The organism is Colwellia psychrerythraea 34H (assembly GCF_000012325.1).
Taxonomy (GTDB): Bacteria; Pseudomonadota; Gammaproteobacteria; order Enterobacterales; family Alteromonadaceae; genus Colwellia; species Colwellia psychrerythraea_A.
Genome location: NC_003910.7, coordinates 807400 through 865070, shown reverse-complemented (window position 1 = coordinate 865070; position 57671 = coordinate 807400). Strand labels below are relative to the sequence as shown.

The 57671-nt window shown below is 38.1% G+C and carries 55 protein-coding genes and 1 riboswitch (2 of these 56 only partly in view); of the genes, 24 read left to right on the top strand and 31 right to left on the bottom strand.

What is annotated here, in order from left to right; all coding sequences use genetic code 11:
- Together CPS_RS03775 and hmpA are read left to right on the top strand one after the other, a co-directional pair.
- A protein-coding gene (locus CPS_RS03775; protein WP_011041698.1) for an NnrS family protein crosses the window boundary here: on the top strand, positions 1-323 show its 3' portion. 964 nt of this gene lie to the left of the window's left edge; only the last 323 of its 1287 coding nucleotides appear in the window; the start codon falls outside the window, past its left edge; it ends in the stop codon at positions 321-323.
- 77 nt (positions 324-400) lie between these two features.
- Positions 401-1597, top strand: a complete 1197-nt coding sequence (hmpA, locus tag CPS_RS03770) for an NO-inducible flavohemoprotein (RefSeq protein ID WP_011041697.1) — start codon at positions 401-403, stop codon at positions 1595-1597.
- A 105-nt stretch (positions 1598-1702) separates the two neighbouring features.
- Here the strand turns inward: hmpA and CPS_RS03765 are convergent, their stop codons facing one another.
- The 6 genes from CPS_RS03765 to CPS_RS03740 all read right to left on the bottom strand — a co-directional run bounded on the left by CPS_RS03765 (position 1703) and on the right by CPS_RS03740 (position 9113).
- Entirely contained in the window at positions 1703-2488 is a 786-nt protein-coding gene (locus tag CPS_RS03765; RefSeq protein ID WP_011041696.1) for an HvfC/BufC N-terminal domain-containing protein, read from the bottom strand.
- Positions 2489-2490: 2 nt separating this feature from the next.
- A complete protein-coding gene (locus CPS_RS03760) occupies positions 2491-3378 on the bottom strand; it encodes an MNIO family bufferin maturase (protein WP_049757990.1) in 888 nt (295 codons plus the stop codon).
- Positions 3379-3487: 109 nt separating this feature from the next.
- Positions 3488-3775: a BufA1 family periplasmic bufferin-type metallophore gene (locus CPS_RS03755; RefSeq protein ID WP_011041694.1), complete on the bottom strand. Its 288-nt coding sequence runs from the start codon at positions 3773-3775 to the stop codon at positions 3488-3490.
- A 192-nt stretch (positions 3776-3967) separates the two neighbouring features.
- On the bottom strand, positions 3968-5050 hold the full coding sequence (locus CPS_RS03750) for a DUF1254 domain-containing protein (protein WP_011041693.1): 1083 nt from the start codon (positions 5048-5050) through the stop codon (positions 3968-3970).
- A gap of 206 nt (positions 5051-5256) precedes the next feature.
- Positions 5257-7206 carry a surface protein gene (locus CPS_RS03745; protein ID WP_011041691.1) on the bottom strand — a complete coding sequence of 650 codons (1950 nt, stop codon included), beginning with the start codon at positions 7204-7206 and terminating at the stop codon, positions 5257-5259.
- A 152-nt stretch (positions 7207-7358) separates the two neighbouring features.
- Positions 7359-9113: an arylsulfatase gene (locus tag CPS_RS03740; RefSeq protein ID WP_011041690.1), complete on the bottom strand. Its 1755-nt coding sequence runs from the start codon at positions 9111-9113 to the stop codon at positions 7359-7361.
- Between the two features lie 288 nt (positions 9114-9401).
- On the opposite strand from CPS_RS03740, the gene CPS_RS03735 reads away from it, so the two are divergent.
- Entirely contained in the window at positions 9402-10394 is a 993-nt protein-coding gene (locus tag CPS_RS03735) for a helix-turn-helix domain-containing protein (RefSeq protein ID WP_011041689.1), read from the top strand.
- Between the two features lie 4 nt (positions 10395-10398).
- On the opposite strand, the gene CPS_RS03730 is transcribed toward CPS_RS03735, so the two are convergent.
- A complete protein-coding gene (locus CPS_RS03730; RefSeq protein ID WP_011041688.1) occupies positions 10399-11259 on the bottom strand; it encodes a bile acid:sodium symporter family protein in 861 nt (286 codons plus the stop codon).
- Between the two features lie 379 nt (positions 11260-11638).
- Between CPS_RS03730 and CPS_RS03725 the strand changes: the two genes are divergently transcribed.
- Entirely contained in the window at positions 11639-13975 is a 2337-nt protein-coding gene (locus CPS_RS03725) for an aminotransferase class V-fold PLP-dependent enzyme (protein WP_011041687.1), read from the top strand.
- A gap of 137 nt (positions 13976-14112) precedes the next feature.
- Here CPS_RS03725 and CPS_RS03720 read toward each other — a convergent pair whose 3' ends face one another.
- The 4 genes from CPS_RS03720 to CPS_RS03705 all read right to left on the bottom strand — a co-directional run bounded on the left by CPS_RS03720 (position 14113) and on the right by CPS_RS03705 (position 19395).
- Positions 14113-15165 (bottom strand): hypothetical protein, encoded by a 1053-nt coding sequence (locus CPS_RS03720; protein ID WP_011041686.1) that lies wholly within the window; start codon positions 15163-15165, stop codon positions 14113-14115.
- 78 nt (positions 15166-15243) lie between these two features.
- On the bottom strand, positions 15244-16296 hold the full coding sequence (locus tag CPS_RS03715; RefSeq protein WP_011041684.1) for a hypothetical protein: 1053 nt from the start codon (positions 16294-16296) through the stop codon (positions 15244-15246).
- Between the two features lie 402 nt (positions 16297-16698).
- Positions 16699-18645, bottom strand: a complete 1947-nt coding sequence (locus CPS_RS03710) for an alpha/beta hydrolase family protein (RefSeq protein WP_011041683.1) — start codon at positions 18643-18645, stop codon at positions 16699-16701.
- A 144-nt stretch (positions 18646-18789) separates the two neighbouring features.
- The gene (locus CPS_RS03705; RefSeq protein WP_041736648.1) at positions 18790-19395 is read right to left on the bottom strand and encodes an HdeD family acid-resistance protein; all 606 of its coding nucleotides are present in this window, start codon (positions 19393-19395) and stop codon (positions 18790-18792) included.
- Positions 19396-19727: 332 nt separating this feature from the next.
- Here CPS_RS03705 and CPS_RS03700 point away from each other — a divergent pair, with 332 nt between their 5' ends.
- Positions 19728-20759 (top strand): lipid A deacylase LpxR family protein, encoded by a 1032-nt coding sequence (locus CPS_RS03700; RefSeq protein ID WP_202944301.1) that lies wholly within the window; start codon positions 19728-19730, stop codon positions 20757-20759.
- A gap of 71 nt (positions 20760-20830) precedes the next feature.
- Here CPS_RS03700 and CPS_RS03695 read toward each other — a convergent pair whose 3' ends face one another.
- Together CPS_RS03695 and CPS_RS24040 are read right to left on the bottom strand one after the other, a co-directional pair.
- Positions 20831-21721 carry a LysR family transcriptional regulator gene (locus CPS_RS03695; RefSeq protein ID WP_011041680.1) on the bottom strand — a complete coding sequence of 297 codons (891 nt, stop codon included), beginning with the start codon at positions 21719-21721 and terminating at the stop codon, positions 20831-20833.
- A gap of 26 nt (positions 21722-21747) precedes the next feature.
- Positions 21748-21960: a hypothetical protein gene (locus tag CPS_RS24040; RefSeq protein WP_011041679.1), complete on the bottom strand. Its 213-nt coding sequence runs from the start codon at positions 21958-21960 to the stop codon at positions 21748-21750.
- Positions 21961-22214: 254 nt separating this feature from the next.
- On the opposite strand from CPS_RS24040, the gene CPS_RS03690 reads away from it, so the two are divergent.
- The 4 genes from CPS_RS03690 to CPS_RS03675 all read left to right on the top strand — a co-directional run bounded on the left by CPS_RS03690 (position 22215) and on the right by CPS_RS03675 (position 25467).
- A complete protein-coding gene (locus CPS_RS03690) occupies positions 22215-22457 on the top strand; it encodes a glutaredoxin domain-containing protein (protein ID WP_011041678.1) in 243 nt (80 codons plus the stop codon).
- 35 nt (positions 22458-22492) lie between these two features.
- Entirely contained in the window at positions 22493-23464 is a 972-nt protein-coding gene (locus CPS_RS03685) for an alpha/beta fold hydrolase (protein WP_011041677.1), read from the top strand.
- Positions 23465-23695: 231 nt separating this feature from the next.
- A complete protein-coding gene (locus CPS_RS03680; RefSeq protein WP_011041676.1) occupies positions 23696-23965 on the top strand; it encodes a glutathione S-transferase N-terminal domain-containing protein in 270 nt (89 codons plus the stop codon).
- A 32-nt stretch (positions 23966-23997) separates the two neighbouring features.
- Positions 23998-25467 (top strand): dihydrolipoyl dehydrogenase, encoded by a 1470-nt coding sequence (locus CPS_RS03675; protein ID WP_011041675.1) that lies wholly within the window; start codon positions 23998-24000, stop codon positions 25465-25467.
- Positions 25468-25571: 104 nt separating this feature from the next.
- On the opposite strand, the gene CPS_RS03670 is transcribed toward CPS_RS03675, so the two are convergent.
- Positions 25572-26339 carry an SDR family NAD(P)-dependent oxidoreductase gene (locus CPS_RS03670; RefSeq protein ID WP_011041673.1) on the bottom strand — a complete coding sequence of 256 codons (768 nt, stop codon included), beginning with the start codon at positions 26337-26339 and terminating at the stop codon, positions 25572-25574.
- Between the two features lie 197 nt (positions 26340-26536).
- A complete protein-coding gene (locus CPS_RS03665; RefSeq protein ID WP_011041672.1) occupies positions 26537-26881 on the bottom strand; it encodes a winged helix-turn-helix transcriptional regulator in 345 nt (114 codons plus the stop codon).
- Positions 26882-27270: 389 nt separating this feature from the next.
- Here CPS_RS03665 and CPS_RS03660 point away from each other — a divergent pair, with 389 nt between their 5' ends.
- Positions 27271-27915 (top strand): cupin domain-containing protein, encoded by a 645-nt coding sequence (locus tag CPS_RS03660; protein ID WP_011041670.1) that lies wholly within the window; start codon positions 27271-27273, stop codon positions 27913-27915.
- Between the two features lie 166 nt (positions 27916-28081).
- Here the strand turns inward: CPS_RS03660 and CPS_RS03655 are convergent, their stop codons facing one another.
- The 3 genes from CPS_RS03655 to CPS_RS03645 form a co-directional block, all read right to left on the bottom strand.
- The gene (locus CPS_RS03655; protein WP_011041669.1) at positions 28082-29083 is read right to left on the bottom strand and encodes a GGDEF domain-containing protein; all 1002 of its coding nucleotides are present in this window, start codon (positions 29081-29083) and stop codon (positions 28082-28084) included.
- 303 nt (positions 29084-29386) lie between these two features.
- On the bottom strand, positions 29387-30238 hold the full coding sequence (gene fghA / locus CPS_RS03650) for an S-formylglutathione hydrolase (RefSeq protein WP_011041668.1): 852 nt from the start codon (positions 30236-30238) through the stop codon (positions 29387-29389).
- A 109-nt stretch (positions 30239-30347) separates the two neighbouring features.
- Positions 30348-31478, bottom strand: a complete 1131-nt coding sequence (locus CPS_RS03645; protein ID WP_011041666.1) for an S-(hydroxymethyl)glutathione dehydrogenase/class III alcohol dehydrogenase — start codon at positions 31476-31478, stop codon at positions 30348-30350.
- 153 nt (positions 31479-31631) lie between these two features.
- Here CPS_RS03645 and CPS_RS03640 point away from each other — a divergent pair, with 153 nt between their 5' ends.
- Positions 31632-32498, top strand: a complete 867-nt coding sequence (locus CPS_RS03640) for a LysR family transcriptional regulator (RefSeq protein WP_041736645.1) — start codon at positions 31632-31634, stop codon at positions 32496-32498.
- An 89-nt stretch (positions 32499-32587) separates the two neighbouring features.
- On the opposite strand, the gene CPS_RS03635 is transcribed toward CPS_RS03640, so the two are convergent.
- Entirely contained in the window at positions 32588-33415 is an 828-nt protein-coding gene (locus CPS_RS03635; protein WP_011041664.1) for an AraC family transcriptional regulator, read from the bottom strand.
- Positions 33416-33616: 201 nt separating this feature from the next.
- Here CPS_RS03635 and CPS_RS03630 point away from each other — a divergent pair, with 201 nt between their 5' ends.
- From CPS_RS03630 to CPS_RS03600, 7 genes are all read left to right on the top strand, one after another.
- A complete protein-coding gene (locus CPS_RS03630; protein ID WP_011041663.1) occupies positions 33617-34096 on the top strand; it encodes a YHS domain-containing (seleno)protein in 480 nt (159 codons plus the stop codon).
- Positions 34097-34133: 37 nt separating this feature from the next.
- Entirely contained in the window at positions 34134-34463 is a 330-nt protein-coding gene (locus tag CPS_RS03625) for a thioredoxin family protein (protein ID WP_011041662.1), read from the top strand.
- Positions 34464-34495: 32 nt separating this feature from the next.
- Positions 34496-34780 (top strand): BufA1 family periplasmic bufferin-type metallophore, encoded by a 285-nt coding sequence (locus tag CPS_RS03620; protein WP_011041661.1) that lies wholly within the window; start codon positions 34496-34498, stop codon positions 34778-34780.
- Positions 34781-35036: 256 nt separating this feature from the next.
- On the top strand, positions 35037-35978 hold the full coding sequence (locus CPS_RS03615; RefSeq protein ID WP_011041660.1) for a DUF692 domain-containing protein: 942 nt from the start codon (positions 35037-35039) through the stop codon (positions 35976-35978).
- Positions 35971-36813: an HvfC/BufC N-terminal domain-containing protein gene (locus CPS_RS03610; RefSeq protein WP_011041659.1), complete on the top strand. Its 843-nt coding sequence runs from the start codon at positions 35971-35973 to the stop codon at positions 36811-36813. Before CPS_RS03615 ends, CPS_RS03610 begins: the two co-directional genes overlap by 8 nt.
- A 100-nt stretch (positions 36814-36913) precedes the next feature.
- Positions 36914-37378, top strand: coding sequence for a DoxX family protein (locus CPS_RS03605; protein ID WP_011041658.1), 465 nt, complete (start codon positions 36914-36916; stop codon positions 37376-37378).
- A gap of 40 nt (positions 37379-37418) precedes the next feature.
- Complete coding sequence (locus tag CPS_RS03600; protein WP_011041657.1) at positions 37419-38276, top strand: alpha/beta hydrolase family protein; 858 nt, start codon at positions 37419-37421, stop codon at positions 38274-38276.
- Positions 38277-38499: 223 nt separating this feature from the next.
- Here CPS_RS03600 and CPS_RS03595 read toward each other — a convergent pair whose 3' ends face one another.
- From CPS_RS03595 to CPS_RS03570, 6 genes are all read right to left on the bottom strand, one after another.
- Positions 38500-39825, bottom strand: a complete 1326-nt coding sequence (locus CPS_RS03595) for a DUF1302 family protein (protein WP_011041656.1) — start codon at positions 39823-39825, stop codon at positions 38500-38502.
- Position 39826: 1 nt separating this feature from the next.
- Positions 39827-43078 carry an outer membrane lipoprotein-sorting protein gene (locus CPS_RS03590; protein ID WP_011041655.1) on the bottom strand — a complete coding sequence of 1084 codons (3252 nt, stop codon included), beginning with the start codon at positions 43076-43078 and terminating at the stop codon, positions 39827-39829.
- Between the two features lie 30 nt (positions 43079-43108).
- Positions 43109-43759 (bottom strand): glutathione S-transferase family protein, encoded by a 651-nt coding sequence (locus tag CPS_RS03585; protein WP_011041654.1) that lies wholly within the window; start codon positions 43757-43759, stop codon positions 43109-43111.
- Between the two features lie 129 nt (positions 43760-43888).
- The gene (locus tag CPS_RS03580) at positions 43889-44281 is read right to left on the bottom strand and encodes a MarR family winged helix-turn-helix transcriptional regulator (protein ID WP_202944300.1); all 393 of its coding nucleotides are present in this window, start codon (positions 44279-44281) and stop codon (positions 43889-43891) included.
- A 260-nt stretch (positions 44282-44541) separates the two neighbouring features.
- Complete coding sequence (locus CPS_RS03575; RefSeq protein WP_238383584.1) at positions 44542-44985, bottom strand: VOC family protein; 444 nt, start codon at positions 44983-44985, stop codon at positions 44542-44544.
- 111 nt (positions 44986-45096) lie between these two features.
- Positions 45097-45720: a DJ-1/PfpI family protein gene (locus tag CPS_RS03570; protein WP_011041651.1), complete on the bottom strand. Its 624-nt coding sequence runs from the start codon at positions 45718-45720 to the stop codon at positions 45097-45099.
- Positions 45721-45857: 137 nt separating this feature from the next.
- Between CPS_RS03570 and CPS_RS03565 the strand changes: the two genes are divergently transcribed.
- Positions 45858-46736: a LysR family transcriptional regulator gene (locus CPS_RS03565; RefSeq protein ID WP_049757733.1), complete on the top strand. Its 879-nt coding sequence runs from the start codon at positions 45858-45860 to the stop codon at positions 46734-46736.
- 40 nt (positions 46737-46776) lie between these two features.
- Here the strand turns inward: CPS_RS03565 and CPS_RS03560 are convergent, their stop codons facing one another.
- Both CPS_RS03560 and CPS_RS03555 read right to left on the bottom strand, forming a co-directional pair.
- Positions 46777-47136, bottom strand: a complete 360-nt coding sequence (locus CPS_RS03560; RefSeq protein ID WP_011041649.1) for a VOC family protein — start codon at positions 47134-47136, stop codon at positions 46777-46779.
- Between the two features lie 113 nt (positions 47137-47249).
- Positions 47250-47978 (bottom strand): NAD(P)-dependent oxidoreductase, encoded by a 729-nt coding sequence (locus tag CPS_RS03555; RefSeq protein WP_011041648.1) that lies wholly within the window; start codon positions 47976-47978, stop codon positions 47250-47252.
- A 97-nt stretch (positions 47979-48075) separates the two neighbouring features.
- Between CPS_RS03555 and CPS_RS03550 the strand changes: the two genes are divergently transcribed.
- Together CPS_RS03550 and CPS_RS03545 are read left to right on the top strand one after the other, a co-directional pair.
- The gene (locus tag CPS_RS03550; RefSeq protein ID WP_011041647.1) at positions 48076-48975 is read left to right on the top strand and encodes a LysR family transcriptional regulator; all 900 of its coding nucleotides are present in this window, start codon (positions 48076-48078) and stop codon (positions 48973-48975) included.
- A gap of 98 nt (positions 48976-49073) precedes the next feature.
- A complete protein-coding gene (locus tag CPS_RS03545; RefSeq protein ID WP_011041646.1) occupies positions 49074-50849 on the top strand; it encodes a lysophospholipid acyltransferase family protein in 1776 nt (591 codons plus the stop codon).
- A gap of 91 nt (positions 50850-50940) precedes the next feature.
- Here the strand turns inward: CPS_RS03545 and CPS_RS03540 are convergent, their stop codons facing one another.
- The 3 genes from CPS_RS03540 to CPS_RS03530 all read right to left on the bottom strand — a co-directional run bounded on the left by CPS_RS03540 (position 50941) and on the right by CPS_RS03530 (position 52528).
- Positions 50941-51495 (bottom strand): hypothetical protein, encoded by a 555-nt coding sequence (locus CPS_RS03540; protein WP_011041645.1) that lies wholly within the window; start codon positions 51493-51495, stop codon positions 50941-50943.
- Positions 51496-51573: 78 nt separating this feature from the next.
- The gene (locus CPS_RS03535; protein WP_041736634.1) at positions 51574-51855 is read right to left on the bottom strand and encodes an anti-sigma factor family protein; all 282 of its coding nucleotides are present in this window, start codon (positions 51853-51855) and stop codon (positions 51574-51576) included.
- Positions 51842-52528 (bottom strand): RNA polymerase sigma factor, encoded by a 687-nt coding sequence (locus tag CPS_RS03530; RefSeq protein ID WP_011041643.1) that lies wholly within the window; start codon positions 52526-52528, stop codon positions 51842-51844. Before CPS_RS03530 ends, CPS_RS03535 begins: the two co-directional genes overlap by 14 nt.
- Positions 52529-53131: 603 nt before the next feature.
- Here CPS_RS03530 and CPS_RS03525 point away from each other — a divergent pair.
- From CPS_RS03525 to CPS_RS03515, 3 genes are all read left to right on the top strand, one after another.
- The gene (locus CPS_RS03525; protein ID WP_011041640.1) at positions 53132-53551 is read left to right on the top strand and encodes a hypothetical protein; all 420 of its coding nucleotides are present in this window, start codon (positions 53132-53134) and stop codon (positions 53549-53551) included.
- Positions 53552-53700: 149 nt separating this feature from the next.
- On the top strand, positions 53701-54261 hold the full coding sequence (locus CPS_RS03520) for a hypothetical protein (RefSeq protein WP_011041639.1): 561 nt from the start codon (positions 53701-53703) through the stop codon (positions 54259-54261).
- 592 nt (positions 54262-54853) lie between these two features.
- Entirely contained in the window at positions 54854-55603 is a 750-nt protein-coding gene (locus CPS_RS03515) for a PEP-CTERM sorting domain-containing protein (protein ID WP_011041638.1), read from the top strand.
- A 95-nt stretch (positions 55604-55698) separates the two neighbouring features.
- On the opposite strand, the gene CPS_RS03510 is transcribed toward CPS_RS03515, so the two are convergent.
- On the bottom strand, positions 55699-57519 hold the full coding sequence (locus CPS_RS03510; RefSeq protein ID WP_011041637.1) for a S8 family serine peptidase: 1821 nt from the start codon (positions 57517-57519) through the stop codon (positions 55699-55701).
- A 92-nt stretch (positions 57520-57611) separates the two neighbouring features.
- Positions 57612-57671: riboswitch (cyclic di-GMP riboswitch) on the bottom strand (it continues 25 nt past the right edge of the window).

The window sequence follows — 57671 nt, the reverse complement described above, 5'->3', positions numbered from 1 at the left end:
ATTTCAGCGTATCAATATCCTTTGGTGATGCCTTACATTTAATCACTATCGCTGCAATGGGTTTGATGATCTTTGCCATGATGAGCCGAGTATCTTTAGGCCATACAGGGCGAGCATTAATACCCAGTAAATTGGTTTCATGGGTGTTCTTCCTGATTATGTTTTCAGCATTTACCCGAGCAATACTGCCAACGATAACGTCACAATCATTACTTGCTTGGAATATTAGCGCGCTAGCTTGGTTCATCGCTGGATTGTTCTTCTTAAAGGTTTACTTGCCTATTTTAATGGCTAAAAAGGTTGAGAAATCATTTAGTCGTTAAAACAAAAGTAGAAAATATTAATCAAAGAACAATTTTAAAGAACTTTTTTTTAACTTCAGTTTACCCTAGGAGTAATCATGTTAACTGATAAACATATCGACATTATTAAGAGTACTATTCCCCTGTTAGAAAACGCAGGACCAGCGTTAACGGGGCATTTCTATCAACGGATGTTTAGCCACAACCCTGAGCTTCAAGATATCTTCAATATGGCCAACCAACATTCAGGTAGACAACAAGTTGCGTTATTTGAAGCCATTGCTGCCTACGCTAAGAATATTGAAAACCTTGCAGCGTTAACCACTGCTGTGGAACGTATTGCGCAAAAACATACCAGTTTTAATATCAAAGCCGATCATTACGCTATTGTTGGTCATCATCTTATTGAAACACTGCGTGAATTAGCCAGCGATGTTTTTACTGCTGATGTTGAAGAAGCATGGACTGTTGCTTATCAATTTTTAGCACAAATATTTATTAACCGAGAAGCGGAGTTATACCAACAGCGCGCAGAAACCTTGGGCGGTTGGCGTGACGCTAGATCCTTTACTGTAGTAGATAAAGTGGTGGAATCAACACTCGTCACCAGCTTTGTATTTATGCCCGTTGATGATAAAGCCGTTATTGGTTTTCAGCCCGGTCAGTATCTAGGTATCGAAGTATCAGATCCAAGCAGAGAATTTAAAGAAATTCGTCAATATTCATTATCAACTAAAGCCAATGATCAAACATATCGAATTTCTGTCAAACGAGAAATAAATAATGTAGATGGCATCACGGCTAAAGGTATTGTCTCTAATTATTTGCATGATGAGGTAAATGTTGGTGATAGCATCAATTTATACGCGCCAGCTGGTGACTTTTTCTTTAATGATCGCCAAGCACCTGTAGTACTACTTTCTGCGGGTGTCGGTATAACACCGATGCAAGCCATCTTAGAAACACTAGCACAGCAAGGTTATAACCATCCTGTTCAGTATCTTCATGCTTGTGAAAATAGTGAGCAACATTCATTTGATCAACGTACTACAGAGCTTATTAACCAAAATAATTGGCAACAACATATTTGGTATCGAACGGGTGATGTATCACAGCAACATATACTGCAAGGCATGATGGATTTTACTAAAATAGATTTACCTATTGAACAAGGTGATTTTTATCTTTGTGGCCCAATTCCATTTATGCAATTTGCCAAGCAGCAATTACTGACGTTAGGCGTAGCAGCAAGCAATATTCATTATGAAGTATTCGGTCCTCACGCTGATTTATAAATAATTTATAAATAGATAACTTAAAAGCCAGTACTAATACCAAAGAGATTAGTGCTGGTTTTTCGTTCTAATCATTCCTGATAATTTTTTTACCTACAATAAAAACTAAATCGAAAAGCCGCTGATAATACCTAATTCAATATATTTTTTGAGGCAATGGTCTATCGCAATGTCGGCATCTACAGCCTTAGCACTTTCAATTGCCGTTTCAAAATTAAGACCATTTTCAATTGATTGTAAAAATGTAAATTCACTTTCATCAACCGTCATCATTTCAGTTTTTAATCCCTGTCGAAAGAGCACGATATAAGTATCACTATCACCATCACCATCAAGGGATAACTCAATATTTTCAGGCGCATTCATTTGGTTCATCAACCAAACTTTATCAACTGGCATAGTCGAACACATTATTGATACTGAAGGGCTTAATAAAAAGGTTAATGTCTCTGATGAAGCAACTTTTGCCAATCGAGCCCAATCAAAATAACTATTGTCATTCGCTAATGAACTTTGATGAAAACGCCATTCCAGTTGAGCAACATCTTCAAGATATGATAAATGCCTGACCTGCTCAAATTCAGCTAAGAATGATGAAAAATATTCGCCATAGTCATCCATATTCCCTGAAGTTGGCCAGTGCTTAACAATGTACGGTTTGCACATGACTTGAAAAAAATCCTTACCAACTAATTTTTCAATCACTGGGTAACTAAGGCTCAAAGAATTAGTGATATTGGCAATGGCACTACTTTGATAAATTCCCATAAGACCTTGGGCTGAAATTAATTGCGTATTAAGGTCATTAGCCATTAAAGTATTATCAGCCGTGAGCGAGCCCGATAAACAATCGTGGATAAAGTTAGTTTGCAGCTCCGCGAGTGTGGTCATAATCAACTCTGCCCATTAACTGTATTAGCTATGAGGCTCGATTTTTCAATACTTTCAACCTTGGTAATAATCGCTTCTGCTTTGCTTTTTTCTTCTAACAGCACAGCAAGATCCGGAATATTAGTATCCCATTCAATCAAGGTTGGTAAAGCGCCAAAACGCTTAATCACTTGTTCATATAACAGCCAAACATCATCACAAACCCTATGACCATGAGTATCTATGTAGAGCTCTTTTCCCTCAACTATTTCAGTACTAAAACCGGCTAAATGTATTTCCTTTACCGCAGATAGCGGCATATTATTTAAATAGGTTAAAGAATCAAAATGATGGTTATGTGCACTGACATAAATATTATTTACATCAAGTAATAAGCCACAACCTGTTTCTTCTGCCAATGAAGATAAAAACTGCCACTCTGTTATCGGAGAGTCAACATAAGTTAAATAACTTGAAGGGTTTTCTACTAATATCTGCCGTTGAAGAATATCTTGCGCTTGCTTAATATTGTTAGCCACAATAGTAAAAGCTTCTTCCGTAAGCGGAATAGGTAACAAGTCAGGTAAGTAATGCCCGCCTTGTGATACGCTCCAAGAAAGGTGATCTGAGATCAATCCTGGTTGTAACCATTCAACAGTACTTTTAATATGGTGAAGGTGTTGCTCACGAATAGGGCAGTTAATCGCTGCTGAGCCCAAAGACATGCCAACACAATGCGCGGATATAGGATAATCTTGGCGGATCTTAGCCAAATATTTTGACGAAGTACTTGCTTGACTGAAAAAATTTTCCGTATGAATCTCTAACCAAGGAACATCCGGTTTATGGTTCATAAACTCTTGGAAGTGCTGATGTTTCAGTGATATGCCTACGCCTTGAATACTTTGCATAATTAAAACCATATCAAATCGATTAAGAGTAAATTTGGTAAAGCGCATAGTACTTTATTTCAGCGCCTTACCTATAAATTTAACAAGTTACTAACCTCTATTTTCTCAGCTATTTTTTCGCTGGTTTTAACGCTTTGACCACACCACCCGTAATTTTGTCACAAGTGCCTTGAGGAACATAAACCCACTCATGTGGAGAGTTATCCATTGTTGCTTGCCCTGCGCAGTTATGGCTGCCATTTAACGCGCCACAGTCATTTTTACCTGCTTTGGCTATACCTGCACATTTTTCCCATGAGGTAGGTTGACTAGGAACCGCATTAGCCGAAGTCGCGGTTAAAACGCCTAATGCTAAAATACTTGAGATAGCTGCGCTGGCAATTTTTTTGTTGTCCATAGTGATATCCTTAAAGTGTAATTAATTGTTGTGTACAAAAATAAGACAGAGAATAAGAATAATAAATTTCAACAATATCGATTTTTGTTGAGTATTGAAGGCTTAACAAACAAAAATACCAGTAAGTATTTGGGTAACTTACTGGCATTTATGATTAAGATATTTGTTCTATTATTTTAAGTTTTTAATAAACTATTTTTTCGCTTTCACCGACGGCAATAAACGATAACCTTCTTTGCTCACTTTATCGGATGGCATGTAATGGCGAATACCTAAGTTAAACATCTTAGTATCATTAGCAATGGCAATATTATTTGGTGCATCACTACCACAACCAAAACTTACGGTATAAGTACCCTCTTTATTTACGGTTGCAGTATTTGAGCTTACATTAGCTAAGTCATTAAACATAAAACCGTTTTTGTCGTATACCGTAATTGACCAAAAAGCCTTATTTTTAGGATCTTCAAAGGTAGCTTGATGACAAGTATTACTCGGGTAATTACCTGATACTTCATAAATATTATCAACTATTTGTGCACCGCCCCAGCCTATTGCCGCACCAACCTGATATTTTTCTGTACTAAATAACTTATTCGATTGATCACGTGGGTCAGTAAACATCCCCGTTAATGCCTCTACGCCATCACGTTTGAAGATAGCAGGCATTTGTGCTTTCAGTGCCTTTTCTACGGTGTCGAAGGACACTTTATTTACTGATGTTGCGGTAAATTTACGACTTGAATTAGCGCTAATCTTCATTTGATCTTGATACTTTTTAGCTTCAGCTTCTGTAAAGGTTGCATCCAATCGGATCACAACATAGAGATGGTCACCGGCATGTGTTGATAAATCAAAAGTACCTTCACCATATTGCATGGCTTGAATTCGGTGGTCTTCTGTTACTGGTTGCACCGACATATATTTACCTTCAGGAATCACTGGCATAGTGATAGTTGCCCCTTTTGATACATCAACTACAGCAAATGAGTAATAAGTATCACGGTTCATGCGAACTACGGGTTGATTATCTGTAGGTGTTAATTGACGTTTGTGCAGTAATTGATTAACCCCCACTAAATCCTGATTTTTCAGCATTTGATGAGACGTTTCATCGGTTGGGTACGTTGCTGGTGTTACTAGTGATCCTGACTCATTAAAAAAAGAATCCAACGTAGCTACTTCAACTGAATCAGATTGTATTGATTTAGTGCTGATGGTGCCACAGCCAGCTAATACAGATACAATGGTGAGCGATAATAATGTTTTTCTCATCTTAAATTCCTTCTTAAAATTAAATTATATACGTAGTATACATAGATATTACCTAAGTTTTTTCGCGAATGATAATGATATTAATGACTTAATTTTGTACAATAAAAAGCCCTAAACTTTATGTGTAAGAGTTTAGGGCTTTATGTAACTGATGAGCTTAATTAAATGACTTTACATACAGTTCAGTTCAGTTCAGTAATATTACTTTACAGCGCAGTATCTCTAACACAGCTCGCATAATGTCTAATGTCCGTTGTCGAAGAAAGACCTGTTACGCCCCGCTGTAAGTCTACCAATGAGTAATTCCCTTCGTCGTCTGAGTCGGTAGTCCAAAAATGTTGCCCTACAGCCCACTTTTCATTGCTATACAATGCATATTCTTCATCGGCAGTCTTATCATACTTCACCCAAACGGCTTGTAAATCTGCTGCGGTTGGCAATCTATAATCATCAAAATCGTCATATACCAAGCTATCACAAAGAAGGCTCGCTTCATTAAACGTTACCATAATAAAGGTAGAGTCGGCTGGCCCTGTAACCCCACTTTCACGATAAAGCACACTGAAGTCAGTGAAAGATAATAAGTTCTTAGCATCAATATCAGTAAATGGCCCAATAAAGTTTAACGTTACTGCCTCATTCGTTAGAATATTGGTTGCGCCAAATGTAGCGACTGATTGATTATGTGTCCCGTCCATTGTGGCTTTTATTGTGAAATAGATAGATAGTGGCTGATCCGTAGGGAAATTATGCAGCATTCCCTTTCGATCAACCTCTCCTTCATCATTAGAAATAAACCCTAACTCTCCATCAGAAGCATAATATTCCCATTTTAATCTAGGGTTATGGGTAATCTCAAGTGTTTCAAAGTTATCATATGTTCCCATCACGGTTAGTTGCCTTTTTTTCCCTTCACCAACAAAATAAGGATTTAGAGGGGAGATATTAATTTCGGTAACTCTGGCTAGAGTCACCTCAAGAGGCGTTGTTGTAAGCACCTCATTAAACAAAAATGATATTTCAGTCTCACCTGGGTGTCGCATAGTGACCATGCCACTTAAGTCGACTGTCGCAACTTTAGTATTTGAACTTTGCCAGAAACCATTTTTTTGGTTACTCAAGTTATAGCTCACATCACCAACAAACTCCGCCTTAGCAGTGGCTTGTCTAACAAGGCCGACTGGAAAAGAGTCGCTAGCTAAAGAAACGACAATTGATTCAAACTCAGCACTGCTTACCTCAACAGCTCTTTCACCGACAACACCATCAAACGCAGCGGTAATATCAGTATTACCTACTTTTTCCCCATGAAACGTACCCGACTTATCTGTTGCTTTTATGACTGTTTCATCTTTTGTACCCCAAATTGTTTCATCGGTTACAACATGAGAGGTGTTATTAGAATAATAAGCCGTTGCTGAAAAACCAATGGTTTGACCTCTAGGCACTGTAATTTCAGCCGTTGTCGTATCGGCAGCTCTCTCGATGGGGGTAATAATTAATTGAGTTACCGTTGGAAATGAAACCTTCAGCACAGCTCTTGTATTTGCTGTTACTCCTTCAAATTGCACATCAATATATGTGCCACCTTCATAGCGTTCAGAGGTATGTGCGATGCCGTCATTACCAGAAAACTCTGCGATAGGAGCACTCTCAGCTATCCAGGTCGCATTATTATTACGAGTTATATCATACTCTTCACCATCACTATAAAGCACTATCGCCTGATACTGAACATCAAGGCCGCCTGCTATAGAAGTGTTACCAGGGAAAATTTCAATACTTTGTGGTACGGCTGCACTAATTGTAATATCTAAAGAACTAGTTATACCTTGCTCAGTAACGATGAGCTTAGTATTGCCTGTAATTTCGCCGGTAATATTACCTGCGGTGTCAACAGTGGCAACGCCTTCAGTCTCACTTTCAGTGCTCCAGGTGTAATCAATGCCTGATTCAGTTGAATAATCGGAGTAGTTACCAATAGCGGTAGCCGTGTGGGTAATGCCAATAGGAAATTCCTGGCTATCAATCGTTAATTGAATACTTACAAGTTCTCTCTCTGGCGGTGGCGGCGGTGGTGGATCAGCATGATCACTACAACCCGCTAAGGTCAGCAATATAAAAATAAGGGGGATAAACCAAGCTTTGAAATACATATTATTTCCTTTTAATGGGTAATTTTCAGTGAATACTTTTTATATAATTCATATAACTCGATGATAAATAAGTTTACCAAACAAGAAATATGCAATAAACAGGACATACTTATTAGGTACATCCCCTTTTTTAATGGTAATTAAAACACGACTTATTGACTAGCACCTTTAAAAGCGCTCCAATCAGCGTCTACTGCTAAGATATTATTTTTAGCGATATAAGACTCATAAAGCGCAATCATTGCTTTAAGCTTTTCTGGATTTTTATGCTCTAGGGGGTGTGATTCAGAGGGATCAGAAACAACATTATAGAGGTGCCACTGACCATCACCAAACATACCTGTTCTCACTTTCATCGCTTTGAACTCACCTTGCATAACATAGCCATTACCAAACAATTCAAATGCCCACCAATCTTTATCGGTTCTAACAACATCAAACTGCCCATCTAAAAATGGCTTCATGCTAATCCCCGTTGGCGGGATAACTTTTTTATCTTTATATTCTGTCATCGGGTGTTTAACGTTGGCGTATTCCAAAATAGTCATTGGAACATCTTTAACATAAACAGCTACATTCGATTTTTCACCCGCACGCACATAGTCAGTATTAAAAGCACCTGGAGGTACAATCATTAATGGCACACGTATGCCACCTTCACCAACAAACCACTTCCACCACTGTAGACCGCCTGTGGCGGAATTCGCCCAAGACGTACCAATAACATTTTGTGAGTTAGCAGTACCTATCGCTTCAAAAGATGAATCAAATTGGTTTTCAATCCACTTGGCAAACTCAGGATTACCCGTTTTAGGGTTTGTTGGCTCTAAACCTTCAGGACCATTATCTGTCATGTAAACGACTAAGGTGTTATCTAACTGACCCGACTCTCTCAGGTAATCTAATATTTGCCCTATACGATTATCTTGGTCTTCAATCATGGCCGCATAAGTTGCCATGATTTTAGCTTGCTTCTCTTTGTTTTCTTGAGACAGATCTTGCCATTTTTTTGTTAAGTTATTAAAAGGTGCTTCTGTTGCTTCATGTGAAATTAGGCCTTGGGCCTTTAAGCTTTCATAACGTGATTTTTTTAATCCTGCGTAACCTAGTTCAAGGTACTTAGGATAATATTTCATTATCAGCCCTTTAGGCGCTTGAATAGGAAAGTGCGCGGTGGTGAATGCCATGTAAGCAAACCATGGTTTATCATTTTTAGCGCCTTCTTTAATAAACTCTAACATTTGGTTAGTGTATATTTCACCTGAATAGACACCTTCAGGGCGGTCATAAGGTTCGCCGTTTAAAGTCCAATTTTCTTTTCTTTTAACATTTAAACCATTAGGATCTTTAAAATTTGGTGTCATGGCTAAATCATTCCAATGATTAGAACCACCTGACAAAATACCGAATTCTTTAGTGAAGCCCCATTCTAACGGTCCTTTACCACCGGATTCTTCACCACCTAAATGCCATTTACCCGACTTATAGACTTCATAACCATCATCATTTAATAACTCTGAAATCGTCACTGCATCTTTGGTGAGGTAACCTTCATAACCCTTTTTACCGCGTGTCGCTGGATAAACAGAATAATCAAATGAACCTAAACCCACTTCGATATTATCGTTACCGGTAAAAAGCATTGAACGTGTTACCGAACAAACGGGTGACACATGAAAGTTTGTGAAACGAATCCCTGCATTAGCTATCTCATTCATATTCGGTGTATGTACTTCTGAGCCATAAGCGCCAATATCGCCAAAGGCTGTATCATCAGCGACTAAGAGCAGAATATTAGGTTTCTTAGCATCAGCTTCTACCGCCGTATTAGCCTGAACTGATTCTGACTTTTCTGCACAACTGGTTAGTAATATAACGGTCGACAGAATACTTATTATTTTTTTCATAAAGGTTTCCAAAGTGTTTGAATTAGATTTCCATTGATCTATACCGGTTTATACCCGCTCCACTTGAACCTGCATCTTCAAGTAGAACGGGTATATATCCACAATGATGGCTACTCAAATACAACAGAAATAAAACTGTATTGAGGTTTAAAATCCATTTATAGTATCTAAGACAGTATATTAACGTTGAATACACATGAGTATGCAGTTTCCGAAAACGTGCTGTTTATATCGTGATTAATTTAACTAGGTAAAGAAAAGCTTATAGATAAAGGACGTTAATAAGCGATGGAAATTCACCAACAAATCCCCAGTACCACTATCGACAACAATGTTAGAGGTATATCAACATCTGATGTTGACGAACTTTCTCAATTCCAACTCAATAAAAATCGACGATATACTCAACTACAAGCAGGCCAATTAAATGGTGCTTATCTAGAGGCAAACTTAGGTGATGTGCAAATTTTTCGTGAAAGTCTTAATGCTGGCGCATTGATTGAAGCTGCACCAGCGAGCTCATTTTTACCCTTTGCAGCTATTACTTCCAATGCGGACAACTTTAAATACTGTGGTAAACAAAGAGAAAAGAATACCGTATTGCAAGCCACCGGTGGTTTTTGGGATGCGAGTTTTCAACATAGTTTAAATTTTGTCGTTGCCGCTTTTGATAGAAAGGCTTTTAGCCGTAGTATTGAGTTGCTCACCGGAGAAGAAGTTCCCCAAGCTTGGTTTGTCAGTCAAGCTTGCTTAACGGAGCCTCATGCCTTGAAAACCTATGCCTGTGGCTTAGATAATATTCTTACTATTATTAAAAGTAGACCTGAAATATTAAAAAAAGATAATGTTCAACGAATGCTGTCGGATAGTATTTTAAGGTTGATACTTAAAGTACTTAGCAAAACAACACCGATTAATGTACAACAAGTTAGCCCCTCAAATAGGGCTCAAGGTGTTCGTATGGTTATTGATTATCTTCATCATTACGCAGACCAAGTCCCCACGATTCCTGAACTTTGTAATATTGCAAAATTAAGCGAAAGAAACCTTCAATACGGTTTTAATGAATACTTAGGTATTACGCCTATACGCTATTTACGATTGGTACGACTCAATGGTGTAAAGCGTGATTTATTACTTTCTCACCCCAAAAAAGATCGCATTGTTGATATAGCACTTAACTGGGGATTTATTGAATTGGGCCGCTTTGCAGGAGAATATCGTCAGCTATTTCAAGAGTTACCTTCTGTGACACTCAATAAGCTAAATCAGACAAAATAACCTGTTATTTATTCATGCTTAATTGGCTTCGGTACCATGCTGTAATTGCCAGCATGATAGGCGTTTGAATGACAAAAAAGACTGCCGCAAACAATAAATAATCACTATTTTCAAAAATGTTAACTGCAATTAGCGCGGCTAATGCTAGATTTCTCACCGGAAACTCTATTACAACGGCAGCCAGATCACTTTGGCACAATTTCAATATTCGCCCTAAACAATACGCAATAAAAATAGCTGCCAGAGTGAAAACTAATGCTAATAAAACTAAAGAGGATAATTGCTCGGCAATTTTTTGCTGAAACTGAGCCAGAATAGTCATTAATAATAAGAGTAAACCTATCCCACCAATTTTCTCAAAAGTTGGCATCATCTTTTTGATCAATATTGGTTTCCAATACCTTAACGTCATACCAAGCACAACAGGACAAAGCAGTAACAATACTAATTGCAGTGCTTGCTTAACCATCAAGTTTTCAAGCGCTAAATCAACCGTTAACAGCGCAGGAAATACCGTAACAACGACGATAGGTAAAATAAAGACAGCAACTAAGCCATTAAAAGCGGTGAGTGTAACCGATAACGCGACATTCGCTTTTGCCAAAAAGCTATAAATATTAGACACAGCTCCCCCAGGGCAAAGAGAAACTAAAAGCATTCCCCCTGCTACCAGAGCCGGTGGATGCATTAACTTTATGATGATCCAAGCACATAATGGCAGTAATAAAACTTGGCCTAAGGTGAGGAACAGTATTTTTTTGTTCTGCGCCTTAACCTCATTAACATCACGCTTTTCAAGACTAGCGCCAATAATGAACATTAAAAAGAAAACTAACGCAGGGATGGCTAACTCAATCACTTCCATTTGAATTGATACCTAACAATATTTAGAGTTTTATAATAAGGACTTAGAAAAGATGATACCCCTTTCCCCCTCTACCACCAAGAAGAAAGTTGCCTAAAACCCCTCACTCTCACATGTAATCATACCAACGTTAAAAAACTATAACGTTTGAGTAGTTAAGAAAAACCACTAGTGATTATTTAATCTAAAAGTAAGATGATAATTAAATTATTAATCTATAAAAATACAGTTTATTGATATTTAAAACTCAAATATGAGTATTTATAAAGAAATACGCAAAATAAAACCGACTACTACATGAAATAATTATCTTATGCATATCACTGTTAATGACCAAGCTTTTTCAGTAAACATTAACGACATAACTTGAGAGAACTTCATGATGAATTTACCAAAAAACATTCAGCAACCACTCAGCCTAATTTACCTCGATGCCAATGCGACCACTCAAGTATTACCACAAGCTGCATCTGCAGCACTATCAACCATGGAAACACTCTTCGGCAATCCCAGCAGTAGTCATATTTCTGGGCTACAAGCCAAGCAGATAGTAGATAAAACACGCCAACAAGCAAAGCGCATTGTTGGCGCTGCTGAAGGTAAAATCATCTTCACCAGTGGTGCAACTGAAGGTATTCAAACAGCAATACTATCGGCATTAGTGAATGTTAAGAAAACGCTTAATAAGTCTCTTAATAACAAAAGCTATAGCCTTTTGTATGGCGCAACTGAACACAAAGCTGTGCCAGAGTCGCTAAAGCACTGGAACAAAATTCTGGAGATAAATGCTGAAATCAAAGCGATTCCTGTTGATGAAAAAGGCCAATTAGATATGGCATTTATCGCTAAAGAAGTGCCTAACGCTTTGATGGTTTGTACTATGGCGGTCAACAATGAAACTGGTGTTTATCAAGATATAAGTTTACTAGACCAAACAATACGTACCAATAATCCCAACGTAGCGTGGATGGTAGATTGCGTGCAAGCTTTAGGTAAAACAGACCTAGTCTTAGCGCAAACAAGTATTGATTATGCACCTTTTAGTGGGCACAAACTCTATGCTCCCAAAGGTATCGGTTTTATGTATGTTAAAGAAAAAGCACCATTCACCGCTTTTATCGCCGGCGGTGGTCAAGAAAGTGGATTGCGTTCTGGCACCGAAAATTTACCTGGTTTAGCGGCATTAAGTGAAATTTTTAGCATGTTGTTAGGTGAAAGTGAAGCTAGCTTTACCCCAATAAAAACTTTGCACTTATACCGTCAGCAGTTAGTGTCAGCATTAACACAGGCATTTCCTGAGATCACTTTTAACCACAGCTTTGAAAACTCAGTAGCAACCACCCTTAATTTTGCTATTCCTGGATTTAGCTCGAAAGAAATAATGGATTTATTCGACGCTGCCAATATACGCGTAAGCTCAGGCTCAGCTTGTAGCTCTAAAGTTACCCGTAGTTTCGTTTTAGATGCCATGGGACTGCCCGCTTGGCAAAGTGAGTCAGCCATTAGAATGTCATTTGGACCCGCGATGACCCAAACAGAAATTGACATTGCCTGTAGCCGAATAGTTTCGGCCGCTCAAGCACTGGTGCAGAGCTGTTTGACTCTTGATAAAAAGAATATTGATACACAGACCATGAACACGAGTAGCACCACTAATAAGACGGAGCTAGACGGTCTTGTGCAATTTAAAGCAGGCGGCAGCTGTAGTTGGTTATATGTTGACAAAAAAACAAGATCTGCGGTGTTTATCGACCCTTTATCGGAAGTCAGTGAACGTCTACAAACATTATTGACTTGCCGCGGACTTAATTTAGTTGCCGTCATTGATACCCATGGTCATGCAGATCATAAGTCTTGTCGTAATGGTATCGCAAAGAAGTTTTTAGCCGAGCAACAAACTGAATACCTTGGCTGGCCAGCTGGTGCGCAAACAACAACCATTCATGGCCAAACATTCCAATACCTTATTTTGGGTGATAAGTGGTTAATCAAAGTCGCCACACCTGGTCATACCGACGACAGCATGAGCTTATTACTGTGCGATCCAGTCACTGATTCAGCAGAAAAATTACAGGTACACTATGCCTTTTGTGGTGATCTTATTTTAATGGATAGTATTGGTCGAAGCAATTTTTCAACCAGTAGTGCGCCAGCAATGTATTCAAGCTTAAAGTTAATGAAGTCACTTATCGGCAACAATAGTTTGATTTGCCCAAGTCATGATTATCACAACGAATTTACTACCTGCCTTGAAACTGAAATGAAACGTAACTCGCTACTTCGTCAAGTTATCAATAGTGAAATAGATATTGAAGAATTCACTAGTAAAAAAATTAAAATGGATAAAGATATAATCAATGAGTCTGGCAGTGAAATCATGTGTGGCGCTTTAATAGGTGCTTGCCAAAAGGTTGTAGTACGTGAATATGACAGCGCCAGCTTAACCAAGGCGGTAAAAAAGTCGAGTGACATGAAATTAATTGATATCCGTGAACCACACGAATACGCACTACAACACGATGAAAAATTCACCAGCAATGTTCCTTTGACTCGACTAGTGCAATTTGTAAAAGAGCAACAACAGAATAAAGAACAAGAATTCGTGTTGGTTTGTCGTAGTGGCGGTCGCTCTCAATTAGCCGCTCAAGCACTAGCTCGGTTAGGTTTTGAAAATGTTGGCCATTTGAAAGGTGGTTATGCTTTACATCAGTACTAATAATACATTTAAGTACAAATTTTCTTGATGACAGCCCAAGTTATTTAAAATTTGGTGAGAAAATCCCCTTTGTTAAATCAAGACTAAATGGTAGCGATAGAAACTAGTTTTCTATCGCTACCAAACACGTTACTAACTCATCCCCCTTCAGCCATATTCTGCAATAGTCGCAAGCGTTGTTGCTCCTGTTGTGAAGGCTGATACGGTATATCACTCAAACTAGATACTTCAAAACCTTTAATTTCATATTTCTTAATCGCGCTATTGCCGTATTTTTTGGGTTTACCCGGTGCTGGCGACATCAACTCGATTGAAAAGGTAGATAAATAAAATGGCGCTTGTTTCCCATGTAATACTGATTGGTGCGCTTTTAAATTGATATGACTGCTGCCTTTATTGAGTTTTTCTTTACTTACTAAGTGTGCAATGGGTTGGTTGTTCGCATCAAATAAATTGGCGCGGACCCGATAAAGACCTTTTTTTCTTGTGGTTAAGTTAGCTTGCATCACCATATCAGCCTCTTGGTTAAAGACTGAATTGAATCCTTCTAAGGTTGCCACTGAATCAACATATTTCAACGCCAGTGCGATAGTAATATCTTTGCCATTAACACGGGCTTTTATCGTAGCTTGCAATTGTCTTGGCAGATCTCTTTGGCCTTCAAATTGTGCGTACCAGTTACTTTCATCCTGTTCAAATTGACTGCTAAGTAGCGTTCTCCCAGTGTTCAGATCGATGAGTTGAAGTTCTGCATTATCGATATTGTCTCCTGTAAGCGTCGCTAACACTTGTTCTGGGTATGTATAACGATATTTTGATAATGCTGCTGTAACTTGAGTTCCCTCATCGTCCACAAGAATTGATTGCGGATTGAAGTGATTCGGTTTCAAGCGATCAAAATCATTATGAGTTAATGGTTGAGAGTATGATGGAAAACTTAGTTCTGCGGCATACGCCTTAGCCACTAATGTTGCAGAGTCGTTAGACGTTATTTTTTTAGACGTTATCTCAAGCAAATTATTAACTTGAGCGGTGTTAACTAGCCGTTTTTTTTCTGCTAGGAGCGGTGTTGTTATCAGTGATTTATTAACCGTTATTTGCTGTTTTTGCATCGATGGCCAAAAAATCCAAACACTGATAACAACAATGCTCATCGTCACTATTCGTTTTAAAATTTTGTTTTTTTTCATAATTAATCAACTTTCCTGCTTTATGAGCTGTTAACCGTTCAAATTATTAATAGTTAGGGTTAACAGCTTCATATATTATTAGTTAGGAATCGCGTCATAAATTAGCGTTGACATACTGTCTTCATTTGAATTTTCTACATAAAGATAATTACTCTTCCACAACCACCAACCAGTAGTTTGAGTGTAAGTATCAAAATGCACGCCCTCACCAGATAATAAGTTTTCATGATTACTGGCCGCCGTTACTTTACCTTTATGCTGTTGTTCAAGTACTGACAAGTGAGCATAGTCTTTGCTCATAAGCATAGGATAATGATACGGCATAAAACCTGAAACCGCATTGCCTTGATTTGACACTTTACCGTTAAAATCGACTTGCGAACTACAACTACCATAATGCCCTTGGCGGTTACCGCCACACGAGGAATGACTACCAACAACACCATCATCATGACCTTGAATAAATGGACTTGTAACGCCTAAGAAATCGCTGGCATCAGCAACAAAACGTAAACGAGGAATTCTCGCATCAGGTAATGGTGCAAGTTGTCTCGCATTATTAACTTTTAGGTCATGAAGTACGCCCATTTCATCACTTAGCTGGCCTCCCAACCAAGCCTCTAACGCAGACTCGATAATAAAGGTCCAGCTTTCAGTGCCTTGGGCAACACTTACCGCTAAATCGGCAAGTTCACTACCACCGCCAGCACCCGCAATATCAAAAGTAGCAACGATATTAAGCGGTGATAATCCAGCATTTTCTAACCATGTTTCTTGGTTTTCGATAATATAGCGAGCCACTAAATCACCGGTGGAGTGAGTGACAAATATACAGCCCGGTGAGCAGAAGTCACTTTCTGAAAAATCCTTCAGCTTTGGCCAAATATAATCCGTTGCAATTTTCTCTTCAATTCGCTCATATGAGGGCCAATCAATACGGCCATCACTTAAGTTGTCCCAATAACCATTCCAGTAGTTTTGACCACTTTCGCTAACATCACCATCGGATATCAATTGTTGTGGCTGAAAGCCATGAATAAGTACTATTTTATATTCTTTGCTGAATGTATCCGCTGAGTAAAATGCAAAGCAGAGCGCTGCAATCACCATTGTATTTTTGATAATATTCATATTTTCCCCAATCATTTTTTATAATTATTTTTATACCGTCATATTTTTTTATTGTGATTCAACTGGTCTGACGTTAGACCAGTTGAATCACAATAGATTAGTGGTCATTTTTTATCCAGACACTACTTATTTACAATAAGAATAATGAAAATAAACAACCGCTATAATGGTTAATAAGAAAGGGGGAATTAATAATTAAAAAAAATTTTTGATGAGAAAAGTTAAAATCTTAGTGTAGATTTGGCTTCTTGATTAACTGAATAAGGCTAGGTAATTTTGAGTGAGTAAATAGCATTTCCAACGACTTACTCTAACGTAAAAAGCCAGCATAGTTGCTGGCTTTCTCTCTATTTTGAGACGTTAAGTAATAGAATGACAATATTTATACAATGTAAACATTTTTTACAATAGGTGCTTATCTAAAAAGCCAACAACCTGTTTCATATAAGCTCTTTGATTTTCAGGGTTAAAAAAACCATGGCTTTCATCACCAATTACAAACCACTCATATGACTTATTTTCTTTATCAAGCGCTGCTCTTAATCGTTCTGCATGCTCAAAGGGGGCTCGTTTGTCTTTCTCGCCATGAGCCAATAAAATAGGTATTTGTATTTTTTCAACATAGTTAACTGGCGACATACTTTTTAGCAGTTGCTCATCTGTTCCTAAAACGCGTTTTAGATAACTCATACCTGAACGTCTTTGCTGTATATCCCCTTCTTCAAACATTAATTCTAAATCATAAATGCCGGCATTGGCTATGGCGCATTTATAAACATCAGGGTATAAGGTTGCACTTTGTATCGCCGAATAGGCACCAAAACTCCCCCCCATAATGCATACTTTATTATCCGCCGCTTTTTTATTTTTAACTAACCATTGGTAACCATCCAATATATCCTGTTGTACTCGACTTCCCCATGCTCTATAGCCTAGCTTTTCATAGTTAGCACCAAATCCCCCTGAGCCACGGTAATTAACCTGCAAAACAGAATAACCTCTAGAGACTAAATATTGAACTTGGGTAGAGAATTCCCAATAATCCCTCACACCATGAGGCCCGCCATGAACTAAGACAACGGTGGGTGCTAATTCATTTTTTTGTTTTGCTTTTGCTTGGGTAAAAAAGCCATTGAGCATTGAACCATCCGATGCTTCAAATTTAATAGGCTCAACTTGAGCAAAGTCAGCGCTTTGAAATTCAGGTTTAAATTGAAATAGCCTCTTTAGCTGATTTGATTTCCTATCAAGTAAATACAAACTTCCGGGATCAATATCAGATGAAACAAACACAACATAACGTTGTCCATCCTCAGTTTTACTGGTTACATTAACTGAACTATAAGGAAACAGCTTTAATAGCTCTTTGAAAACTTTGGCTTCTTCATGCTTTTTATTGAGAATTAAGTAAGCGGGGTAACCATCATCCACCCGAACTGCATACGCTGAACGCTTATCCGTGGTCATTTCCACATCAGTTATATTGACTTCTTTATCCGTGTAAACCGACTTATATTGAAAGTTTTCCAGATTTAATTTGAAAATACCTTTAATATCTTGTTGGTAATCATCGATGGTATATAGCGATTTACCTGATGCATCAATAAACAATGGCTGTACACGAGAGCCAACAATATCCTGAGGGATATGTTTCCATTTACCATCTTCCCTAAAATAAAGCTTAGTATCATTATTACCATCTCTACCCGCCACGAACTTTACTTTGCCTTGACCATCAGTTAAAAATCGAGCAAATGGCACTGGAGATTTAACAACTTTCCTTTTGATTACTCCGGTATAAACATTCAGCTTTAACACAGTGGCGAATCTTTCCCCTGATGTGCTCATCGGTGTAGAGCTAATTAAAATATGCTTTTTATCCTCAGGCAGGATATCAACAATTTTCCCCCAACCAAATGTCGATTCTTTCTTTTTAATATTACTGCCCGTTTGTTTCTCTCCAGAGCGATAGCCATAAATCATCTTCCCTCTTGAGCCATCCATATTTATCGCGAATAACTCACCATAGGATACGGGCTCTTCAAGCCAGGGATCTCGCTTGGAAAGACTGATAACAACTCGTTCATTATTAACCCAATAGTACTGACCAATTTCTAACCTGCTAGGAAGCTTAGAGCCTGAAACCGCTTTTAGTGTATTACTATCGACAAAAACAAGACTCGCCTCTCCTTTGCTAAATACTGATACGGCAATATGTTTACCATCAGGGGATATTTTTGCATTTTGATACTGCGCTCGTTCGAATATGCCATCCCAGTTTTTAGCGTATCCCGTCGCTGAAATGAAAATCAAACCAAGAAAAATTGCTTTTATTAAAAATTTATACACACTGTTATCCTTTTATTTAAAACTGATAAAACAATCAATTACCCAAGTAAAAAATTGAATTAATCTATACTTCCGATGTAAAAATCGATGTGAATAATTGAAGTAAACATACTACAAACGTAAAATTTTTCAGAACCTAATGCGCTAGGAATGAGTTTTCTTTAATTGATTAGAAATACTTAATAAAGCTATTCCATCAAATAAAAAAGTCACGCCAATAATAAGCCCAATAACCCAAGCACTAGCAAAGGGCCAATTAGTCAGTACAATTACGCCTAGAATGAAAGAAATTACACCACTTAACAGACTGAAAAATTTGGCTGATGAATTAAGTCCAAAAGAAACCACAACGGCACTAAAACCACTAATTAAAAAGTAAATCGCAATTAACAAACCTAACACACTAAGAATGATGGCTGGATGAGTAAAAATAATCAGTGCCAAAGCCATTAAAATAAAGGGCTTAAACCATAAAGACATATCTTGTGTTTTATATTGCCAAGCATTAAAAGCCAGTGCGATTGCTGATATTAAGAATATACCGCCAACATAAGTATTAAATGCCAAACCAATCAAATTAGGTACTAAAATACCTAAAATGCCAATAATGATCATCACTATACCAACCGCTTTGGTATTTTTTATAAAAGCGAGATTGATCCGCTGAGCTGATGTTTCACGAGTTACTTTTGGCATTACTTCTGGCTTAGTTTCTGACGTATCTTCTGAGTGAGGAACTATGTCTGTCATAGAGAATTATCCTTAAATTGACACAATGATCTTTGTTAAAATAATGTAACAGAAATACTGAATAAACTGTAATCATTATTGCCCTCTAACAAAGTCATGCGCTGAAACCTACTTATTAAGACGATCTGTTTCAACATTAAGCCTAATGGGTGCTTTGACCAGGTGAGCCCTTGATAATATTTGTCTCAGGATGAATAAGTTGATAGCCAATAATTGTATTCAATTACTTTCAGCGTAAATAATCATGAATTAGCAAAGCGTATTTCAACAAACATCCTAAATTATTGAATTTTTTAATTCACATATTTTGTAAATAATTTTGGATAGTTGTTATGAAAAAAATACATTTTGAGTTTCATTCAGTAGGTACTTTCGTCAATGTTGTTGTTATTTGTTTGGCAATAATTATGGGAAGTGTCGCTGTTGCAGAAGAATACAATACTGGCAGTATCAGCCTAAGCCTTGATAACGATGGCTTTCTTGGCTCTGATAGAGGATACACCAATGGACTATTTTTCAAATTCAATTCAAACAGTACCGTTGATATAGAGCAGAGCTCCCCGTTGCTGCTTAAAACCGTTGGTAGTTGGTTACCCTTACATCATCAGACCAACAAAGGTTGGGGTATCACTCTTGGTCAACAAATATGGACGCCGACCGACTTAGAATCTCCTGTTGAAGGAGAAAACGATAGACCCTACACCGGATTTTTGTTTATTGAAGCGAATATTTTTGAATTTTCAGCGGATACAGCCAATAAATACAGCTTGATGCTTGGGGCCGTAGGTCCTGATGCTTTTGGTGAGAATTCACAAAAGTCTGTTCACAGTTTAATAGGCTCACCAAAACCTATGGGTTGGGCTAGACAAATTGAAAATCAAACAGTGTTTAACTTTTCTTATGAAGGCCAAAGATTGTTGACTAGAGCACCAGGTTGGCTTGGTAAAGACTACGATAGCGGCTTCTCAGGTAGAGTTAATGTTGGTAATTATCAAAGTGAAATTGCATTGGGTAGTACCATTAGATGGGGCACTTCTTTACATGAAAGTTTCGCCAGTGTTGGGGTTATGCCAGGCAATTACATTGACGTCAGTGTTTTGTCAAAAAGTCGCTCCGGACAATTTTACTATCTTGCAGTAGAAGGGAGATATAGATTTCAAGACATTACTATTGATGGCGCGCGCCCTAAGCATTTATTTGATGTGCATACTGAACATTGGCAAGCCACGATATCTACCGGTGCCGTTTATTATCAAGAATCATGGGGATTAGCTTTTAGTATTATTACCAGTTCTCCTGACTATAAAGAAGACCTACGTAAGTACAATTCTACCGCGTCGCTTGAAGTATTCTGGCGTGCTTAACAAGAGTAATTAATGTCAAATAGATAATGGGGGCGCCGTCATTAGCCTAGCGGTTACAAGTTAATAGCACTCTATTTTTTGGAGAACTGCTCTAAGACAAAGTCGATAAAACAACGTACTTTTCTAGCCACATACTTCCGGTGTGGGTAAATAGCAAAAAGACCAAACTCCAGCGTGGTGTATTCTGGCATTACTCTTAACAGCCTGCCATCAGCTAATGCGTCTTCGACAATAAAGTTAGGTGTCATCGCAATCCCACCATCAGCGATGGCTATTTCCCTAACGGCTTGCGGGCTATTTACCGCTAAGCCAGACTGAACATTAATAGTTTCTGCTCGCCCCTTTGGCGAAATAAACGGCCATTGTTTCCCAATCCTAAAATTACTATCAATAATACAATGGTGTTCTCCAAGCTGTTCGGGCGTTGTAGGTAAACCTTGCGTTTGAGCGTAATTTGGTGATGCCGACAATACCAGAGGAAAATTAGTTAAATGCCTTGCTATCATGTTGGAGTCATCTACACCGCCAATACGTAAACGCACATCAATCCCCTCTTCCAGCATGTCTATCGCACCATTGGTTAGCACTAACTCAACGGTTAAGTCAGGATATAAGGCAATAAACTTTGGTAATAAAGGTGCTAACCTCATTTCACCAAAAGTTACCGGTGCGCTAATTCGTAATAAACCCCGTGGTGCGGTCTGCTCACCGGTGACGTTATCTACCATAGCGCTAAACTGCTCAAGTAATATGATTGCTTCTTCATAATAACGTCGGCCGGAGTCAGTTAATGCCAACTGCCTGGTTGTGCGATTAAAGAGTCTAATTCCTAATTGGTTTTCAACCTCACCTACGTACTTACTTACTAACGCTTTTGAGATCCCTAGCCTGTCACTTGCCGCCGTAAATGAGTTTGTTTCAACGACTGCTACCACTGTTTTTAATCCATCTAACGTATCCATAAGCTGCTCGAAGACCCCTATTTTATTCAACTATGACTAGGGTCTGTTGATCTTTCGAGATTGTTTTTGCAGCGTTTTGTTGGGTATTTATACAAGGCAGAGCCTTTGTCATGTGGTTGTTCCACATAAAAAGGCGATAACGCTGTAAAAATGTTCAACAAACGCTGTCCGAAGGATTCGGTTAAAAGCGTCTTACTATTTGTTGAGTAGTGTTTGCTTAGAGTGACTAGGCTACACACTACTCGCCGCTATTAAAACGCTTTTATCTCGAACAAAATTTAACCGCGAAAGGTCAATAGACCCTAAATGTCAGCCCAACAATATCCTGCCTAACGTTGATATTAACTCAATTACGGTGCAATCAATACCTTATTGTCAACACTACATTGACAATGATTCAACATCAACCCTATTTATCAATGAGGCGTTGAAATAGATAATAGCTTCATCAACTACAAAACAGCGTCACCGAAAAATGTAAACGGAGAAGTAAATGGCAAAGATAGAGATATATACCCGACCTGGCTGTGGTTACTGTACTCACGCTAAACGGTTATTAACCAATAAAGGGTTGGATTATGTTGAATACGATGTTTATGAAAACCCAATGTACATACAAGAGTTACAGCAAAGAACAACGGGCAGAACCTACCCTCAGATATTTATCGAAGAGTTATCGGTGGGTGGTTTTACTGAATTACTAGAAAATGAACAATTTAACTTACTAAAAAAATAGTAAAACTTATTAATTACTTACATTAGGAAAAAACAATGAAAAATTTAACAAAATCGATAGTAAAAAACAGACGTTTTAGCAATTATCTTATGGCAACCGCTAGCGTATTATTACTAGGTTTCACCTCAATGAGTCATGTGGAAGCAGCACAAACCTTACACAAAACCATTAAAGTACAAAACCAAGAAATTTTTTACCGTGAAGCAGGTCAAGAACACAAGAAAACTATTGTGTTATTACATGGCTTTCCAACGTCGTCACATATGTACCGTGACTTAATCCCTAAATTGTCAGAAACATATCACGTTATTGCTCCAGATTACCCAGGTTTTGGTAACAGCTCTATGCCAGCGCTTGGTGATTTTGAATACAGCTTTGACAATTTAGCTAAGATTACCGATGCCTTTTTAACCAAAGTAGGCGCTGAAGAATATACCATGTATGTTATGGATTATGGCGCTCCAATCGGATTTCGAATAGCCGCGGCTCATCCGGAGCGTGTCCAAGGTTTGATCATACAAAATGGCAATGCTTACGATGAAGGATTACGTGACTTTTGGGACCCTATTAAAGCCTATTGGAAAGATAAAACACCTGAAAATGCCAAAGTACTTAAAGATAACCTGTTAACTATTGGTGCAACAGAGTGGCAATATACTAATGGTACTCGCAATAAAGAAACCATTAGCCCTGATAACTGGATAGTAGATCAAGCTAAATTAGACCGCCCAGGCAATAAAGAGATCCAATTAGAATTGTTTTATTCTTACGGCACTAATCCAGCACTTTATCCAGAATGGCAAGAGTACTTTAGAGAGCACCAACCGCCAACGTTATTAATGTGGGGTAAAGGTGACTATATTTTCCCTGAAGAAGGTGCACATCCATATAAACGTGATTTAAAAAACCTAGATTTTAATATCTTAGATACAGGTCACTTTGCCTTAGAAGAAGACGGTGATGTTATTGCCAATCACATCCTTAAGTTCATGAAAAATAATAACTAGGAATTAAAAAATTTCCTTTGCGCTGCAATATTCCCATTTATTTGTAGCGCTTTTTTTATTGCTTTGAAAGATAAATAAAGCGGATTAGACAGATGGTGGCAATGTCTAGACACCTAGTTGCCTTTATCACCTTATGAACACGTATATTATGGCTTCACTCTTTAGCTCATATTCATGAATGTTTAGGCTAAGAGTTCTTGAATTCATACTATTATCATCAAGGAAAAAATTATGACTTTATCAGCAATACAGCCAAACGACATGGCACTTTATCATTATGACAGCTGTCCTTTTTGCGCTAAAACACGCCATGCAATAAATGAACTTGATCTCAATATTGAACTACGAAATATTCAAAAAAACCATCAGCACCGCATTGAACTGCAACAAGGGGGTAATAAAACACAAGTACCTTGTTTACGTATAGGACAATCAAACGGTAAAGCGCAATGGTTATATGAATCCGGTGACATTATTAACTTTTTACGCAATAGAAAATAAATTAACCTCATAACTAAAGCGGGACTATTCTCATGAAAGTAATCAATGTTGATGTTGCCATTATTGGTACAGGCACTGCAGGAATGGGCGCTTATCGCGCCGCAAAAAAACATACTGACAAGGTAGTTTTAATTGAAGGCGGAGCTTACGGTACTACTTGTGCTCGCGTTGGTTGCATGCCTAGTAAATTATTAATTGCAGCGGCAGATGCGTCTTATCACGCCAGTCAAACAGACCTTTTTGGCATTCAAGTTGACCGTATTAGCGTTAATGGTAAAGCGGTAATGAAGCGCATACAAACTGAGCGAGACCGTTTTGTCGGCTTTGTGGTTGAGTCAGTAGAAAGCTTCGATGAACAAGATAAAATTCGCGGCTTTGCTAAGTTTCTAGATGAGCACACCTTACAGGTAGATGATCACAGCCAAGTAATCGCAAAACGGATTGTCATCGCTACAGGCTCTCGTCCTAATTACCCTGAGTTTTTGGCTGCTGCCGGAAGCCGTTTATTAACCAATGATAATTTATTTGAACTGAACGATTTACCAAAGTCTGTCGCAGTATTTGGTCCGGGTGTTATAGGGCTAGAATTAGGTCAGGCCTTAAGTCGATTAGGCGTAATCGTTAAAGTATTTGGCCGAAGTGGCTCTGTTGCAAATTTGCAAGACGAAGAAATGAAACGCTACGCTGAGAAAACCTTTAATGAAGAGTTTTATTTTGATGCTAAAGCACGCGTCATTAGTACCATAGAAAAAGAGGATGCTGTTGAAGTAATCTACTTCGACAAATCAGGGCAAAAAACGACTGAGTCATTCCAGTATGTATTAGCTGCAACCGGTCGTAAAGCGAATGTAGATAAACTAGGACTAGAAAATACTAGCATTGAACTTGATAAAAAGAATAGCCCACTATTTGATGAATTGACTCTGCAAACGTCAGTTGATCATATTTTTGTCGCGGGAGATGCCAACAATACCTTAACGCTACTACATGAAGCCGCCGATGATGGAAAAGTGGCAGGAACCAATGCAGGAGCATACCCAGTTATCGCTCAAGGACAAAGACGTGCTCCATTATCCGTTGTGTTTACTGAACCACAAGTTGCCAGTGTCGGTTTATCATTGCGACAAATAGAGGATTTATATGCCGATCAAGATGCCGCAAATTATGTGGTTGGCCAAGTCAGTTTTGAAGGACAAGGTCGAAGTCGCGTTATGGGTAAAAATAAAGGTTTATTAAATGTTTACGCGGATCGAACTTCAGGTGAATTTTTAGGCGCTGAAATGTTTGGCCCTGCTGCTGAGCATATTGGCCACTTACTCGCCTGGGCAAGACAACAACAGATGACGGTTCAAGCGATGCTTACCATGCCTTTTTATCATCCGGTAATTGAGGAAGGTTTACGCACTGCACTTAGAGATGCACAGCAAAAATTAGCTATTGAGAAACATGACATGAATGAGTTTATCATGACACATGACAATGCAATGAAGTTGGTCATATAAATTAGTATGACAAAATAAAAGCTACTGAGTTATATATAGAGATAACACAGTAGCTCTTTCTCATTGAGTTATCTCTGCCTAACAAGCTGTAATTATCTTTAGATTTAATTACGCCCCGCCATAACACCACCATCAATATCCCAAATAGCCCCTGTTACCCAAGAAGTATCCGATGATAATAAAAAGCCGATAGTATTAGCCACATCATCCGCAGTACCTATTCTTCCAATTGGGTGGAATTCGTTAAATCCAGCCAGAGCTTCATCTAATGTACTAGGGTCAATAAAAGAGTGATAGATAGGTGTTTTTACTACCGCTGGAGATACCGCATTAACACGAATATTATCTTCTGCTAGTTCCATTGCCATATGTTGAGTTAACGCGTGTAAACCAGCCTTTGCCATAGAATAAGCCGAAGATGGTGTCGCTTTAATCGCTTGTTGTCCCCACATTGAACCGATATTTACAATGTTACCACCGCCCTGTTTTTTCATATTTTCAGCAACGGCTTGAGCAATAAAGAATGTCGCTCTGTTGAGATCCATGTAGGTATTATAATCATCACCTTCATGCGCTAAAAATGCTTTAGGACTAAAATATCCAGCGGCATTCACCAAATAACTTAAATGAACATCCTCTTGATTAATATACGACAGCAATTTTTCTAAATCCTCGGTTTGATAAAGATCCGCTTGAATCGCCGATGCTTTTCCAGTCTCGTTAAGTTGGGTTAATGCTAGTTCAAGTTTTTCAGCATTACGCCCGACAATAATAACCTCGACATTATGTTTAACTAATAGTTTTGCTGTTGCTAAGCCCATACCGCTTGAGCCACCAATAATTATTGCTTTTCCTTGATGGGTAAAATTCATCATTTTTCTCCTGTTAATTATTTAAAAAAGTAAAGTAGATACCACTAAATAATAAGGAGATAAGACGGATAAAAAAAGTAGGTACAATCTAGTAAGCTAGGTACTTATTGGTCTAGTTTACTGAATAATATAGGGATATTTTTTATTAAAAGTTCATATTACAAATAACCGCCATAAACTATTACTACAGATTAAGCTTATAAATTACTGTCATCTATTTCTGCTTGCAGCTTTTCTAACTCAGTTAATATTTTGATAAATTTATGACCAAAAGTAGTGACTTTATATTCAACTCTAGGTGGGATCTCATTAAACATTTCTCGTTCGAGAATACCAAACTCTATATTGCGCTTTAAACATGCATTCAGCACTTTGGTGGTTAAACCTTCGACACTCCTCACCATTTCCCCCGGTCGATGTATGTCATTATTGAGCAAGTTATATACGGTGAGTGACCATTTACAACCAACAATGGTTTCAACCATACGAGCAGATTTTTCAGGAGCTGACTTTCTAGAAAATGTTATAAGCTTATTATTCATAAAGATGTACCTTAAAGTGCCTACCAAACCATTTTGTGCATACTTGGTGTAGTATTTGATAAGCGATATTATATACCCATTATCATTCAAGATGCAGCTTTCAGAGTGCTTAAGAACTTTCAATTCAAGGCGCTGTGATGAAATAATGGTTGTTCTATTCTAAGTCATAGCAACGATGAAGTGATGTTGCTCAAGCGCTTCTTTGATGGGTTTAAAATCACTTTATACCGCGTTAAAAAATCAAAGCATAAAATGACTATGCTTAAATTATTTACCTTGCCTAAAGTGGTTTTAATTCCCACTGAAATACTGCACTTTGATTGGTAACGGGTATATAGCTACAGTTATGAAGTCTTCCTCTTAAAATTACAAGCGTTAAAGGAAAAACAATGCTCAATATGAACTTCGATGAACAAGTATTTATTAATACACAGGAACAACCTTGGGTAGCAAGTCCTAAAGCCGGTGTTTGGCGTAAGCCTTTAGCCAGAGAAGATGCAGAAAGAGGTCATGCAACGAGCTTGGTAAAATTTGATCCCGGCGCTAGCTTTACTGAACATGATCACCCGCTAGGCGAAGAGATCCTTGTCCTCTCAGGCACCTTTTCTGATCACACTGGCGATTATCATGCAGGCAGCTACTTTCGAAACCCTGAAGGATTTCGTCATGCACCTTTTAGTAAAGATGGCTGTATATTATTAGTAAAACTTCACCAATTTCAATCCGGTGATAATGAACATGTTGTCATCGATACCGCTAATAAAAGCTGGTCACCGGGCATGGGTAATTTAATGGTTATGCCGTTGCATAGCTTTGAAGGAGAATCAACCGCACTTGTTAAATGGCCTAAAGATGAGCGATTTCAGCCTCATAAGCATTTTGGGGGTGAAGAAATATTTGTCATTAGTGGCGAATTTATAGATGAGCATGGTCGCTATCCAGAAGGTTCTTGGATTCGTAGCCCTCACCTGAGCGAGCACTTTCCGTATGTAGAACAGGAAACGATTATATTGGTTAAGGTGGGCCATCTATAAACAGTTTGCTCATTAATACCGAGGAATCACTACAGGGAGATCAGCACGTCTTTTTAATAGCTCCCCGTAATTTTAAGTCAACGTTGATTCTTGGCTATGCAGAAAGTGCACCCTTTTTGTTCTCATATTTTTCGTAGATAAGTAAAATCAATAAGGTGATTTTTTACTACGCACAAATACAGCAGTTGCGTCCGGAGTTTTTAGCTTGATAAAGCGCAGTATCTGCTTGTTCAAACAGAGTGGTCCACTCTGAAATGTTATCATTTTGAGCAATACCAATAGACACTGAAATTGGGGGTAAAAAGGTATTGGTATCTCTTTGCTTTAATCGCATTTTAGAGATACCAATACGTATTTTCTCAGCAATGTTTTTTGCCTCTGCAAGGGGAGTGTTAGTCATTACCACCACAAACTCTTCACCACCAAAACGTACCGCGAGATCTTGCTCACCAATATGGCTTTGAATGGTTTTTGCTATACGCTGAATAACTTTGTCCCCAATAAAGTGGCCAAAGGTGTCATTAACCTTTTTAAAATGATCAATATCAATGGCTAAAGAGGAATGAGTATCGGCGTGAGATAAGTTTTGTAATTTCTCATCACAGCCACGACGATTCAATAAACCGGTTAAAGAGTCAACTAAAGCTTCTTGTCTTGATGAAGCTAGTTTGTCTTTTAATTGATTAATTTCTTGTTGAGTCGTGGTCAACTTTTGAGACAGCTCTTCATGTTGAGCTTTAGTGCTATTTATCGTATTAAAAAGATAACTAACAATATTGTCCATTGAGGTAGTAGTTTTAGTCTTAGCTAAAATTTTATCTAACTTCTCTAAATTAATTGCCGCTTTATCTTCATTACTTACCTGTTTAGTAATTTGTTCTAGTGTTTTACTTAAGGTTTTTTCAAAAGGGGCTAATACCGTATTTTCAATTTGCTCTGTAAGAGATACATAACGTTCAAATAAATCAGCCATGAAATCTGCGGTGATTAATACTCCCTGTTTCAGTTTTTTATTGATAGCAGCAGATAACATTTCGTTTTCATTACTGATATGGAGATAAATGACTGAATAATTTACTGGTGTTGGGGAAATTAAATGGCTAGAGAGGAAGTCATTGGTACGATCGCTGAATTCAGACGTTACTTGATACTCATCTTCAAAGGACATACTGCATTCCTATACTCTGGATTTGTTATGATATTGTTAACTATTTTAACGTCATCAATTGAGAGTAACAAGAGCAAAAGTAATAATCTTGTTGTTTTTATAGACAAAAAAAGAGTAAGACTGAGAATATTAGACTAAAGATAACTGTTTTTAAGAATATAAATTACACATTTCAAAGCAATTATTTTATATTTAAATTTATGCTTACATCATGATGAGTGGTCACATCATGTACAAAGTGAATGAAAAGTACCTTCAATGATTGAGCAATAAAGGCACTATTTCACTATATCCGCAGAGTAACTACTTATTGAGGTGTTCTGCATGAAAGCGCAGATGATCTTCAATAAATGATGAAATAAAATAGTAACTGTGGTCATAACCTTCACGAATACACAATGACAAAGGATAACCACTGGCTTTAGCTGCAGCTTCTAACGTTTCAGGTTGAAGCTGCTCTGTGAGAAAATCATCAGCGCCTCCCTGATCAACTTTAGCTGGAATAAACTGTGTTGCTCGTCGCATTAACTCACTTGCATCGTGATTAAGCCAAGTGGCTTTATCTTTACCCAAATAAGTAGTGAACGCTTTTTTGCCCCAAGGAGCGTTTATCGGATTGCAGATAGGACTAAACGCAGACATTGAGCTATAACGCTTTGGATTTAACATGCCAATAGTCAGTGCGCCATGTCCTCCCATAGAATGCCCGGAAATTGCTCGTTTATCTGAGACAGGAAACATGGATTCAATTAGCTGCGGTAGTTCATTCACCACATAATCGTACATCTGGTAATGACGATTCCAAGGTGCTTGAGTTGCATTAACATAAAAGCCTGCGCCCTGCCCTAAATCATAACCTTCATCATTAGCTACCTGCTCTCCACGTGGGCTGGTATCTGGCGCAACAATGGCAATGCCAAGCTCTGCAGCCATACGCTGAACGCCCGATTTTTGCATAAAGTTTTCATCGGTGCACGTTAAGCCAGAAAGCCAATACAATACCGGTACTTTTTCCCCGTCTGATACCTTAGGTGGTAAGTAAATTGCAAATTTCATCGTACAATTTAACGTGGTGGATTGATGGCTATATTGCTTATGCCATCCACCAAAACTTTTGTTTACACTTACGTTTTCAATTACATGGTTAATTGTCATAGTAAAACCTCAAGACGCTACCCCACTCTGCTTATTGCTAGAAAAGGGGTAACGGAAAAACTGTTACTTACCGAGATGGCGAGCTATTATTTATCAAAGTGGCTAATGCTTATTTATCAAAATGAATCACTGAACGGATACTTTCGCCTTTATGCATCAATTCAAATGATTCATTAATGTCTTCAAGAGGCATAGTATGAGTAATAAAGTCACTTAATTTGAATTCACCCGCTAAATAACGTTCTACGTAATCAGGTAATTCAGTACGGCCTTTAACACCACCAAATGCAGATCCTCTCCATACACGACCAGTCACTAACTGGAATGGACGAGTTGAGATTTCTTGTCCTGCACCCGCAACACCTATGACTACTGATTCTCCCCAGCCTTTATGGCAACACTCTAGCGCTGAGCGCATTAGGTTTACGTTACCAATACATTCAAAAGAATAATCAACACCGCCATCAGTCATTTCAACAATCACATCTTGAATTGGCTTGTCATAGTCTTTCGGGTTAATAAAGTCTGTTGCGCCTAATTTTTTTGCTAGCTCAAATTTACTTTCGTTAATATCAATGGCAATAATACGACTCGCTTTAGCCATAGTTGCACCAATAACCGCTGATAAACCAATGCCGCCAAGGCCAAAGATTGCAACTGTTGCACCTTCTTCAACTTTCGCCGTATTCATGACCGCGCCCATACCGGTAGTAACACCACAACCAAGCAAACAAACTTCTTCTAACGGTGCATCTTTATTGACTTTAGCTAAAGAGATCTCTGGTAGAACTGTGTATTCAGAAAAGGTTGAACATCCCATGTAATGAAAGATAGGTTGACCGTCTTTATAAAAACGCGTGGTGCCATCAGGCATTAAACCTTTACCCTGAGTTTCACGAATTTTTTGACAAAGGTTTGTTTTACCTGACAAGCAGAATTTACACTCACCACACTCTGGTGTGTATAACGGGATAACATGATCGCCAACTTTAACGCTAGTAACGCCTGCGCCAATTTGCTCAACAATACCACCACCTTCGTGCCCTAAAATAACAGGGAAAATACCTTCAGGATCATCGCCTGATAAGGTAAAAGCATCGGTATGACAAACGCCCGATGCAACAACCTTAACTAACACTTCACCTTCACGAGGTAACATTACATCAACTTCTTCAATGGATAAGGGTTGATTAGGACCCCAAGCAATAGCAGCTTTCGATTTAATAAATTTATCTGACATAGGTATTCTCACTTTTGTTTATAAGGCCTTAAAGCTCAATTATAGCTTCACTTCAGCACATCGTATTTGAATCTGTAAGCAATATTATATCTATTTCTGAAACAATGATAATATACTGTTTTGGTAAATTACTTTTACATATAGGTAACAATGATGCAGTGGGAAGGTATTAGTGAGTTTGTTTACGTTGCTGAAAATGAGAGTTTTACGCTTGCTTCAAAAAAAATGGCAATATCGACAGCCCAAGTAAGCCGGCAAATAAGTGCGTTAGAAAAGCGCTTAAATATCAAATTATTTTATCGCACTACACGCAAGGTCTCATTAACTGAAGAGGGACGCATTTTTTATCAACACTGTCGCAGTGTACTTGATGGGCTTGACGCTGCTGAACGGGCAATCACAAATTTACAATCGAAACCTCAAGGTAAAATTAAGCTGACAGCTCCCGTTACCTATGGCGAAAAGCAGATATTACCGCTGGTGAATAATTTCCTAAAACAATATAGCGATGTTGAAGTATCGGCTTACTTGAGTAATCAGAGAGTTGATTTAGTTGAAGATGGTTATGATTTAGCTATTCGTTTAGGCAACTTAAGTGACTCTTCAATGATGGCAAAAAAATTAGGAGAACGATCAAACTTTGTTTGTGCCTCACCACTTTATTTGCACAAACATGGCATACCTCACTCAATTTCAGAACTTAATAAGCATAGCTGTTTATTGGGAACAAATAATTATTGGCATTTTAGAGAGTCTGACAAGGAAAAGAGCGTTCGCATTACGGGACGGTTACGATACAACAGCGGTTATAGCTTGACTGATGCTGCACTGAAAGGGCTAGGCATAGTACAACTACCCGATTATTATGTTAAACAACATTTGCAAAGTGGTGAACTGGTCACCTTATTAGATAATTATCGCGCGCCAGATGAAGGCATATGGGCCATTTATCCGCAAAATCGTCACTTGTCGCCCAAAATAAGACTACTAGTAGACTACTTGGTAGCGCATTTGTCGTAGTTTGATAACAACAAACCTATGTGTTGCTGTTATACCCAAACCACTTGAAGATGCGTGTTTCAGGTAGCTTGGGTATATACCAATCGGTATTACTTCCTAAATTTCATTAACCATTCTTTTGGTGATAATCCCGTTTTTTTCCTGAACACTCTAGCCAATGCAGAGCCATGTTCATAACCCACTTCGTTAGCAACAAAACTAACGGGTTTATCTTTTTTCAATAAACCTTGCGCTAAAGCGATACGTAAGTCTGTTAAATAGTCACTGGGCGCTTGACCTATGGTGTCTTTAAATAAAGCGGCAAACTTAGCTCGCGACATTAAGGCTGTTTCAGCCATTAACTCAACGGTCCACTGTTCTTGCGGCCGCTTATGCAGCGCTGTCATTAATGCTGATAATTGAGGGTGCGCCATACCTGCTAACATGCCTTGAATAACGATGCCTTCTTTGATGACATGTCGTAACATCTGTATTAAGAAAATATCACCAAGCTTATTCACGATCATTTGCTGACCTGCTTGTTTGTTAAACGCTTCCTCAAACAACCAATGCGCAGTTCTCCCTACGGGATCATGCTGTCCAATGTTCAAACAAATAAATTTTGGTAATGCATTGACCAAGGCTGCCCCACTGCCTGAATGAAAATCAACATCAGCACAAACTAACTCGGCATCATCTGATTCACTGGCAATAACTTGATGTTTACTCGGGCCCGGCATAAAAATAACCGACGGTTTATCTAGGGTAACTTTATGCCCTTCTTCACAAACGATGGTTAATACACCTGATTTTAATAAATGCAAATGGCCTTTTTTACTATCAGCCCCGCCTAAACTTTGAATGCCACACAAGTTACCGCTGAAAAAAACATCAGCATTAAAAGAAAGATTTTCTAATATTTGACTTAATTGATCCATAAATAACTCTTTTAGACGATTGGTTTCAAGTTCGAGACTCATAGCGGCATTCGCTCACAAGCAGCTTGTTAAAGTAACCACATGACGAAGTGCTGTGAATATTACACCACTTATGTCTATACACAAAAATTATGTATAACAATAAATTATGTACAACAACACGTTGCACACCTTTACTTCTTAGCCTCCAAGGAGCTTTTAATGAATATTTCTACTCTACTTAAATCTGTCGCCATCGTCGCAACGCTAGCTATCAGCAGTGTAAGTTTTGCTGCCCAAATTGATGTTAATAGCAATGAAAATGACCTTGCTATTCATGGTTATGATGCTGTTTCATATTTCACTGACAGTAAAGCAACTAAAGGTAATCAAAAATACACCGCGACTTATAAAAGCGCCATCTATCAATTTAGCAGTGAACAAAATCGTGATCAATTCAAACAAAACCCAGAGCAATTTGCACCACAATTTGGCGGTTTTTGTGCGATGGGCGTAGCGTTAAACAAAAAACTAGATACTGACCCAACAGCATGGAAAATTGTTGATGGTAAATTGTATTTGAACTTGAACAAAGCAGTACAGAAAAAATGGTCAACTGATATTCCTGGTTACATCGCGACTGCAGATAGAACTTGGTCTGGTATTCAAGGTGTATCTATTGCGCAGTTAGATGCTGAATAATTTGCTTACAAAGTTTGCCCGAGTTAAGCCTTTGCCAATGAAAGAAGAACTCAACCTGCAAGGTCTTAACTGGTGCGATCATGAAAAATCATGGGTACTTATTTATTTTAGTACTTCATGGTGCGCACCATGTAAAAGCATGGCGCCGATAATGGTCGATGTGTCAGAACATTATGTAGATCAGCTAAACGTGATCAAAATTGATGTCGATGAGCAAACACAGTTAGCAAAACAACTTGAAGTGACAGGCGTTCCATCATTAGTGCTATTAGGCCGCTCTGGTTCAAAATCTCGCTTAATAGGTGGCGTAAACACTGAAGAAATAAACCTTTGGTTAAGCGAGCAGCTTAATCAAGCGAATGTTTAAACACAAAAATACAATTAAATAGAGGCTTTATTATGAATAACAAAAAATTACTTGCTAGTGCAGCACTGGTTGTTGCCCTTTCTACTGCAGTTACTGCGCCAGCTCAAGCGGCGAGTAAAGAGAAGTGTTATGGCGTAGCGATGGCTGGTCAAAATGATTGCGCCAACTTAGCGGGAACACATTCATGTGCAGGACAATCAGCAGTAGATAAAGATCCAGGTGAGTGGAAACTAGTTGCTAAAGGCACTTGCGAAGATATTGGCGGCCTTTTAAAAGCAGCAGCTAAGAAAAAATTTGCAGAAGATAAAGCAAAGTAATAGTCGATAGTTACGATTAATACCCAACGGATTAAATTTATTAGTCCGCTTGGAGTAACTACTCGTTATTGAGCTTGGTATCATGCCAATGACATTAAGTTTGTGCTCTTGTTGTACAAAGGAAAAATAAATCAGGGCAAGACGCTCGATTGAGCAATAGCTAGCTATTGTAATTGAGAGCAACGCTGGCCTGGCGTATTTTAACCAGTACAAGTGAGCAATAATTTATTGAACTTGGTATTTAGGAGTTGAATTAATGTCATTACAAAGACCAGATGAAAAATTGAAGTCTGACGTACTTATTGGTGTTGGATTAAGACATCAACACTTTACTGAGGCGTTAACAACTCCATCAAATATCGATTTTGTCGAAGTACATTCAGAAAACTTTTTTGCACAAGGCGGCGCAACACAAAGTGTCTTAGCTCAAGCCAGTGAAAAATATGCGATTAGTTTGCATTCAACCGCAATGGGCTTAGGTTCCGCACAAGGTGTACCGAGCCATTATTTACAAAAGCTTAAACAGTTAGCAAGTACTTGCAACCCCATTTTAATGTCTGACCATGCTTGTTTTAGTTGGAGCCAATTAAAGGGTCAACAAGTGCATGCGGGAGATTTATTACCGCTAGCTTACAGCGAGCAAACCTTGATGGTGCTATCGCACAATATTGACCGTGTTCAACAATCGTTAGGTCGTTCACTATTAGTAGAAAACCTATCAGCTTACATTCAATATTCACATGCTTGTATGCCTGAAACCGAGTTTTTAGTCCGTCTTGCAGAGTTAACTGGCTGCAAGTTATTAGTTGATTTAAACAATATCATTGTGACGGCCAACAACATTAATGCGGCACAACCTTTAGATTATGCACAACAATGGTTAGCTGAAATCCCCACTGATATGGTCGGTGAAATTCACCTTGCAGGTTTTACTGAGGTAAAAGAAGGTGAGCTCATTATTGATGATCATAGCCAAGCTGTTTCTAGCCAAGGATGGCAACTATATCGCAGCGCATTAGAGCGTTTTGGAAAAATTCCTACCTTAGTTGAATGGGATAATAATCTGCCTAGCTGGCATACATTAGTCGCAGAAGCCGACAAAGCGAGAATGATAGCAAAGCAGGTTTTTGGTGATAATAACTCATCAAAAATCACAACGGCTATGACAGGACTTGAGAGTGAGTTTATACATGAATAACAACGACGCAAAAAAACACTCACTCCAAGCAGCATTTGAACAAGTTGCACAACAACAGCAAACGCTAATTTCTGCCATATTCCCCTCTGCCAATAGTGAAGTAATTGATGAATTCGACCCCAGAGGAATGGCGATATATCGCAACAATTTATTAGCAACAGCCCAACAAGCACTCGCGATAAGTTTTCCTACTGTTTTAACGTTAATTGGTGAAGGTTTATTTAATTATGCTAGTCGTGAATTATTAATATCGTCACCACCTAAACATGGGGACTGGGCACTTTGGGGAGATGATTTTCCATCGCTACTCACTAATTTAGCACAATTATCTGACTACCCTTTTGTTGCTGATATTGCGCAAGTAGACCGACTGAGACAAGAGAGTATGCGTGCGAAAAATTCGGTAATAGACCAAGCAAGCTTACAACTATTGGCAACACACGACATAGATGAAATTTATATAGAACTAACAACCAGCCAATTTAGGTTGAGTTCTAACTATCCTGTGATTGAATTTTGGTTATCTCATCAACAGCGTGTGGTTTCTGATTCCACGGAAGAGCTCAACCAACGATTTATTCAACAGTCACTAGATAAATTAGCACAAGGTGATTTCTCACAAAAAGTGCTGATATATAGACCTTATTACAACGCTGAAATACGTGAATTATCAGCAAATGAATACGCTTGGTTAACACTAATAAAGCAAGGAGTAAGTATAGGTAAAGCATTAGATATTATGACCAATAATAACGAGCTTGAACATGACTTTGACTTCGCGCAATGGATTGGTATAGCACTGGAACAAAACCTGATTAGTCATTTAAAAGTTTAATTTACAAAGTAACTTAAGTCCGAATTAACGCCTAAACAAACCCTAATTAAATCTAAAAACCACAATTTAAATAAAATTTTACCCGTAAAGGAACAACATGATGACAACAATTACCCAACGATTAATTCAACCTTACACCCAAGTGAGTCAACTGCTAAATTATTTACAGCCCCTGGCACTGCTCGGTGCAAGATTTTACGTAGCTTGGGTATTTTTTGCTTCTGGCCTAACAAAGCTAAGAGATTGGGATTCCACTTTATTTTTGTTTGAAGAAGAATACAGCGTGCCGTTTATTCCTTTTGAACTAGCTGCGTATTTGGGCACAGCAGGTGAACTCATTCTGCCAGTTTTATTGATACTAGGTTTAGCCAGTCGATTTGGTGCTTTAGGTTTAACTGTTGTAAATATCGTTGCCGTTGTCAGCTTAACTGAGATTGCTCCCGCAGCACTTTATTCACACGTTATATGGGGCTTACTGCTATTGCAAGTTGTGTTATTTGGTGCAGGGAAATTATCATTAGATAACTTATTGAAAATAAAGCTAAGCAAGGTTACTGACAACTAACCAAACAAGAAATATAACCATAATTTCAAGAGAAATCATCATGATAGATATAAAAGATGTAGAATTAACAGCCGATAATGGCAAACCTGTTTATGCTACCTTTTTTTGCCCAAAAGAAGAGATAAAAGCGGCGGTAGTGATCGCTCCGGCTTTAGGGGTAGATAAAATTTTCTACCAAGATTTCGCTTTATGGTTAGCGAGTTATGGCTACCTAGTTACTACCTTTGATTATTCTTCTATGGGGTCTGCTGATAAAGTGCATTATAAAGAATCAGATACAACCATCACTGATTGGGCGGTTTTTGATTGTAAAAAAATATTAGAGCAAGTATCAATTGAGATTAAAGATAAAGATATTTATTGGATTGGCCACAGTTTAGGCGGTCAAATTACCGCAATGATCCCTAATATTGGCTTGGTTTCAAAAGTGATCACTGTTGCTAGTGGTAGTGGTTATTGGCGTAAAAATGCTGCGGCATTAAAATACAAAGTATGGTTTCTCTGGTACTTTGTTGCGCCAGTGTCACTAAAAGTATTAGGTTACTTTCCTGGTAAACGTTTAGGTATGGTAGGTAATTTACCCTTTGGTGTAATGAAGCAATGGCGAGCATGGTGTTTACACCCTCACTATTTATTAGGGATAGAAAACCAAGCAGTACAAATGGCTTACCAGTTATTTAATAAACCTATGACCTCAATTTCCTTTACTGACGATCAACTTATGTCTGCTGAAAACATTAATTCTTTACATGGATTTTTTAGTGATATTTCACCTAAAATGATCAGGATTTCTGCTGAACAATTAAATATTGAGAATATTGGCCATTTTGGTTTTTTTAAGAAAAAATTTAAAAGCGCCTTATGGGAATCACAATTACTTCCAGAATTAACAACTTAAATCATGTCAATTACTAATAACGTATTACCCTAGTAATCCGTTATTAGTAATACCTTGATTGTATACCTTTGATTCAATTGAGAACGCTCAAAATTTTGTCAATGAATATTTCCCAACTGAAGCGCGTAATATTGGAGTACCGTAACGAACACTTATTTTTGACGCCGTTACCGTTGAATAAAGCCAGCATAAAGACTAACAACACTGCCCTAAGTAATTGGCATTAAAATCCCCATTCAATGCCAATATTAACTCGGTCTGTTTCTTTAAACTGACCAAATAAAGCTGACTTATTGCCATAAAAAATATCAGTGCCCAACCATAACTTTATATTGCTTTCCAACATGTAACTTAACTTTGCCTGTATTGAACCATCACCTTTATCTTGCCCATGTAATATTAAGCCTTCAAATGTCCATACTTCATTGGCAAAACTCTGGTTATAGATTAATGAAAAGCTATGATCGTGCTGAGGTCTTACTAGACCCACCCCGTCGTCTAGTAAATAACTTTGAAACCACTGTGCACTGATAAAAATATCCGTTAACCCTTGAAAATCCAAACCGATCACAGAAGAAACATCAGCAGATTGATGAATACCTTGTTTGGTCAGATAATTAGCCGAATCGTTATCTACTAAATGAAAACTGTCACTGCTATAACCCACCTCGGTACGTAAGGTAAAATCGCCAAAAGCCTTACTAGCTGTTCCGCCAATAAGATAACTCCGTTCATATTGAGCATAAATAGAGACCTTATTTTTCTCAACAACCTGGTAATTAACCGGTGCATCAAGAAAGTGATAAAGGGTGTTAAAGGTTAAATCCCAGCCCTGATAAAACTTTGAATAGCGCAAGCCAACATCACTGTCTTTAATGACCGAGTCTGGCTTGCTCTGATGAAAACCTGCAATTTCAAAACCCTCTGGTAATATTGGTACCAGTAATGGTGATGTTGCTTGGTAAACACTGCCCGCAATGGCATATTCGTTATAACTGAGATCAGGTATCCACAATAGCTGTAGACTATCATCATCACCAACGGGGATTTCAACATTCAACATCCATAATGGAATACGAGAATCATCGAAGTCATCAAGAATAAACTCTCGGTAGCTTTGCGGATTTACCACATCAAGCACTTTTAAACCATCAGCCTGCCCCCAAACCACTTGTTGTTTACCTATTCGCCAAAAGCTATTGGCTATTTCTGTATCAAAATACCACTCTCTGATACTAAACGATGTGTGATTATTAGCGAATAATGGACCATTTATTCCACTGTAGTTTTCCGAATTTTTATTTGCCATGCCTAAATGATCAAATGAATCAAAACGTACTCTACCAATAAAGGTCATCTCCACATTATCCGATAAGCTACTCGTGTATTGTGGTTCAAAGAGGGTCTCAAACTTTTGTCCGTTACCATTATTATCAATAGACCATTCCTGTTCCAAAATAGCACTATACTCGGCATGTGCTTTATTACTTATCGCCAGTAATAAAGCTATTATCAACGATAAAAAAGAGAGCCCTAGTTGCATCCTCATCTTACTTTCCTTGCTTCATCGCGCGTTTAGAAAACAAGCTGTCTTTTACTAAGGTTTTGTAATTAACATGACTAAAGCTGAACGTCGTTTGGTGACCCGTTTTACTGTTTTTCATGGTCATTTCATGTCGGGTATAGATGTCATCAACAAGTCGAATATCTCGACTGACTAATGTTTTAAGTAACTTGCCTTTAAGGTCCCAGTATTTTGCTTTGATAATTAACCAACTTTTTGTGTCGACCCAAAACTCAGTGCGGCTATAACCCAATTCCTTAGCGATAGTGGTATTTTTCGGAGTGCCTGACATCAATAAACTTTGATAAGAATTATCATCGACTATGTTCAACGTTTCAGCGTTAAGTACAGTAAAATCTAAGTCAGTAACGTCCAATTTACCTTCAAGTTTCATGTCTTCATAAGTAAAGTCAGTACCTAAAAAGTAGTCGCCACGGTCAGATGCCGATATTCGTCTAACTTTACGTAAGGCGGGTAAATATAACCATTGATCATCATCTTTTTTAGCGTCTTGATAATCAAACGTTAAAAAAGAAGTCCCCTTTACATTCGTCGGTTTTCTATAAAATAAGATGGTACGTTTCTCATTTTCATAATGCTTTCTATAAGCTTTGGTTTCTCGTACACGTACTTTTCCGCGCTTATCTTTTAAGGTCATGACAAGGTCGCGACTAACGTATTCGCCGTCATCAACAGCGTTAATATTGGCAACCACGGCCATAGGTTCTAACGTGTTCATATCAATGATTGCTGCATGGCCCTGATTAGTAATGGCTAACCCACCAAGTGTGGCAACTGCGACAATAATACTTGAGATTCGTAGCCACTTTCTCGCCATAACGGGTTGTTTTGAATTAGGATCATTAGTAGCAACATCAGTACTTACCTCAGGGATAACATCACTTATAAAACGTGGTTTAAATACTTTGATCAATGCTGGAAGTAAACTCAAACTAGCAAGGAAACTGGTGGTAACAGCAATAACCACGATAGTACCGAAGTTAGTTAATGGTACAACTTTACTCGATATCAACACCCCAAAACCCAGTGCGATAGCTAAATAGTTTAAGAAAAGTGCACGCCCTGTAGACGGATAGAAGTCAGCCAAGGTTTTATCCCAATCACCGTTAGTTTTTCGATATAAGCTTTTTAATCTGTCTATCGTATGAATAGCAAAATCGACACCTAAGCCAATGGCAACAGACGCAAACATAGAAGTGCCTATGCCAAGGTTTATCTTTAGTATCACCATAGTGGCATAGACCAATAAAATGGAACTCATCACCGGAATAATGGCAAATATGGCAGCCGATAGTGAGCCAAATAATAGTGCCGACACCGCCCAAACTAAAAATAATGAAATGCCCAAGCCAACGAAGTGGCTTTCACCCAAATCTTTTATCCAGTGATAATTAACCGTAACTCGACCACTAACCATTGCGGTTAAATCACTATTTTTGAAGTTTTCTTTTATATAAGCTTCTAGTTGAAGAACCACATCTTTAGTATCTTGATAACTGCCTTTATTTAAATTTAAACGCATATTGGCGACCCGGTAGTCGTAATCAACTTCTTCTTCGAAATCTGTGGGATCTGATGAAGCAGAATAAATTAAGAAATATTGAGCAATCAATTCTTTCTGTTGCGGTAATTGATAACTTGCTTTGCTACCACCGTTTAACGAGCGATTCATTTGCTTTAAATAATCTATTATCGAAGTTGCGCCCTGCACGTTGGTTAGCGTTAGCGCGTAATTTTGTAATGCCTGCATCTTCTGTAAATTTACCGGCTCAAATAACCCTTCATTCTCATTCGCTTCAATAACAATATCTAAATTATAGGTACCATTTAAAAATTTATTGATGGCTGTATCCGCTTTGAATATTGGTTCACTGGGGTGAAAAGTTGCTATTCTATCTTCATTTACCGTTAGAAAAGTCGCTGCGTAAATACCGGATACGATGATGACCATAAAAATAGCAATAACCATTCTTGCATTACCTAACGTGACTTTCCCTAAAGACATCATCATTTTGGATAGTTTATCCACTTGGTTATTCTGAGCTAATTTAGTCATGCCTTTACTTGCCGAGGGTTGAATAATGGCCAATGACGCTGGTAAAAAAACCAATGAATAAAGCCAAGCAATGGCAACACCTACCGCGGTGAATAGACCAAAATATTTAAATGGAGGCATGTACGCGGCAAAATATAATCCTAAAAAACCCGCAATAGTTGTCAATGTGGTTAACGTAATAGGACGCCACATTTCTTCAAAGGTTTCGACAATAATTTCTTTCTTATCTCTATTTGGGGACTTAGCTTGTAACTCAAAGTAATGACTGTAGATATGAATGGAATCTGCGACTGAAATACCAATAAGAATAACCGGCAACGCATTAGTAATAACAAAAAAAGCAACATCATTAAGTGCCATAATACTTAAGGTCATTAATACCGACGCGGCAATAATAACATTAGACAATATGCCTGGACTGACACGCCTAAAAGCGAGTAAAATAATGATGGTGATAATAAGACCAGCCAACGGATTTAAACGCTGGGCGTCCGCATCAATATAACTTCCTAAGTAACCGGCAATAGCCCCTTCACCTGCCACATAAATTTTATCACCTAGCGTTTTAGGGGCTTTTTCAACAAGCGCTAGAATCTCTTGATAGGTTGCTTCAACCAACGCCTCATCATTTAGCTCCGCAACAATAAGGGTCGCCTGACCATTTTTAGCCACCAAATTTCCCATATAAATTGGAAAATCTGAGACTTGTCGCCAAATCTTATCAGCAACTTGCTGGGTATCAGGATATTCATCAAAGAAGGGATCAACAGCCATTCCTTCTGCAGAGCCGGTAATATTATTTTCGGTTGCCAAGCTGGTTACTCGGTCTGCATTGATATTCTCCAAGGCAGAAACTTCTTCACTTAACCAATTAACCAAATTTAATGAACCAGGATTAAAAACGCCATGATCCGATTTATTAATAACAGCAACAACGATTGGGTCGCTTAAGCCAAACTGTTCTTTTACTTTATTTCGATACACTAATGCGGGGTTATCTTCAGCAAGAAATGCATCTGCACGAGTATCTTTATATAATGTCGGTAATGCACTTAACAACACGATCATCAGCAGTAAACTAATAAAAACAGTAGATTTTGGGTATTTAACAATAATGCCTGCCAACCGGCTGGCAAATAATGGTTTGGGTACAGAATTCATATTACACCTCATGTATATGCATGTTAATTTTTATAATTTAACAATTAGGGTTTTTAATAGTTGCGCTTGAGTTTCTTGCCACCAAGGCGTCACTTGTAAATTTTCTAACCACCGACGAACATGTTGGTATTTATCAAGTGGCATATTTGCTTCATCTGCGAATATCAAGTAACTGCCAATACTAATATCGGCGATCGTCAAATGATTACCAACCAGATATTCTTTACCGTTTAAAGCACGGTTGAACGTTGACATTACTTGCTTGAATTTTGCCAAATGTTGCGCTGAAAAAGATTCGGGCTGCGAATTTCGCCAATGGGGTAAAACGACTTGATGATGAGCATAAGCTCCCACGACTTTATTCCACTCATTACCTTGCCAAAACAACCATTTTAATACTTGAGCCTGATGCTCTAGTTCATTTGGCCATAATGTAGACTGATATTTGTGAGCCAAGTATTGCAATATCGCTGCTGATTCATTTAGAACAAAACCTCCATCAATCAAAACAGGCACCCGACCATCAGGGTTTAGCTGTAAAAAAGAAGCGGATTTATGCTCGCCTTTTTGCAGTTCAATATTTTTGTATTCGGGCACTATCTTTAACGCATTACAAAGTAACATTACCTTGATGCTATTCACCGTTATCGGGTTGTAATATAGCGTAAAGTCCTTACTCATAAACAATTCTCCACTACTTTATCCATTACCAATTTGTCTTTTAACACGTGTTTTAATATTGTCTTGTATAACATAACTCTACTTCATCAACATACATGCATATGCATGCATTGTTTTTAAAAAAAAACATTATCTAGCTAATGCTTTAACAAAAGAATCAGCTAACGTTAATATATTTTTAACCTCTTCAGATCCCAGTTTTTTCTCAAGATCATCTTGCGCCTTTTGCCATAGTGGATCCGCTTTTTCATATAAAGCTTGCCCTTGCGTTGTTAGGCTGATCAGCTTAACGCGTGCATCATTTGAATCAGGGCTTAGTTTTAGATAACCATCACGAAAAAGAGGCTTCAAGTTCCTTGATAAGGTGGTTTGATCTAGTACTAAAATACCCTGCAGCTCTTTATTAGAAGTCTGCTTTAGAAAGCTTACCGCTTTTAGAATAGAAAACTGACCGGATTTAAGGCCAACGGCACTTAATCTATCTTCATAAAACTGCGTGATCAAGCGACTTGATTTGCGCATGGCCAAGTTAAAGCAATAGGGCGTTGTCAAAGTAAATTCCGGATAAAAAGAGATAACCAGTAAATTATATGCATATGCATGAATTTTGTCAAATAAATAATTTTTTTAGCATTCATTAAATATAATGCGTAATTAAATCAGTCTTAATACTGACTTAAAAACGAGATATTGCAGGTTAACGACTAAAGTATGCATGGCACTAGTCGTTAAAAAAATAGTGTTTAGCGCCATAAACAAGAGTGAATATCCATTGAAATTAATTAAGGTTTATAAGTAAATTCAATGCGGTTGCCACTGGGTTCTCTAATCATCATATGCACAGTTGGGCCCTGTCCATTTATCTCAGGACCGAATTCAATAACTAAGTCATCAACAGTTTTAAAACGTTCATGTAAAATTACTAAATTTTCTTTACTGGCAACAGAAAGTGCTAAATGGTGTAAACCCACATTATTTTTTCTATCAAAGTTAACAACTGTATCACCATTCGATACCTGCCAAAGCGTTATGAACATATTGCCATCAGTAACAAATTTTGCTGGGTATGCTGGTTTTTCTCCGGCAAGTCTCCAACCTAAAGTATCAGTAAAAAACCTTGTTGTTTGTTCCAGTTTAGACACAGTTAACCCTAAATGGCTTAAGCCTTGGGTCATAACTTTTTGTTTTTGAATATCTATTGTTTCTGCAGAGGTAAGTGAACTCATAAGTATTCCTATCGTTAATAAGAGGTAATGTATTTTGTTAATCATGTCATTCTTTTTCCAATATTTTGCTAACCGAACAATGAAGCGAGAATCCTGTTTTATCTATAAACACTATGTTACTTGTGGAGATAGATACCAATCATCAGAAGGTGTTGGCACACGCATTTTTCTACGAATTTCGGCTACATTTTCTGCTGAAGTGACTTGCTCTAATAATGAAAAAGCAACTTCTATCGCGGTTCCTGGACCTGTTGAAGTAATAATATGTTGGTCTTGCACTATAGGACGATCAATAAATATTGCACCACTTTCTTCCAGCTGTTGTTTACGTTTACCACCAACCTGATGGTAAGTTGTCGCTTTTTTACCTGTTAATATACCGGCATTGCCTAAAGCAATAGACGAAACACAGACACTCGCGATAGTTTTACCCTGTTCATTAAAATATTTTATTGCCTTTATAAAAGGCTCGCTCAATGCATCAACATAAAACCCAGAAGGTTCAAAACCACCAGGAATAGCAATTGCATCATAATCAGCTAAGTCAATATCTTGCAGCATTTTCGATGGTTTAATAGTCAGTCCAAAGGTTGTTTCTATCTCCGTATGTAATGCAACATCTGTCAGCTCAATAGCTTCATCACCGAGTATTGTTGCCCAGCCCATAACATCTGTGAATACTGACATCTCTAGTGGTTCGACACCGTTTGCGAGTAACATCATAATTTTTTTCATGTGAGTAGACCTTGCTGTTATGTATCATAATGCCCCTTAACGGTTATTATCACCCCTTTAATTAGTGGAATAAATATACGAATACGGATAACATAGTTTCATTTTATGGAGTAATAATTATCGACAAACTTATTGCTATGCAAGTGTTCATGCAGATCATAGAAAGTGGTAGCTTGACCAAAGCAGCGAATGAATTAAATACTTCATTGCCCACGGTTGTACGTACTTTGGCTGCTTTAGAAGAACATCTACAAATCAGACTCATCAATAGAACAACACGTAAGATAGCCATCACAGAAGAAGGTAAGCGTTATCTACAACGATGTAGAAAAATACAATACGAAATAGAACAATCTGAGCTAGAAATAAGTGCGAATCAAAAAGCCCCTAGTGGTAAATTGAAAATATCAGCATCTGTAATGTACGGTTCAGCTTACATTGCGCCATTAATCACAAAGTTTTTACAGGAACACAAACAAGTAACCATCGAGTTGGAATTATCTGATCAAAACATCAATTTGATAGAAGAAGGAGTCGATGTTGCCATTCGAATTGGCCCTTTAAACGACTCAAACATGATTGCTAGAAAAGTAGGTAGTGTACGAAAAATTATTTGTGCTACACCGGCGTTGTTAAATAGCTTAGCGCCAATTATCAAACCCAAAAATATTAGTGATGTCCCTTGCATTCTTTTTACCGGCTTAAGTAACGGTAGTAATTGGAATTTTTATGAAAATGACAAAGTGATCTCAATTCCCGTAAAAGGTCCGCTTATTTGTAATAACATTACTTCAGCCCTGAGCGTAGTAAAAGAGAGCCTTGGATTAGGACAATTTCTCTCTTACCAAATAGAGCAAGAACTTAAAAATGGCGAGCTATGTACCGTATTAGAAGCATTTGAATCCCCTCCCCTCGATGTGAATGTTGTTTATTCACATGCAAAGCTGATGTCTACGCGCATTCGCTATTTTGTTGATTGGGTAACACATGAACTACGTCATAAAATGAATAATTAACTTATTGTATTTAGGCATCAATAATAATACATAGATACTTTCACTCAAAAAAACAGAGTTTATTTTTATCTAAATCTCTTACATAAGCAGAGAATTTCCCTGAGCGGATCTTAGGTGATCCTTCATCAACACCACCAATAACCAACGCTTTATTGTATAAACGCTCTACCTCGGATGCAGAGTCGACATTGAACCCAACCATAGTACCATTGCCTGCAGTCGCATCTTCACCATCAAAGGGCTCTGCTAATGCAAACATAAAATCATCCCCTGCCCATAAAGTCATGCGACCCTCTGAGTGCATTTTATTCATTTTACTGCCTTCAAATAATTTATCGTAGAATTGAATCGCTAGTTGCATATTATTGGTGCCTAAAACAAAGTAATTCATTTTCATCATTTATTTCCGCCTGTTTAGTGTTTTATGTTTTATGTTTTATGTTTACATAATTGGCCATGTTGAGTGTCTCTATGCAAAGAGCTAAAGGCCAATAATTCATTAAAGTTTCATCGCTAATTATTATAAAGGACAGGCATTTTGCTTTTCCATTTATTCCATGTACCGCTATCAATGACCAACTGGGACATAAAATTTGCAACGTTGATTCGACTGGTTTTACCTGCATCAAAAATGGCACTACGAATAGGAGATTCATAAGCTTGATAGTGTGTGACACTACCTTCATCTATCAAACTGTCAGGGCGAACCGCCACCCATTCAATCATCTTATGATGACGGCCATAACGTGATTGTAAATATCCCGCAGCCTCTTCGTTGTCGGCATGTGGTGGCAATAATAATCGGATCAAACCAACTACCATAGATTGTGCAACCGACACTTTTTCTCCCGCCTGTGTATTTTGATTACCCGTAGTATTCATTAAAATAAATTTAACAGGGGTACTTGTTATGTTTGCTGCTGTTGCTTCAATAGCGCGACATAAACGTTGGACTGCCCCCGTAACCAAGCGGCGAGGATGACCAAACATGCCATTGAAATTTAAATTGTGCCCAAGGCATGAGACTACTGCACGACAACCTTGAACATGTTGCTGTAATTCGGCATCGGTCATATCCAACAAGGTAGACTCTGTGATCATTAATTGATCATTTTGTTTTATCACATCAGGTAATGCATCAATTGACCGTACGATTATTTTTACTTTTTCACCTTGAGCAAGTAACTGCTCAACCAATAAACGACCAGTTGCGCCACTTGCGCCAACAACAAGAATTGTCATAGTCTATTCTCCAATTATCATTTCAATGGGTGATACTTTACCTATACGCTAATGGAATATATACTGTGTTTTTTGCATCTTAGGTATACATATACGTATGACTTGGAAATCGGTAAATTTCGATTGGAATCATATTCGTGCCTTTTTAGTGACAGCTGAAGAAGGCACCCTCTCTGCTGCAGCGAAAGCGCTAGGTTTAACACAGCCAACGTTAAGCCGGCAAGTTAGTGCACTTGAGACTGAGCTATGTATTACGTTATTTGAACGAGTGGGACAACGTCTCGTGTTAACCAGCAGTGGCTTGAAGTTATTAGAACATGCTCGTGGCATGGGGGATGCGGCGTTAGAGTTTTCATTAGCAGTCACTGGCCAGTCTCAAAAAATAGAAGGCTCTGTTATTGTCTCTGCGGGTGAATTAACCGCGGCTTATATGTTACCTAAAATAATTTCCAAATTACGACGAGAAGAACCCGGCATTGATATTGAAGTGGTAGTGACGAATGAAGCTAGCGATCTCAAGCGGCGCGAAGCTGATATTGCTATTCGAAGTTTTCACCCTACGCAAAATGATTTGATCGCTAAAAAAATAGGTGAAGAAGTTATTTGGCTTTACGGTACGCCAGAATATTTAGATCAGCTTCCCACAATACCAAGCTTTTCTGAACTAAAAGACATACAAATCATTGGTTTTGACCGTAGTAATTCGCTAACCGATGTACTCAATAAACAAGGTTGGCAGTTATCAAAAAAAAATTTTTCACTGATTACATCATTCCAGTTATTACAGCTCGCACTATGTAAAGAAGGGCAAGGTGTAATTTTCTATCCGGAACAAATGGGCGACCAAGAGCCTAATTTAGTTCGTGCGTACGAACATTTAGGCCCAGTAATGAAGCTCCCTGTTTGGTTGGTGTGCCATCAAGAGCTGCGAACCAGCCTTAGAGTTCGTAGAGTTTTTGATTTTATTGCCACTGAACTAAGTGATAATTTTTATTAAATTTGTAACCTATAGAAAGCTTATGACATCTAAAAGTTAAGTATAAAAATTACAACGCTAATTTTTAAGATTAATTGATTGATATTATAGAAGTATTTATGAGCCAAGAACCGTTAGAAAAACCTTATTCTGATTTACGACTTGCTGCCATGGCGCCTGATACCTTCTTGGGGGCTATTTTTAAGTTTTTCGGCCCGTTGTTGGATAGGTTATTAGGCATAAATAAACTACGCACTATCTATGAATCTAGTGAATTATCAGGATTAGATAAACAGGAATTTTCAAAAAAGTTACTCGATGAATTGGGTGTTCAAGTTTCTGGTGCTGAAGGCGTATTGGAAAAAATCCCTCAACGTGGTCGATGTATTATTGTATGCAATCATCCCTATGGAATGATAGAAGGTGTGATTATTGCCCACTTGCTAACAGCATTTCGTTCCGATACTAAAATAATGGCAAACGTTGGCTTGAAAATATTTAAGGAAATTAAGGATTTCTTTATTTTTGCTAATCCACTAAAACCTAAAGCAGTAATAAATACTTCAGCGATAAAACAATGTTTTAGCCATATCAATAATGACGGTTTGCTGGTCATCTTTCCTGCCGGAAGAGTTTCTTTTTTTCAGTCTAATAAACAACGCATAACCGATGGTGATTGGAATCGCTTAGCCATAAAACTTGCCACAAAAACTGAGACACCTATTTTGCCCGTATTTATTTCGGGGACTAATAGTACGTTATTTCATAACATGGGCAGAATTTATTATCGTTTAAGATTACTGATGCTGGTACGTGAAATGCTTAAGTTAGAAAAACATACTATAAAATTAAACACCAACAATTTAATCACGGTAAAACAACTTAATGAATTTGATGGTATCGAGAAAATGAATGATTTTGTCCGATTACAGTGTTATTTAAATGATAAAGATTATTTTACTCCTTGGCTAAAAGACGATGAATCAATAGCATTTAAAAACATTATGCCCATGGCTGATAAAGTGGCAATGAAAGCGGAACTGTCTCAACTTCCCGATGAGCAGCATTTATTAGATTTTAAATCCTTTTCTGTTTATTACGGTTATCAAAAGCAAATACCGGTTTGTGTGCAAGAGATCACCCGTTTACGTGAAATCACCTTTCGAACGTTAGACGAAGGCAGTGGTGAAGCGTGCGATACCGATAAATTTGACGCTACTTATATGCATTTATTTATTTTCGACCATCAACATGAAGAAATAATCGGTGCATATCGAATCGGGCAAACTGATGTATTACAAAAAGATGGCGATTTATCACAACTCTACCTTTCACAAATGTTTAATTTTAAACCTGAGTTTATTAATCAACAGCAACCTTGTTTAGAAATGGGCCGCTCATTTATCATTGAAGCACACCAAAACAGTTTTCATGGTTTATTGCTTTTATGGCGAGGCATTGGCACTTTTGTTTGCCAGAATCCACAATATAGAACAATGTACGGCACAGTATCTTTAAGCAAAGTATATGATCCTCGCTCAGTCGCTTTAATGAATGAAATGATGGTCACAGACAAAGATGGTGTTACCGCTAAAGCGCCATTTGAAGGGCTACTTCATCCTGAAGTAAAAGATTTAGTGACGCTTGATTCAGTAGAAGTAAAACAATTGTCGGCATTAGTGATGGGCATTGAAGAAGACGGTAAAGATATTCCAGTATTGCTGAAACAATATCATAAATTAGGTGCTACATTTCACTGCACCGGAATAGATACTAATTTCAATCACACCCCTGGCATGTTACTCAGTGTTAATTTACCCGAGGCACCTGAGAATTTATTGAAGCTCTATTTAGGCTCATCTCGAGCAGCGTATGTAAATTACAACAATGCTTAATAAAATGAGATGTTTTTTTGAGTTGGCTTAATATGATGGGTTAATGAAAAACTAATTGGAAATGATTTTGGTCTTAGCACCCTATCTCTACTTATTTACTGATTACTAGGTATTCATCACGAGGAAGTACATCATTTTGTCTCAAAAAGGTAGCCGTTGCAGAGGCTAGACCAAAACATTCAGGTAACGCTTTGGTTTGCAAAGTGCTTTGTTGAGCAAATGATATTTGAGTTATCATGGCGTAATGATGTACTGCGTGGCTGCCAGCAAAGACGAGTTCTCTAGCAACCGAAGTTTTCACTTTTTTAACATTTTTATGTGTCACTGAAACTTCAGTTGATAATATTATCATTTTACTCAATTCATCTTCACAAAGACTTTTAAGCCACATACTTATTTCATTTAATTTGTCTATTGCAAGTTGTGGTGATGACTCTAATTGACCGCCTCTCACTCTACTATCATAGTCAATAACTTCATTGTGTAGACCAGACATTATCGCCAAATAATGATCAATAATATGCCGCATATGCGAACCTGCAGAACTCATAAAGTTAGGCGACATAATTGCGCTATAGTCTTTTTTAGAGACGGTATTAAGGTACCGCTGACCTTGTTTAATAATCTCTAACTGGCTCGTGATCATTCGGTTAAATTTCCAATAGTGTAATCAACATGTATAAATAATAATATGAGTAGTAATAATATAAGCAGTAAAAATAGCTTATTTGGGCTCTCGACTTTTTAAGATTGCTTGCATAAGATCTTCAGGTACCTCGTCAATCTGGTCTGCTTTAATAAATCCTGATTGATAAGTTTTAATGGTATTTTTATAGCCCTTCACATACTGTCTGCATTCGCTACACATACTTAGGTGCAACTTAAACTTAAGCTTTTCAATAGAGGATAAATTACCTTCATGAAAGTCATATAAAAACCCATCAACCTCTTCACAGCTCAACATACCCGGTATATGCCGAGTCATTAATCGTTTAATCATTAACATGTGAATTCACCTTCCAATTACTTTCTAGATTATCTTTGTCATCCTGCTCTAAAATTGCCTTTAACAATAACCTAGCTCGGTGTAATTGAGTTTTCACTAATGATTCAGATATAGCTAAAATTTCGGCAGTTTCCTTGGTGCTTATCTCTTGGATGTCCCTCAACAGTAAAACGTTACAATATTTCTCAGGAAGTTGAAAAATAATATCATTAAGCGATAGTTTTGTTTCAGTTTTTTCAAATAACGTTTCAACATTTCCCCCTAAGATAGTACCCAAGTTATTGTTTAAGTTATTTCCTAAATTATCAGCAAAAACAGTACGCTCTCCATATTCGTTGTAGTGTTGAGCAAACTCTTCTAATGAGGTGGTGTTTTGCCGCTTTCTTTGTCGAAGCATCATTAATGCTTCATTAACCGTAATACGATGGAGCCAAGTCGACAGGTTTGAGTTTTGTTTAAATGAGGTGATATTTTTAAATACTTGGATAAATGCTTTTTGCAAACACTCTTGTGCATCGTCATTCGTGCAAAAGAAACGACGTGCAACGGCATACATTTTTGCGCTGTATTGACGCACTAAGGTCTCATAAGCTAAATCGTCATTGCTCATTAGCCCTTCAATAAGTTCACTTTCTTTCTCTTGATTTACGGTAGCAGAAGGTTGTTTTTTCAAAAATTTATAACCTTTTCAAGTGAAGAGCACCAAACTTTACGTTATCGAATAATTAAGAGGAAATCACTATTTAATTACCCCTTTTAATTAGCCAACGGTTAATCTTCATAAATAATAAGGTTAACGACAGACTATGAGGTTTAGGTTTGCCGGACAATAATGACTGATACCACAAAACAGTATTAATTTTTTTAAAAATCATCCAATCTAATGGTCATATAGATACAAAATCGGAAGTTTCACTAACTACTTACTATGACTTGTCTGTGCGCTTTAGGAAGCAGACCAGTCAAAATATCAAACGTCAACTTTCAGATCTTAAAGCTGACATAATTTTTACTTCTAAGGCGGTATGGGGCACTTAGCGACAGAGAATTTATAGTTATTTCGTGTGCTTTAGAGACATTGACCACTTTCTTATACACCTAATTTTTATCTTTTTTTGTCAGAGTGTTATTGAAACTGTCATTAACATCGCTGCACAGTAACACTCAATTTGAAGATGATATGATTTCGGTTAGCTTTTTGAAAAGTGATTTATTATGGAAAATTAACTATATTTATACAGGAATCAACCATAGTAAGTAAAAGCTAGGAGGAAATATGAACTCATTTGACGTAGCAATTAAATTCTTCGAAGCATGTGAAGCTCCACTCGGATGGGAAGGGTGCAAGCAGTATGTACAAGAAGGTGCCTTATTCTCAGCTCAAAGCGAACCACTTGCCGAAATCAACTCTGTCCATGCGTACTGTGATTGGATGCACGGATTTGGTACGGTTATATCTCCTGAAGGTTCGTATGAACTACATTCATCAAGCTACAATGAAAGTTCAAATACAGCAATATTCTTCGCAACGTATCATGGTAAGCATACTGGTGAAGGTGGACCTGTGCCACCAACGAACAAAGAAACTCATACACATTATGTCTACATTATAAAAATGGGCGACGATTCGAAAGTCTCAGAAATGACTAAAGTTTGGAATGCCCCTTGGGCAATGAAAGAGCTTGGGTGGATGTAGTGAGTTTATAGCAGATAACATACAGGTCACAAAGGGAACAGAGTGAACGGCCTGCTTACTACTACTAAGTAATGGCGTTAGGCTGTTTTTTGGCATAGTGACAGCTTCATTTATCAATCTATGCCTCTAAACTCAGTAGGAGAAAAATCATGAAGAATCAAAACGTGTTGATGATTATCATATCTATCTGTTTAAGTGCATCATTTTATGTTGGCGCAAATCAAGGGGGGGGAAAGCACTTGGTTCTCAATTTAGTTGGCTCTGGAGGCATGTATGAGAGCTTTGTTCCTGACATTAATGGTGACAATATAGATGATCCGGCAATCTGTTTCGATGTCGAATTGGTCAACATGAAAAATCAACAAGTTATTGGTACAGCCACAGACTGTCTATCCAGTATAACAGCGGTTGGTAGTGGTCTTGCTTTAGTTGGCACAAGTTTTTTCAATATGCCAAATGGAACTTTGATCACTCGTGGCAGTACGACAGTACAACCTGTATCGCATTCGACAGTGACACCTAACGGGCAAAATATTACTCACATTACCGGAGCATCTAGCGATGGCAATTCAATTCTTGATGGTACTGGCCGATTCGAAAATGCAACTGGTACTGTGCGCTTGTCAGGTATGGTGGACATGACGAACTTTACCGGAATCGTAGGTACCCCAATAAGCTTTGACTGTCTTTTTATCATTGATCTAGATTAAACAGCATAAGTAAAGCTAGTTGAACACTAGCTTTACTTAATGCTTAACCAGAGATTCAGCACGGACAGCCAAACTCTCTACTTTTCTGTATAGATCGTTTCGAGTTTGGCAACCCGTTAAACTTAGCGTTGTGTTAAGGAGTAAAATAGACACTTCATTATGACGCTGTTGCGGGGTGAGTTTATCCGTCGCTTTTCACTATTTGATGTGTCATCGTAAGTGGCTAAACATTCACCAAAGAAGTTGAGCTGTTCTTGCTCGACCACTTCACCTAACATCTCACAATATAACCGCCGAAATAGGCGTGATAACACACGAAAAGGCAAGTTTCCCCCTTATTTACACGACACCTATTTATCACTAACAAGTGATATAGTGTCAGCTTTTTTTACACAGCAATCACACACTCATTCTGTACATTATTTAACCGCATAATAAATAAAGTAAAAAAATAATCGGTATATAATTTGCTTGTCTATAGCTTATGCCATAGGGACCAAAAGGAGTTTATGGCTAAGTATACTTTTTAACAATAACGTGAGAATAATCTCTTTTGAATTTATATATTGGGATTGTTAATAAGGAATCAAATATGCGAACACTTACAATATTTACTCACATACTGCTTTTTACGCTTGCTAGCTTGTCCTATACAGCCAACGCCACTCTTATCTTAGAGTGGAATAGCAACAGTACATCATCCAATAACCCAGCCACCGGCGCATCAGCCAAAGCAACGCTTAATTTTATTAATGATATTGATTTTGCTACAAACGGGTTGGTTGTGATTCAGATGCTGATCAGGAACACAACGGATGAAATAACTGCCTTTGGCGCTGAAGCAACAACGTCAAAACTGACCGGAATAGCGTTTGACCTAGTCGCGCCCAACCAGGGGCTGGATCAAACTAACTTCACTGGTGGTAATTTTTTAACTACTATGATAATTGGTGCCGATGCTCAGCCATTTGGTACGCTAGATTTCGCAGCCGCAAATGATGGTGATTTCAACGGAGGGGGTACCCCTAATAACGCATTGTCTGAGGGAGTGGAAGATTCTTTAAGCGTAAAAGTTGGTTTCAATGGCCTTTCTGCGCTTCAAGTTGAGGCTGCGTTCAAGGTCGGATTTATGGATAGTTCGGATAGTGGGCTTAACTATGTAGCGCGCTTTCAGCAGGTCAATGGTGGCACCAACGGCAACGATGCAAGCGACAAACTTGACGGTGGAGAATGTTGTGGAGATGGTGGTGGTGGTCCTCCGACAGAGGTTCCTGAACCGAGTGTATTGTTTCTACTTGGTAGCGCTTTACTTGCCTTAAGTCTACGTAAAAAAGTTGCTTAATAATAATTGAAATATTGACCAATAAAAAAGGCACTGCCATCGCAGTGCCCTTTTACTTTTTAAGTTTTTATTAAATTTAGCGCTGTTTAATTGTTCTATTTACGGCCCTTTTTACGTGCCTGCACATTGACTTGAATACTGGTTTGATTCTGATTGCCGGCAGCATCAAATGCCTTTGTTACAATGGTATGGTATCCGTTAGCCACTTTACGGGTATTCCAACTATAAGACAGTATTGATTCAGTCGTTTGCGTTTTTAACTGGCCGTCAATATACAATTCAATTTTAGTCACCGCCGTATTGTCTGTTGCACTCACTTTAATCGCTTGATTACCGCTTATGCTACTGCCATTAACGAGGTTAGTAATACTCACACTCGGTGCTATGGTGTCTGCAACATCAACAATATTATCGATAGTCAGCCAATACGTTGAAGAATTACCTTGATTGCCTGTTGCATCATACGCCTGAGCAGTGAAAGCTACGTTACCATCAGCAATATTATTACTGTTAAAGTTAGCGCTAAATGGCGCGACAGTATCAGTACCAATTAATACACCATTGGCATATAGGCTAACAGAGCTCACAGCCATATTGTCTTGTGCATTGGCAGTGATATTAAAGGTACCTGTTTGCACGCTATTTTCTGTTGGAGAGGTTATAACAACTGTTGGTGCTTGCTGATCGATAGTAGGTGTGTTTACTACCATGGCAACCGCAGCTGCAGCATCAATTCTGCCATGACCATAATAGCTATTAAATACACCGCCATTTTTGGACTTATCTGCGCTAGCCTCTAAAATATTTTCAAGTTCATCATTACTAAGATTCAGGTTAGCTGATTTGATCAGTGCTAAGGTTGCTGCCGTTGCTGGGCTGGCAAAAGAAGTACCGTTTACAGCACCATAGCCACCACTTTTGGTCGTGGTCCAAATCCCTGATCCCGGCGCCGATACATCGATACAATTTCCGTAATCCGACCAGCTGGCTTTATTATCAGCACTGTCTGTGGCTGATACTGTGATAATACTTGGATTATCTGTACAGTTTAGGTCTGCACCACTGTTACCTGCTGAAGCGACAACCAAACCGCCTTTACTACGCATGTATTGCGCCGCATTTGTTACTGATGAGCTTGTAGTTACTTGATAACTGATATTGGCAATGTCGGCGCCATTGTCGGCTGCCCAAGTTAATCCATTCGCTATATCGCTCCAATAGGCATAACCTGAACTATCGTTAGTAATTCGTATAGGCATAATTGATGCGTGCCAAGCGATAGAGGTTACGCCATTATTATTATCACTTATTGCCGCTACAACACCGGCAACCTTAGTACCGTGACCATAGATGTCACTCGTTTCGCTGTTTCGACTAACACTGTTCCAACCGGCAATCATATTGGCTGACAAATCGGTGTGATTACTATTAACACCAGTATCTAGAATAGCTACTACCACGCCATTACCCTTTGCTGTTTCCCAAGCAGTAGGTAATTGCATTTTATTAAGGTGCCAAGCATTGTTGTAATAGGTGTCGTTGGCGATAATTTCGCTTGGTTTAACGAGTATGTCTACCTCAGCAAATTCAATGTTTGGATTATTAGATAACGCTTTAACAATAGCTTGTTCTGCATTTGCCGGTACATTGATAATGTGGGTGCGTAATTGATGAAGCTTACCTTTTGAGCTGGCTTTGTGCTTGCCTAGGATCTTTTGGAAGTTCTGCTCTGATAAGCCCGGTTGTGGTTGTACTAAAATTTGACCTTTTGCAAAAGCTGCTGAATGTTCAGGAGGATTCGCTATCGCGAAATTGCTGAAAGTTAAGGGTAATAATAATGAGCCTAGTACAAAACTTTTGCTTTGGCGTTTTATTAGTGAGCTGATTTCGATTTGATTGTTACTAACGTACTTCATTTTGTGACTCCACAATGTGTGAAGTCTACAGAAAACCTATTACTTCTTAGTGCCTGTCATTGCACATTATTATTGGCACAATAATGCTGGTAGTTGGCAGTTCCGCTGTCGTAGAATTATTCCCGTAGACCGGTGACTTTGCGCCACTTTCT

Excerpts from the sequence above, each read along its gene's own strand:
- CPS_RS03535 (WP_041736634.1), bottom strand. The coding sequence starts at position 51,855 with ATGTTAATGATTAAACGATTAATGACTCGGCATATACCGGGTATGTTG.
- CPS_RS03560 (WP_011041649.1), bottom strand. The coding sequence starts at position 47,136 with ATGATGAAAATGAATTACTTTGTTTTAGGCACCAATAATATGCAACTA.
- CPS_RS03745 (WP_011041691.1), bottom strand. The coding sequence starts at position 7,206 with ATGTATTTCAAAGCTTGGTTTATCCCCCTTATTTTTATATTGCTGACC.
- CPS_RS03695 (WP_011041680.1), bottom strand. The coding sequence starts at position 21,721 with ATGGATACGTTAGATGGATTAAAAACAGTGGTAGCAGTCGTTGAAACA.
- CPS_RS03620 (WP_011041661.1), top strand. The coding sequence starts at position 34,496 with ATGAATAACAAAAAATTACTTGCTAGTGCAGCACTGGTTGTTGCCCTT.
- CPS_RS03740 (WP_011041690.1), bottom strand. The coding sequence starts at position 9,113 with ATGAAAAAAATAATAAGTATTCTGTCGACCGTTATATTACTAACCAGT.
- CPS_RS03750 (WP_011041693.1), bottom strand. The coding sequence starts at position 5,050 with ATGAGAAAAACATTATTATCGCTCACCATTGTATCTGTATTAGCTGGC.
- CPS_RS03730 (WP_011041688.1), bottom strand. The coding sequence starts at position 11,259 with ATGGAAGTGATTGAGTTAGCCATCCCTGCGTTAGTTTTCTTTTTAATG.
- CPS_RS03585 (WP_011041654.1), bottom strand. The coding sequence starts at position 43,759 with ATGAGTAAGGACTTTACGCTATATTACAACCCGATAACGGTGAATAGC.
- CPS_RS03610 (WP_011041659.1), top strand. The coding sequence starts at position 35,971 with ATGAATAACAACGACGCAAAAAAACACTCACTCCAAGCAGCATTTGAA.
- CPS_RS03690 (WP_011041678.1), top strand. The coding sequence starts at position 22,215 with ATGGCAAAGATAGAGATATATACCCGACCTGGCTGTGGTTACTGTACT.
- CPS_RS03760 (WP_049757990.1), bottom strand. The coding sequence starts at position 3,378 with ATGCAAAGTATTCAAGGCGTAGGCATATCACTGAAACATCAGCACTTC.
- CPS_RS03545 (WP_011041646.1), top strand. The coding sequence starts at position 49,074 with ATGAGCCAAGAACCGTTAGAAAAACCTTATTCTGATTTACGACTTGCT.
- CPS_RS03540 (WP_011041645.1), bottom strand. The coding sequence starts at position 51,495 with ATGATCACGAGCCAGTTAGAGATTATTAAACAAGGTCAGCGGTACCTT.
- CPS_RS03575 (WP_238383584.1), bottom strand. The coding sequence starts at position 44,985 with ATGAGTTCACTTACCTCTGCAGAAACAATAGATATTCAAAAACAAAAA.
- CPS_RS03735 (WP_011041689.1), top strand. The coding sequence starts at position 9,402 with ATGGAAATTCACCAACAAATCCCCAGTACCACTATCGACAACAATGTT.
- CPS_RS03755 (WP_011041694.1), bottom strand. The coding sequence starts at position 3,775 with ATGGACAACAAAAAAATTGCCAGCGCAGCTATCTCAAGTATTTTAGCA.
- CPS_RS03570 (WP_011041651.1), bottom strand. The coding sequence starts at position 45,720 with ATGAAAAAAATTATGATGTTACTCGCAAACGGTGTCGAACCACTAGAG.
- CPS_RS03680 (WP_011041676.1), top strand. The coding sequence starts at position 23,696 with ATGACTTTATCAGCAATACAGCCAAACGACATGGCACTTTATCATTAT.
- CPS_RS03635 (WP_011041664.1), bottom strand. The coding sequence starts at position 33,415 with ATGGATCAATTAAGTCAAATATTAGAAAATCTTTCTTTTAATGCTGAT.
- CPS_RS03555 (WP_011041648.1), bottom strand. The coding sequence starts at position 47,978 with ATGACAATTCTTGTTGTTGGCGCAAGTGGCGCAACTGGTCGTTTATTG.
- CPS_RS03720 (WP_011041686.1), bottom strand. The coding sequence starts at position 15,165 with ATGAAAAAAAACAAAATTTTAAAACGAATAGTGACGATGAGCATTGTT.
- CPS_RS03615 (WP_011041660.1), top strand. The coding sequence starts at position 35,037 with ATGTCATTACAAAGACCAGATGAAAAATTGAAGTCTGACGTACTTATT.
- CPS_RS03660 (WP_011041670.1), top strand. The coding sequence starts at position 27,271 with ATGCTCAATATGAACTTCGATGAACAAGTATTTATTAATACACAGGAA.
- fghA (WP_011041668.1), bottom strand. The coding sequence starts at position 30,238 with ATGACAATTAACCATGTAATTGAAAACGTAAGTGTAAACAAAAGTTTT.
- CPS_RS03670 (WP_011041673.1), bottom strand. The coding sequence starts at position 26,339 with ATGAATTTTACCCATCAAGGAAAAGCAATAATTATTGGTGGCTCAAGC.
- CPS_RS03655 (WP_011041669.1), bottom strand. The coding sequence starts at position 29,083 with ATGTCCTTTGAAGATGAGTATCAAGTAACGTCTGAATTCAGCGATCGT.
- CPS_RS03630 (WP_011041663.1), top strand. The coding sequence starts at position 33,617 with ATGAATATTTCTACTCTACTTAAATCTGTCGCCATCGTCGCAACGCTA.
- CPS_RS03685 (WP_011041677.1), top strand. The coding sequence starts at position 22,493 with ATGAAAAATTTAACAAAATCGATAGTAAAAAACAGACGTTTTAGCAAT.
- CPS_RS03580 (WP_202944300.1), bottom strand. The coding sequence starts at position 44,281 with ATGCGCAAATCAAGTCGCTTGATCACGCAGTTTTATGAAGATAGATTA.
- CPS_RS03550 (WP_011041647.1), top strand. The coding sequence starts at position 48,076 with ATGACTTGGAAATCGGTAAATTTCGATTGGAATCATATTCGTGCCTTT.
- CPS_RS03665 (WP_011041672.1), bottom strand. The coding sequence starts at position 26,881 with ATGAATAATAAGCTTATAACATTTTCTAGAAAGTCAGCTCCTGAAAAA.
- CPS_RS03515 (WP_011041638.1), top strand. The coding sequence starts at position 54,854 with ATGCGAACACTTACAATATTTACTCACATACTGCTTTTTACGCTTGCT.
- CPS_RS03705 (WP_041736648.1), bottom strand. The coding sequence starts at position 19,395 with ATGACAGACATAGTTCCTCACTCAGAAGATACGTCAGAAACTAAGCCA.
- CPS_RS03645 (WP_011041666.1), bottom strand. The coding sequence starts at position 31,478 with ATGTCAGATAAATTTATTAAATCGAAAGCTGCTATTGCTTGGGGTCCT.
- CPS_RS03625 (WP_011041662.1), top strand. The coding sequence starts at position 34,134 with ATGAAAGAAGAACTCAACCTGCAAGGTCTTAACTGGTGCGATCATGAA.
- CPS_RS03595 (WP_011041656.1), bottom strand. The coding sequence starts at position 39,825 with ATGAGGATGCAACTAGGGCTCTCTTTTTTATCGTTGATAATAGCTTTA.
- CPS_RS03565 (WP_049757733.1), top strand. The coding sequence starts at position 45,858 with ATGCAAGTGTTCATGCAGATCATAGAAAGTGGTAGCTTGACCAAAGCA.
- hmpA (WP_011041697.1), top strand. The coding sequence starts at position 401 with ATGTTAACTGATAAACATATCGACATTATTAAGAGTACTATTCCCCTG.
- CPS_RS03520 (WP_011041639.1), top strand. The coding sequence starts at position 53,701 with ATGAAGAATCAAAACGTGTTGATGATTATCATATCTATCTGTTTAAGT.
- CPS_RS03605 (WP_011041658.1), top strand. The coding sequence starts at position 36,914 with ATGACAACAATTACCCAACGATTAATTCAACCTTACACCCAAGTGAGT.
- CPS_RS03640 (WP_041736645.1), top strand. The coding sequence starts at position 31,632 with ATGCAGTGGGAAGGTATTAGTGAGTTTGTTTACGTTGCTGAAAATGAG.
- CPS_RS03600 (WP_011041657.1), top strand. The coding sequence starts at position 37,419 with ATGATAGATATAAAAGATGTAGAATTAACAGCCGATAATGGCAAACCT.
- CPS_RS03525 (WP_011041640.1), top strand. The coding sequence starts at position 53,132 with ATGAACTCATTTGACGTAGCAATTAAATTCTTCGAAGCATGTGAAGCT.
- CPS_RS03700 (WP_202944301.1), top strand. The coding sequence starts at position 19,728 with ATGAAAAAAATACATTTTGAGTTTCATTCAGTAGGTACTTTCGTCAAT.
- CPS_RS03510 (WP_011041637.1), bottom strand. The coding sequence starts at position 57,519 with ATGAAGTACGTTAGTAACAATCAAATCGAAATCAGCTCACTAATAAAA.
- CPS_RS03765 (WP_011041696.1), bottom strand. The coding sequence starts at position 2,488 with ATGACCACACTCGCGGAGCTGCAAACTAACTTTATCCACGATTGTTTA.
- CPS_RS03590 (WP_011041655.1), bottom strand. The coding sequence starts at position 43,078 with ATGAATTCTGTACCCAAACCATTATTTGCCAGCCGGTTGGCAGGCATT.
- CPS_RS03715 (WP_011041684.1), bottom strand. The coding sequence starts at position 16,296 with ATGAATATTATCAAAAATACAATGGTGATTGCAGCGCTCTGCTTTGCA.
- CPS_RS03725 (WP_011041687.1), top strand. The coding sequence starts at position 11,639 with ATGATGAATTTACCAAAAAACATTCAGCAACCACTCAGCCTAATTTAC.
- CPS_RS03675 (WP_011041675.1), top strand. The coding sequence starts at position 23,998 with ATGAAAGTAATCAATGTTGATGTTGCCATTATTGGTACAGGCACTGCA.